Below are 50,383 nucleotides of genomic sequence, written 5' to 3' on the forward strand. Positions count from 1 at the left end.
CACCATAAAGACACAGTCAAACAAAGCGCCGCGCAGGCAAAAAAAACTAAACCGAAACCTGATACCCAAACCGACTAACAGTCTCAATCCGAACCTCAGGCACATCCCCCAAAAGCTTCCGCCTCAACCGGGAAACAACAAGATTAACGCTAGAAGGATCGACATCCTCCTTCTCAGGCCAGGCATACCGGATCAGCTGATCCCTGGCCACAGGCGCATTAACCTGCCTCAGCAGGCATTCGAGCAGAAGAAACTCCCGCCGGGTCACGGCAACACGCCGAGTACCACAAACAAGTTCACGGGTAGCCGCATCCAGAGCAGGCCCACTCAGCGAAGGCAAAACCGAAGCCGAGACAGAAGCGGATGCAGAACCACCCAGAGCCCCCCGCCCACCCCCAACCCGCTGCAAAGCAGCCATCCGCTCATGCATTTCAATAAACGAATAAGGCTGGCAAAAACACGCATCCGCACCGGCACGCAGAACCTTGGTGCGATCTTGCGCAGTAGCAGCACCCAGCACGGCAACAATCGCCGCCCCACTCCCGGCAACAGCAAACTCCCCAATAAACCCCTGCAGGGAAGAATAAAACCCAACCTCAAGCACCATCAAAACAATCGCATCGAAAGGTTCCTGCGAAGCAAGAAAAACCCCATCCCGCAGATCATCGGCCCGTTGCAGACTATGGGCGCTCTCTTGCAATGCCTTGAACAGCCATGCGGCTTCCGGATGAGAAGGACCAACGAACAGGACGCGCATTCACCACCCTACCTGGACAGGAAAAGAACACGGCCTCATGCGAGCGTCCTCGACCAGCATTCGATGGAAATCCTGGTGCCAGGCTGCGCATTACCGATCTTCATCGTGAAGTCATGCACCCGCATCACCGCTGAGACGATACTTAGACCCAGCCCCGATCCAGCCAGATGCCGCGTACTCTCCCCACGATAAAACCGTTGCAGGACAGCGTCGCGTTCATCCTCGGCAATGCCGGGGCCGTTATCGACAATATTCACCTGAGGCCCCGCGGAAGTCTGCCGCAATTCCATGCGCACCTCTCCACCTTCGGGCGTGAACTTGATCGCGTTATCCACCAGATTGCTCAACGCTTCGAACAGCAACGCACGGTCGCCATGAATCGCATCGACCGGTTGCACATGCACGGACAGCTGAATCGAGCGGCTCTCGGCAAGCGGCTCGTAGAGCTCGCCGACTTCCTGTACCAACGTCTCCAGCTGCATTTCGCCGAACCCGCCGCGCCGCTGCAGCGTGCCGATCTCGGAGATCCGCAACATCGCGCGAAACCGGTCGAGCAATGCATCGGTCTCGATACGCGCGCGCTCCACCAGTTGCGACAACGCGGCGTCATCGAGCATATCGGTGCGCTCCGCCGCATGCGCCAGCAGGGTTCGTACATGCGCGAGCGGCGTGCGCAGATCGTGCGCGATGCCGTCACATGCACCCTTCACTTCGTTCATGAGGCGTTCGACCTCCGCAAGCATGTGGTTCACCAGATGCGCGAGCATATCCACTTCGTCGCGTCCGCCGATCGGCAAGCGCTGCGCAAGATCGCCCTGCGCGATACGCTGCGTGACTCGCCGGATCGCTTTCAGCCGGCGCATCTGTCGCACGCTCAGCGCGAGACCGCCCGCCACACCCGCAAGCAGGCATACGATTCCACCACCCACCAGGGCGTTGATGATGGTCTCGCGAATTCGCAGGATGTGCGTCAGATCACGCGCGATGACGAGCGTCGAGCCGTCCTTGCGCCGCTCGGCCATGGCGCGGACCACCGGCGCCTGTTCGTTGCGCCCCATCGACAGTGCGAGATCGAGCGTCTTGCCAGTGCGATTGGTGGGCAGTTTCGTGGGATACACCAGCACGTCGCCGGCCAGCAGGCGGCCGTCGGCAGCGAACAGGCCGTAGTAATTGGTGTGCATGCGCTCGTGTTCAATACGCCGATGAATCGCATCGGCGAGGCCGGCGTCAGGCACCGAATCGAAGTAGACCAGTTGCCAGTCCATCACCACATCGGTCTCGCGCTCCATGTCGCCGGTCACAGCCCAGCCGATGTAGCCCAGCAACAGCATCACCGAAAGCGAAAAGATAACCGCGTAGACCGAAAGCAGGCGAAAGGTGGTGGAATGCCAGCGCTGCCCGAGCGCAGATTGAGCCGGGAAGGTTGTGTCCATCAGGATGATCTGCTCATGCGAGGATATAACCCGAGCCCCGCACGGTCTGAATCATCGGCGTGACGCCGGGCGGGTCGATTTTTTTGCGCAGCCGGCCCATGTGCACGTCGATCAGATTGGTGCCTGGGTCGAAGTGGTAACCCCACACCGCTTCGAACAGCATGGTGCGCGTGATAGTTTGCCCCGCGTGCCGCATCATGAATTCGAGCACGCGATATTCAGTAGGCAGCAAGACGATCTCTTCGCCGTCACGCTGGACCTTGCGGGAAATCAGATCGAGCTCGAGCGGGCCGACTCGCAGATGGGTTTCGAGCGGCGTAGCCGGTGTTTGACTGCGGCGCAACAGGACTTCGAGGCGCGCGGTCATTTCTTCGGGGTCGAATGGTTTGGTCAGGTAATCGTCGCCGCCCGCACGCAGGCCGCGCACTCTTTCATCCACGTCGCCCAGCGCGCTCAGCATCAGCACCGGCGTTTGAATGCCGATGCTGCGCATGGTAGTGAGGATCGTAAGGCCGTCCACACCCGGCAGCATGCGGTCGAGCGTGATCACATCGTAATCTTCGCTGATCGCGCGCGCCATGCCGTCGCGACCGTTCGCCACCCAGTCCACGGTGAAGCCGCGGCTTTTCAGCTCCCCGACAATTTCATTCGCGGTAATTTCGTCATCTTCGATCGTCAGTACTCGCGACATGATCGTTGCATGCGCCGCCACCCGCTCTACCGATGCAAGCGGCGGGCGCGACCGGTTATCAGTAGGAAGACATGATGCCATATTCGGCTTGCGCGTTCAGTGTACGGGCGTGCGATTCGACGGGTGTCGCCGCTTTGCCTCAGTGCCTGCCTGCAGGCTACGCGCAGTCGTATAGCGGATGAATATCCGCTTCATGAAGAAAAATTTAAGTTCGCTGGCGGTTCAATGAAAACGAACGAAGCAACGATAAAACAAATTTCATTTTCCCGACGCTGCTCCGGTAGGCAGCCTCAACTAGCCTACTGCCATCCCGCTGCTTTCTTTGCGGTCCGACTCGAACCCTATCGTGGATGGTATGAAAATGAAGCTCGCAACCAGAACCCTCGTCACCACCCTTCTGCTGATCGGCAGCGCTTCGGCGATGGCGTCGCCGGGCCTCACGCCGCAGCAATGCAACGACTATCCGTTCAAGCAACTCAAGAGCGAAGTAACGCATAAGCAGTTGATGCAGGAGCTCGGTGAACTCGAGGCGGTGGGCTACGACCCCGACGACGCCAATACCTACCCGGACGACCTGTCACAGGCGGAACAGAAACTGCAAGCCGAATACCGCGCGGACTGCATGCCGGCGGCGCATGCGTCTGCCACCACAACGCAAACGCCAGCCGGCGCAGCGTCCACGCAAGCAGCGAATCAGCCAGCCGGCTGACCACCGCGCCCGGCTCTGACGGCGGCGGCGCCCACGCGCAGTGCGGCCGCCGTCACATCACCGGCCATTCGTTAAACGGCCACGCTCCGCCGTTTCCCTGCGTCCGCGCCGTTCGTCACGCTTGCGGCGCAGCTCTGCGAGCCGCCGCCTGCTATACGTTAGCGAGGCGACCGCGTGAAACGCGACCGGCGCGAACACGAGGCCGAACAATGTGGCCGCCAGCACCCCGCCGAACACACCGGTGCCGATCGAGCGACGGCTCTCGGCACCCGCCCCACTCGACACCACCAAGGGGACGACGCCCAGCAGGAACGCCGCCGAGGTCATCACGATCGGCCGGAAACGCGCGGCCGCGGCATCGGTCACGGCGCGTGTCAACGGCAGACCCTGGCGATACAGATCGCGTGCGAACTGCACGATCAGAATCGCATTTTTTGCCGCGAGGCCGATAACCGTAATCATGCCAACCTTGAAGTACACGTCGTTAGGCATGCCGCGCAGGAGCACCGCGGCGACTGCGCCGATCACGCCGAGCGGCACGACCATCAGCACGGCAAGCGGGATGGTCCAGCTTTCGTACAAGGCCGCCAGCGCCATGAACACGGCTAGCAGCGACAAGGCGATCAGCAACGGTGTAAGCCGTGCCGCCGCGGTTTCTTCGCGCGCCGCGTCGACCCAGTCATACGAAACGCCAACCGGCAATGAAGCCGCGAGCCGCTCCATCTCCGCCATCGCCGCTCCGGAACTGTAGCCGGGCGCAGCGTGGCCGCTCACGTCGAGCGACGGATAACCGTTGTAGCGGGTCAGCATCACCGGCCCGACAGACCAATGCCGTGACGCGATCGCGGATAGCGGCACCATGCCGCCTGTCGAGTTAGGCACGGCGAGCGCCATCAGATCATCTTCGGTCATACGCGTGCCGGCGTCGGCGGAGATCATCACGCGGCGCATCCGGCCACCGGCTGGAAAATCGTCGATATACGTCGAGCCGAAGGTGCTGCCCAGGACATCCGCAATGCGGTCGAACGACACGCCGAGTGCGTACGCTTTCGCGCGGTCGACAATGAGTTCCACGCGCGGTGCATCCGGCAGATCTTCCGAATGCACCGAAGCCAGTATCGGGCTTGCCTTTGCCTGCGTGAACAGTTGCTCGCGCGCGGATTTCAGCGCGTCCAGTCCAACGCCGCCGCGATCTTCGAGCCGGAACACGAAACCGTCCGAATGCCCGAGCCCGGGCACGGAAGGCGGCAATTGTGCCTCCACATTACCGTCGAGAATCTTGTCGAACTTCTCGTTGAGCCGGTCACGCAACACCAACGCATCGGTATCGCGCTTGCCCCAGTCTTTCAGTTCGACAAAACCCATCGCCACATTCTGACCGCTGCCGGTAAAACTCCAGCCGACCACACTGGTGACGTGCGCGATCGCGGACTCAGTGTGCAAGATCTTTTCCACCCGTTGAACCACCGCGAGCGTACGCGCCTGCGTCGCACCGGCCGGCAATTGCACCATCACCTGCAACTGGCCTTCGTCTTCGCTTGGCAAAAATCCGCCGGGCAACTGCCAGTAGAGTGCCGCGCACACGGCAACCAGCACGGCATAGATCGCCAGCATCGGGCCGATACGGCGCAACGTACGCGCGGTCAGCCCACGATAGCCGCGCGCGGCTCGATCGAAACCGGACGTGAAACGGCTCGCCGCACGCGCCGCGAAGCCGGGCAAGCCACGGCGCGCGTCGCGTTGACTAACCGGGTGCTTGTGCGCTTTCAGCAGATTCGCGCACAGCGCGGGCGTCAACGACAAGGCCATGAACGATGAAATCAGCATCGACGCGATCATCGCCACCGCGAACTGACGGTAGATACCGCCGACGCCGCCCGGAAAGAACACCATCGGCACGAACACGGCCGTCAACACCGCAGTCACACCAACGATCGCGCCGCCGATTTGCGACATCGCTTTACGGGTGGCCTCGCGCGGCGGCAGGCCTTCTTCTTCCATCACGCGATGCACGCTTTCCACCACCACGATCGCATCGTCGACGAGGATGCCGATGGCAAGCACAAGGCCGAACATCGTGAACACGTTGATCGACAGGCCGCACGCGTACATCGCGAGAAACGCGCCCATTAGCGTGACCGGAATCACTACCGTCGGCACCAGCGTATAACGCAGATCGCGCAGGAACAGCCACATCACGAAGAACACCAGCACCACCGCTTCCGCCAGCGTGACGAGCACTTCACGAATCGCAATCTTTACGAAATGCGCGTTGTCGAATGGAATTTCGATGCCGACGCCCGGCGGTAAGCCTTTCGATACCTCGGCAAGCCGCGCGCGAATGGCGTTGGACGTCTCGAGCGCATTACCGCGCGGCCCGAGTTGAATACCGACGGTCGCCGCGGCCTTGCCGTTCAGGCGCGAGTAATACGAGTAATTGTCGCGGCCCAGTTCGACCCGTGCGACGTCACGCAGGCGCACCGCCGAGCCGTCGGGCAGCGCCTTCAGCACGATCTGTCCGAATTCGGCGGGCGAGATCAGTTGCCCCTTCACGCTGACCGAGGCCGTCAATTGCTGGCCCGGAACGAAGGGCGCGTCGCCCAGAGTGCCGGCCGTCACCGTGGCGTTCTGCGCAGCGATCGCGGCATTCACCTCCGCGGCGCCGAGCCCGTATTCGCGCAGCTTCATTGGATCGAGCCAGATACGCAGCGCTTCGTCCGCGTCCCACAACTCCGCCGCGCCCACGCCCGGCGCACGCTTCAGTTCGCGCAGCACGTAGCGGCTCAGATAGTCGCTCAGTTGCACGGAATCGCGCGAGCCATCCGTCGATGTCAGCGCGACCAGCATCAGAAACGTGTTGGCCGCCTTGAATACGCTAATGCCCTGCTGCACGACCTGTTGCGGCAAACGCGGCTCGACCTGCTTCAGCCGGTTCTGGATGTCGACCAGCGCCAGGTCTGGATTGGTACCCGGCGCGAAAGTCGCGTCGATCTCGAGATCGCCGAGGTTGTCGCTGGTCGTTTCGTAGTACAGCATATTGTCGGCGCCATCGAGACTCTCCTCGATAATGCTGCCGACATTGGCATCGACCACCTCGGTGGCCGCGCCCGGATAGGTGGCGCTGATCACGATGCGCGGCGGCGCCAGACGTGGATACTGCGCCACCGGCAGTTGCGGAATGGCGAGCGCGCCCGCCACAACAATGGCGAGCGCGACGATCCACGCGAAGACCGGGCGGTCTATAAAGAAGAATGGCACACAAAAGTCCGTTCAGATTGCCTGGAGGCGCGGCGCCTCGACAAGGCGGGCCATATGCAGCACGTCAGCCAGAATGCCCTCGCGCATTGCAAACCCGCGTGAACGGCCTTCTTCGACAAAGCCGAACTTGCGATAGAGCGCGATCGCCGGCGCATTGTCGGAGAACACCGTGAGTTCGATGCGGCGCAAACCGAAAGACGCATCCGCGCATTCAGTCAGCGCCTGCAGGAGGGCCGAGCCAACACCGCGCCCATGATACGCGTCGTGCACAGCCACGCCTAAATGCGCGCCATGCGCGCGGCTCGGACGATAAATCTCCAACCCGGCGTGCCCCACCATGCGACCGTCGAGACACGCGCACACACTCACACCGCGCTTGAGTTGCTTCTCGTGCCACGCGCGGAGCTGTTCAATGTTGCGATAGCCGACCGAGAGCGTGCCACGCCGCACGGCCGGCAGGCTCATGATCCCGGCAAACGCCTCCATGTCGGACGATTCGAGCGCTCGCACCGTGATGCGGTTCTCGAGCGCCGCGTCGCTCTGCAACGTTTCTTCTTTCATGGCTTTATTCCGCTGCGAGGTGGGGTACTGAAGGCGTCGACATCAACGGTGCGGGTTCACGCAGCCGCGCCATGAAATAGCAGTCGATCAACACGCCACGGCGCAACACCGCGCCGCGCTGGTGCACTTCGATCTCGAAGCCGAACTTGCGGTACAACGCGAGCGCCGCGTGGTTGTCAGCAAACACATGCAACTCAACCCGGCGCAGACCGAGCCAGTTGTCAGCGAGGTCGAGTAATTCGGTCATCAGCACATTGCCGATGCCACGCCTGTGCCATGCGTCGTGCACGCAAATGCCAATCGATCCGGCATGCGCGCGGCGCCCCTTATAGGGCGTCAGTTCCGCTTCGCCGACCAGCGTGTCGCCGACAGTCGCCGCAATCGCGATCTCGCCGGGGGCGAGCTTCTCGATGTACTCACGCGTGATGGTGACTGACTCAAACGGCACGTGCGGATTGCCGTTGACCACCGCCGGCAACTGCTGCATTGCGTGGAATTGTTCCGCGTCGGCCACGCGCAACGCGCGCAGCGTCAGACCCTCGGGCAAGCGCTCAGATACAGATTCTGTTTCCTTGTTTTGATCCATAGGCTCATAACGTCAATTCGAATGACCTCGTCAGGATGCCGGGCAATTGCATGCCGCCCGTGGCACGCTCGCCCCATGTCGAGTCGCTCAGTAGCAATTCCGCCTGCGAGCCGAGTTGCTCGAGTTCGCTGCCGAGCAGGCGGTACAAACTGTCGTCGAAGCGCATTGCTTCGAGCGGCGCGACGATCTGCCCGTTCTCGGCCCAGAAAGTCGCGAAGCGCGTCATGCCGGTCAGGCGGCAATTCATTCGGTCCGAGAAATTCACGTACCAGAGATTGCCGATGTAGAGACCGGTATCGAGTTTCGCCAGCACGTCCTCTTCCAGTAGATCGCCCGCCTGCATAGAGAGTGCTGCCGGCGATTCATTCGCCAGTGCACCGTTAGGCGTCAAACCGTACTCGCGCGCGCTGCGTGCATTGGTCAGGCGTTCGGCACTGCGGCCGGCCTGGATCAACGGGACACTTTCGCGCAGGTAGCCGTCGTCGTTAAAACCGGGCGTAATGCCGAGATTCAGATCTTCGCTGATCGAGACGCGCGGGTCGACTACGATTTCTCCCACATGCAGCTTGTACAACTCGCTGCGAGAACTCGCCTGCGCGCGTGCGGAAAAACCGCTCCATGCCGCCACACTGAGCAATTCGGCGAGCGCTTCGGGTGCCAGATAAGCGCGATAGCGCCCCGGCGACAACGTGCGCGGTGTGCGCGCAAGCACGGAAAGACGCGTTGCCGCCTGTTCGACCTTGCGTGCGAAAACAGCGTCGCTCCAGTCGTCGCCGGCGTAAGTCGTTTTGATCGCGCGTCCACTCGGGTCGTACAGCGACCAGCTGAAATTGAAGTTATCGACTTCGTACCAGCCGCGGCTGCCGCTCGTGGAGGCGAAACCGCGCACGATCGTGCCGCCCGCGTAAAAGCCGACGAAATCGAGCCCTTGCGTGCATTCGGCAACGGTGCGCAACAAGCCGCCCGGCTCCGGCAGCTTGCCCGAGCGTTGCGTGGCGCGCTGCCACTGCGACGTGTCGAACAACAGATGCGGGTCGTCCGCCGCACCGCGCAGGCTTTCACGCAACGTGGCAAGCGTTGCACTCACATCGTCCAGATCCTGTTGCAGATCGCCGCAAACGGTCAGCGTCGAATAGGCCTGACGCGCGCCGTCGATCAAACGCAACGTGAGCTTGCCTTGCGACACGCTGCCGATCTGCCTCACCTTGCCTGAGTTGAAACGGATAAAGTCAGACTGCTCGCCCGCAAAAGAACTCAGCGTGGTTTCCGCGCCTTGCTGCAAGCGTTCAATGGCGTCGGCCAGCGACGTGAAATGCTGCTGCCAGTCGATCGACAGAGCGGAACGCGAGGACATGAATTGGCTCATCATGCGCCTCCGAATACGTCGATGTCGCTGAACACGCAAGCCGGCGACGCGTGGCCGACGCGAATGATCTGTGCCGGTTCGCCCTTGCCGCACATGGAGGTACCGTACACCTCGCGGGTGCCCGCGTCCCCCACCGCGCTCAGGCTGCGCCAGAAATTCGCCGAAATGCCGCGATAATTCGGCTGTTTGACGACCTGAGTGAGCTTGCCGTTTTCGATGAGTTGACCGAACTCGCAGCCAAACTGGAATTTGTTGCGATGGTCGTCGATCGACCAGGACGTATTGGTGCGCATCAGAATGCCGTGTTCGATATTGCCGATCATCTGCGCCAGTGAACTCTCGCCGGGCTCGATATTCAGATTCGCCATTCGGTCGATCGGTGGCCGGTTCCAGTTCGACGCGCGCGAATTCGCCACACCCGCCATATGCGCGCGTTGCTGCGAAAGCGCACCGCCGAGGGGGCGTTCAAGCACGCCGTCACGGATCAGGTATTGCTTGTGTGCTTCGGTGCCGTCGTCGTCGAATGCATAGGCAGCAGCTTCCTCGCGCAACTCCGGGTCGAACGTCACGTTCAGCAGTTCCGAACCATAGCGGTACGAGCCGAACATTTCCTTCTTGACGAAGCTCCAGCCGGCAAAGTTGCGCTCGTCGCCGAGAATACGGTCGAGTTCGAGCGGATGGCCGATCGATTCGTGAATCTGCAACATCATCTGATCGGGCATCAGCAGTAAATCGCGCTTGCCTGAAGGGCAATTCGGCGCGGCCAGCAGTTGCAGCGCTTCATTGGCGACGCGAGCGCCTGAGCCGTCGAAGCCGAAGCGCGTCAACACTTCCATGCCGCCCTGCCCGAGGGTGCCGTAATTACCGCCGAGGGTACGTACTTGCGTATCGCCGTCCGCGTGCGCGGCCACGCTTAATTGCGGCATCACGAACTGGAAGCGCTGATCGATCCGCACGCCGTCCCCGGTGATATAAAGCTGATCGGTATGCGTAATCTGCACAGCCGCGACGCGTTCGACAATCCGTGCACCGAGATTCGCGCTCGCGCATTCCACGCCCAGGCGGTCTAACCATTCCGCGCGGCTCGGCAATGCAAGCTGCGCGTTCGGCGACACATAGTGGCCGCTCACGGCGGGACGCGCCACCTCGCGATGATCGATCAACGACAAGGTCGCGCTCGCTTCCGCGCGGGCCGTGGCGAGGTCCAGCGCTTCCTGCAGGCCGGCGGCACTCAGATTCGCGGTGGCCGCATAGCCTGCGCCCGCGCCCACCCATGCGATCAGCATCGCGCCTCGATCGCGCACCGTGCGCATCGGTTGCGCGATGTCGTTGCGAATCTCGTGATCGTCGATCTGTTCGTCGACAATGCGCAGCGACCAGAACGCCGCGCGGCTCGTAAGCGATCGGGCGGCTTGCGCCCAACGTTCGTCAATCATTCGTGATTCCCGTATGAGTCCCTGTCGCGCCCGCCGGCGACACGATCAGTGACGACGCGAGCAGCGACTGGGTATAAGGATGCGACGGCGCGTGCAACACATCGAGTGTGTCACCGGCTTCAACGATGCGTCCCGACTTCATCACGATCACGCGATGCGCCATGGCTCGCATCACCGCCAGATCGTGCGTAATGAACAAATAGCTTAGCTTGTACTTTTTCTGCAGATTTGTCAGCAGATTCAGTACCTGCTTCTGAATGGATACGTCGAGCGCGCTGGTCGGCTCGTCGAGCACCAGCAATTCCGGCTCGACCGCGAGCGCTCGCGCAATCGCAATACGCTGGCGCTGGCCACCGGAAAACTCGTGCGGATAGCGCAGCATTGAGTCGGCGGGCATGCCGACTTCTTCCAGCAGGCCACCCACGCGTGCGCGCCGCGCTTTGGCATCCATGTCGGGCTGATGCATGGTGAGGCCTTCGCCGATGATCTGCTCCACCGTCATACGCGGCGACAATGAGCCAAACGGATCCTGAAACACGACTTGCATGCGCGAATACAGCGCCCGGCGGGAACGCTGGGTTTTCAGCGTGGAGAGCGGCAAGCCGTCGATATGAATATGCCCGGCCGCGGGTCGCTGCAGGCCCAGCACAGTGGCCGCAAGCGTCGATTTACCCGAGCCCGATTCGCCGACAATGCCGAGGGTTTCACCGCGCCGCACGCTCAGGTCGACGTCGTGCACCGCGCGGAAGGTGGAGCGCCCGAACATGGAACGCCAGCCTTTCGCGGATGTGCTGTAGTCGACGGCGAGTCCTTGCACCTCGAGCAAACGCCGCGCACCCGGCTCGACCGGCTCCACTGCACGCTGCGGCTCACTGTCCAGCAGGCGTTGGGTGTAGGGATGCTGTGGGTTCGAGAACAGCGCTTCGGTTGTGTTGGTTTCGACTAGCACGCCCTTCTCCATCACCGCGACGCGCTGCGCAAAACGCTTCACCAGATTCAGGTCATGCGTGATCAGCAGCACAGCCATGCCACGCTCGGCCGCTTCCTGCTCCTGCAGCAGGATCAACAGATCGACGATCTGCTGGCGCACGGTAACGTCGAGCGCGGTGGTCGGCTCGTCGGCAAGCAGCAGACGTGGCCGGCACGCGAGCGCCATCGCGATCATCGCGCGCTGCCGCTGGCCGCCCGACAGTTGATGCGGAAAGCTGTCGATACGGCGTTCCGGCTCGGGAATGCCCGTGCGCCTGAGCGCCTCAATGCCGCGCTGGCGCGCCGCGTTCGGCCGCAAGCCTTCGTGCAAACGCAAACTTTCGGCAATCTGCTTGCCGATCGTGAAGAGCGGATTGAGCGCCGTCATCGGCTCCTGAAACACCATTGCCACGTCGGCGCCGCGCAGGCCTCGCATTTGCTGCTCGGTCTTCTGCAGCAGATCTTCGCCGTCGAGCAGCATGCGGCCGCTCAGCTCGGCATGCTCGACGAGGCGCAGAATCGACAACGCGGTGACGCTCTTGCCGGAGCCCGATTCGCCGACCAAGGCCACGCGTTCGCCCCGCGCAATCGAGAGACTAAGCTCATGCACGGCGACCTTGTCGCCGAAACGCACGGAAAAGCGGTCGATTTCGAGCAACGGCCGGTTTGGTTTCGCATCGCTCATCGCGGACCTCCGCCGAAGGCCGAGCCGCGCGAGCGCGTATCGAGCGCATTGCGCAACGCGTCGCCCATGAAGGTCAATAGCAGTAACGTAATCACCAGGGCAGCGAACGCCGAAATCGAAATCCACCAGGCGTCGAGGTTATTCTTGCCCTCCTGAAGCAGTTCGCCGAGGCTCGGCGTGGGCGGCGGCACGCCCAGCCCAAGAAAGTCGAGGCTGGTGAGCGACAGAATCGCCGCACTCATGCGGAACGGCAGAAACGTGATCACCGGTGTCAGGCTATTCGGCAGGACATGGCGCCACATGATCTGCCAGTTCGAAAGACCCATGGTGCGCGCCGCCCTCACATAATCCAGCGAGCGGTTACGCAGGAATTCAGCGCGGACGTAGTCGGAGAGCACGAGCCAGCCGAACATCGATAGGAGAATAAAGAGCAACCATAGTGTCGGTTCGAAGATCGACGCGAAGATGATCAGCAAGTACAGGTCCGGCATCGAGCTCCAGATCTCAATCAGACGCTGGCCGATCAGATCGGTGCGTCCGCCGTAAAAACCCTGCACTGCGCCCGTCAATACGCCGATCAGGACGCCGGATACTGTAAGCGCCAGCGCCATCATCACCGAGAGCCGGAAACCGTACAGCAGCCGCGCAAGCACGTCGCGGCCGTACTGGTCCGTGCCGAGCCAGTTGCTCCTGGTAGGCGGTGCCGGGTAAGGATGCGCAGCGAAGTAATCGATCGTGTCGTAATGGAAATGATTCGGTGGATAGACCGCAAAGTTACCGTTCGATTCGAGCCGCGAACGGATATACGGATCGAGATAATTCGCGCGCGCCGGAAAATCGCCGCCGAAAATTTTCTCCGAATAGTCCTTTGCGATCGGAAAGTAATAGTGCCCCTCGTAACGGACGATCAACGGGCGATCGTTGGACAGCACCTCACCAAGCAGGCTGATGGCGAACAACGATACAAAGATCACGAGGCTCCAGTAACCGAGCCGCTGCCGTTTGAAGCGCAGCCATGTGCGCCGCCATGGAGATGGCGACGCCGCGTGCGCCGCACCGGACGCGTCAGCGGTCCAGGCGGTTGAATTGGATGCGGGGGTCGACGAGGACATAGCAGACGTCAGCAATGAGTTTGGTTACGAGGGCGATCAGCGTGAACAGAAACAGGGAACCGAGCACGACCGGATAGTCACGGCGAATCACCGAGTCATACGAAAGTTGGCCCATGCCGTCGAGTGAGAACAGGGTTTCAATCAGCAGATTGCCGTTCAGAAAGGCGCCGACGAAGGCCGCCGGCAAACCGGTTAGCAACGGAATCGCGGCATTGCGCAACACGTGTTTCCATAGCACGTCGCGCTCCGGCGCGCCCTTGGCGCGCGCCGTCAATACGTATTGACGTCCGATTTCCTCGAGAAATGTATTCTTGGTCAGGATGGTGACGATCGCGAAGTTGCCCACCACCGAAGCGGTGACCGGCAGCACGATGTGCCACAGGTAATCGAGCACCTTGCCGAAGGCACCGAGGTCGCTGAAATTATCCGAGGTCAGCCCGCGCATCGGAAACACCTGCCAGAACGTGCCGCCGCCGAACAGCATCAGCAACAGCACGCCCAGTACGAAACCGGGAATCGCGTAACCGGCGAGTACGAGTACGCTGGTCACGGTGTCAAAGCGCGAACCGTTGCGCACCGCTTTCGCAATACCCAACGGCACCGATATCAGATACGTCAGCATCACCGTCCATAAGCCGAGTGTGATCGATACCGGCAGCTTCGATTTGATGACGTCCCACACGCTGTCGTGCTGATAGTAGGACTGGCCGAGGTCGAAGGTCGCGTAGCGCTTGAGCATCAGAATGTAGCGCTCGAGCGGTGGCTTGTCGAAACCGAACTGCTTCTTGATCTGCTCGAGCTGCTGCGGATCGACACCCTGGCTGCCGTGATAGCCACCGCCGCCCGACCCCGCCTCTCCGCCACGGCCAACGCCGTGGCGGAGTTGCGTCATCACCTGTTCGACCGGCCCACCCGGCACGAACTGCGTGACGACGAAAGTCAGCGTGACCACGCCGAGCAGCGTCGGCACCATCAACAGCAATCGTCTGAGAATGTAGGCAAGCATGCTGTTCCTTAATGGGCTGCAGCCGATGTGGCAGATGCGGACTGAGCCACTGGCGTTAGCTGCGCAGCTTGTGCGCCCGGTGCTTTCGCGTACCAGTGGTCAATGACCCAGTCTTCGTACAGGTAGGAATTCGGCACAGTTTTCGGAAAGCCGAGGGTGGTCTTGTAGCCAATGCGCGCGCCCGGTGCGTAATACTCCGGCACCAGATAGAACGAATAGATCAACACGCGATCCAGCGCACGGGTCGCAGCCTCCAGATCGTCGAGATTGGTAGCGGAAAGCGCGGAGTGAATTAGCGAATCGACCGCCTTCGAACGAATGCCCATATAGTTTTCGGAACCGACTTCGGAGGCAGCCGCACTACCAAAGCGGCGTGTCAGTTCGGCGCCCGGAATCGTGACCGGCGGATAAATGAAGGTGGTCATGTCGTACTCGAAATTGTCCAGACGCTTCTCGTACAATGCGCTGTCGATTTCGCGCATATGCGCCTGAATGCCGAGCATGCCGAGCGCCTGCATATACGGCAGGATCAGACGATCCATGCCGGGCTGATCGTCCATGATCTCGATCGTCATCGGCGTACCGTTGGCGTCGCGCAACGCGCCGTCGCGATAGTGCCAGCCGGCTTGCGCCAGCAGATCGCGGGCAACGCGCAAATTGCCGCGCAAGGAATTCGGCGGAATCGTGTCGGGTTGCTTGAACATCGGACCGAACACTTCAGGCGGCACGCTGCCGCGCAGCGGCTCGAGCAGCGCCAGTTCTTTCTGACCCGGCATGCCGGTTGCGCCGAACGGACTTGCTTCGAAATAGCTGCTGGTACGCCGGTATTGCCCATAGAACATCATCCGGTTCATCCAGTCGTAGTCGAGTGCCATCGTCAGAGCATGACGCACGCGCGCATCCTGGAACATCGGCTTGCGCATATTCATCAGCATGCCCTGCATCTGCGCAGGACCGTCGGCGAACTCGCCTTTCTTCAACAGGCCATTGTCGAAGTTCTTGCCGACATATTTACGCGCCCATTGCGTCGCGCCGTATTCGACAATGACGTCCGCGTCGCCCGCCTTGAAGGCTTCGAGTTGCGTGTAATGCTCGCGGTACAGATTGAAGGTGACGCGCTCAAAACGGAACATGCCGCGTCGCGACGGCAGATTCGCCGCCCAGTAGTCAGGGTTACGGCGATACGAAATCTGCTTGTCGTTTTTGCGCCCCTCGATCAGGTAGGCACCGCTGCTGATCGGTGGGGTGGAAGAAACCTGGTCGAACGGGAGACGTTTGCCATTGGCCTCCATGCCCCACTTCGGCGAGAAGATCGGCAGGTCACCGACGATCAGCGGCGCATCGCGTTCGGGATGCTTGAAATCGAAACGAATTGTGCTTTTATCGACTACGGTCGCACTTTTGATGATCGAAAATTGCGCGTTGAAAAGCGGCGATGCCTGTGGACTCGCCAGCGTGTCGTACGAATATTTGACGTCGGCGGCGGTGATCGGGTCGCCGTTCGAAAAGCGTGCGGCGGGATTAATGTGGAACGTGGCTGACGTCAGGTCCGGTGCGACCTCAACGTCATCTGCGATCAGCGGATATTCGGAGGCCAGTTCGTCCCAGCTACGCTGCATCAGCGTATCGAACATCAGATTGAGGATGTCGGGCGCGGGCGCGCCACGCACCAGAAATGGATTCAGCGAATCGTACGTTTGCAGTTCGCTGTAGTTTTCGAAACTGAGCGAACCGTTAGTGGGCGCGTCGGGATTCGCGTAGTCGAAATGCGTGAAATCCGCGGGATATTTCGGCTGGTCGTACTGTGAAATCGACGGCTTCGCCTGCGCCGTCATCGGCATCGCTCCGCATACCGCTAATAGGCCAGGCACAGCGACAACGGCGGCCAGGATGCTCGCGGCGCGGCGCACCGCGCCGAGCAAACATCCAGTCGCGTCGTGCAGGCGCAGCAGTCCGGAATTCATCATTCTTATCATCAGCCCATACAGTGCGCACCGGCTCGTGACCTGCGCGCGATTCGTCCTGCGGCGCGAGTACAGCCTGTTGGCTTTACCGGCGCACGCTGGCCCAGTGCAACGACAGGCAACCTGCGCCGCCGTATCGTGAGTCGCTGCTTAAAGCACACCGCTCCGGTTCCTTGCACGAACGGAACCGGAGCGGCTCTTCCATCAGATCAACTGCCGGACATCAGAACTTGTACGTTGCGCCGATCTGCGCGAAACGGCCGATGTACGTGTATATCGACTGATCATACCCATTCTGATCCAGCGTGCCATTCGCAAAGATCGGATCGTACGGCGGTGTACGGTTGAAGATGTTGTCGATGCCACCGTAAATCGTCCAGTGCTTGAAGCCCGTGTACGTCATCATCAGGTTGAACTGGCTATACGATCCCACCTTGTTCGGCTGGGCCGCCAGATTCTGCGCGTACGGACCCGTGAACTGCCATGTCAGCGCTGCGTCGAACTTGTGGTACGTCCAGTCCAGAGTGGTGTTGCCTCTCCAGCGCGGGAAGCTGCCGCCGAACGGCTGCGTGAGGGTGTAGTTGTTACCCGCACCGTTTATCGGCGAGGAGCCCAGGAAGCCGAGCTTGAAGCTGTCCACGTAAGCCCAGTCACCCGACAAGGTGAACGTACCGGCGGTCGACGTCGGCAGCGACTGGCGGAACGTGCCTTCGAAGCCGTTTGTGTCGAGGTAGCCGAGGTTCTGATACGGGATGACCTTGTACAACACGTCGCCCGTGGTCGGGTCAGTGGCGATCTGCGAAGGCGTGCCCTGGCCGATCACGTTATCGACGCGAATCTTGTACCAGTCAAAGCCAACATCGGTTGTACGGGTGGGCGATAACTGGAAGCCGATGTTGAAGTTACGCGTGTGCTCCGGCGCCAGGTTCTGATTACCCTCTGTGATCGAGGTGTAGTTCAGGCCGGTTTTCGGGTCCACCTGGATCCCCAGCGTCTGCGACTTGCTGTCCTCAACGAACGTCGGCGCACGGAAACCGCGGTCGTATGAGGTGTACATCGTGAGCGCCTGAACCGGCTGATAGCGCAGCGCGAAGCGCGGCGAGAACGCACCGCCCACATCGCTGTAGTGGTCGTAACGACCCGACTGGCTGAAGGTCAGGTTACGCAAAATCGGAATGTCCACCTGGTAATACACGGCCGCCACGTTGCGCTGGCCGTTCACCGTCTGGAGATTCGGATTGATGACCAGGCCGTCTTCGAATGCCCCACCCGGGTTGAGCACTTCGCTCTGGTGCGTGAACTGCGCACCGAACCCGAGGCCCACGTCGCCCGTCGGGAGGTGGAACAGTTCCGGCGTAGACAATGTCGCGTCAACAGTATCGAGCTTCGAGATACCCAGATTGTCCGCATCCATGTACAGCCCGTTGAACGCATTGGGCGTAGCTGACGGATTCGCGAAATTCAGTGTCCCGTTCTGATAAATATTGTTCAGTACATCGGAATTAATCTGGTTCGTGTAGGTGTTCGCGACCGTGCTTTGCGAGTGGCTGACCGACGTCGCCCAATCCCATTCACCGTTCGGCAGGTTGAACGAACCCTTAACGCCCGTGGATGCACGCCAGTACGTGGCAGTCGTCTTCTCCGAGATCGAGTTCGGGAAAGCGTACGTGAGCGGCGTGGCAACCCCGAACGGGTTGTACGGGTTGCTCGCCGGCACCACCGTGCTAAACGGGGTAAGCAGCTTCGTCTGCGGATTCAGCACGAGGGTTGGGTTCTGCGGATTGCCGACCACGTTACCCCACAGACCGTCGTTGGTGGTGGTCGAGTTGCTGCTGACCAGGAAGTCGCCGAACGCTGTCGTCGTATCGTTGATCTTGAAGTCAGCATGAACCTTCGCGTTGAGACGCTCGGTCATCGGCGCGATGGATGTGCCTTCCGCGGTGTTGAAGCCGCAAACCGTGCCCGGCAAGCCGGCAGTCAGCGAGTTGGTGGCTGCGGGATGCACCGAACCGCCGGACGGACAGCCGCTCAGCGCCTGCACGCTGCCGTCGGGCATATTCCAGTACGACGGCGCAAGCAACGAAAGGCCGCCCGCCTGGCTGGTGAAGTCCTGGTTACGTGTCGAGTCGCGGTCTGCGAGCGTGAAGCCATTCGACTTGTAGTAGCTCGCGGCGGCCGTCACGTTGAAGCGATCGGAGTTGAGATCGCCAAAGCCGCCGAGCACGCCGAATTTGGTCGTGCCGGCACCACCGCCACCATTAATGGCGCTACCGTAGCTGCCGTCGAGTTGCAGCCCCTGGAAGTCGTGCTTCGTGATGATGTTGACCACGCCCGCGATAGCATCCGAACCGTATTGCGACACGGCACCGGTCTTGACGATTTCGATGCGGTCGATGGAGTTCAACGGCAGCGTGTTCAGGTCGAAGAAGGAGTCGACGCTGTTCGAGAAGAACGCGAACGGCGCAACGCGCTGTCCATCCACCAGCACCAGTGTATATTTTTCGCTGAGGCCGCGCAGTGCGATACCCGCAGCGCCTGCGGCAAAGTTGCCGGACTGGCCTTCGCTCCAGCTATTAGCCGAGTTGGCCGCGGTGTCGCGCAGAAAATCGGAAACAGTCGTGGCGCCGCTATTCTGAATGTCTTTCTGCGTAACCGTCTGAACCTGGTTGAAACCGACCTTGTCCGAGCTGCGGATCAGCGAACCGGTCACTTCGAATTTCTTCAGTTGCTGGACGCCTTTACCAGCCGGCGTCGCGGTGTTGTTGTCCGCGGACGGTGTTGCAGCGGTGCCCGATGCCGGAGTCGCAGCCGCTGCCGGCGTGCTTTCCGTCGTCGCGCCTGCCGCGGTCCCGGTGGTGGCCGGCTGGCTTTGTGCAAACGCCGGTACGGCGATTACGGCCGACAATGCCAGTTCAGCCCAGACTATTCTTTTGATGGCCAGCGCCAATGCCCTTTGTTTCATTTTCCCCTTCCCGCTCGTCAATAAGGCCACAGCTGTGTGTGAAGAGAGGTCTTGTGAACCTCTCCACTCGATATACGGCGATCTTGCGCCGCGCTCCGTTAAAGCTGCCCCGTCCTCCTGATGCCCGGAGAACCGGTCAACAGCGCACCGGAATCACCCAATACAGGCAGGAAGACGGGACACTTCATAAACATTAATATCGGACTACTTATTTATTACAAACGAAATGCGCAGCGCTTTCTAATTGTTTTCATCTCTACTATTTCGGGTGATGACTCAGGCCGCATCTTTCTGCCTGATCAATCCCGAATCAAGCCTTAAGTAATGCTTAAAAATCATGAGCGAATGCTTTTCACGAAAACATGGAGCAAAGGCATCTAAAACAATCTTGGCGTGCCCACCCACACAACCAACGCTTCTTCACGGGCGGTATTGCACCAGGCGTGCGGCACGGTGGACTCGTAGTGCGCGGTGTCACCCGCCTGCAATACGAACGTTGTACCTTCCAACGTGAGCGATATCTGGCCGCTCATCACGTACAAAAACTCTTCCCCTGCATGCGTCGTGACTTCCGATGGGTTCTGTCCCACCGGCATCCTGACGAGAATGACTTCCAGCTTGCTGCCGACTGAGAGATTCGTCAGCCGTCCAAAAAGATTCGCGGTTCCGTCGAACCCGAAGTATTTAAGCTCACTCCCTCTACGCACCGACCTGTCTTCGGTTGGCGTATCGACGAAGTACTGCACCGTCACACCTAAAGCCCGAGCAATGCCGACTAGCGACGTAATCGAAGGCGTTGCACGGCCTCGTTCCACCTGTGACAAAAAAGGCTTTGAAATGCCTGCCATGGTTGCCACTTCATCCAGCGTGCGCTTGAGTCGTTGGCGAAGCGCGCGGATTTTGCTTCCTATAGAAACTGCGACCTGTGCCTTGTTATCGAGTGGCAAAACCATAGCAAGACAGAATCCCGTAGTCAAAATTAGTTTGATAAAACCAAACTATGTTTTATCGGATGCAACATCCTCCCTAAGACATGCGCCATATGTCTGGTTAGTTGCCGCGATGGGTGGCTCAATCACTGCAATCGTCGGGACACTTTCGTACTTACCGCAAACCGGGCGATGGTTGCGCGTGCAACCACGCGCGTCCATTTGCGATGGCCCGCGTTCCATGCCTCGATAACGTACCGCCCGGCTCGACGTATGGATACCACTACGGCACCTCGCAAAATGGAACATATCGGGAACAGAATGCGGTTACTTCGATGCCACCAGCACCCACAAACGGGCGAGGTCGGCCGAACCGTCGGCACCCTTCACCGCACGGAAGGTTTGCACTGCACGCGCTTTATCGCCTGCAATGTAGTACGCCTCACCGAGATGCAGTTGCGCCTGGTCCGGGTGATCGATTCCGCCCTTCGCGATCGCAGCGTCCATGGCTGTCAGCCCCTGTTTGGCCTGCCCCGCGAAGACCTGGTTGAAGCCGATGTCGACCGGCGCGACGGGATTCGCGGGATCGGCCGGCGCTTGCGCCCGTTTTGCGGCGAGCGCCTGCAGCCGCCTCTCGCGATCTGCTTGCGCATCGTGGCCGAGAACGCCTGAGGCAAAGCCCTGGTCGATGATCTGTTTGCCTTCGGCCGTGGTGCCCGCCACGATCGCGAGCTGCGTCATCTCCATGTAATCGTCGGCGGTGGTGAGCGAGCCGGTCGCGCGGCGCAGGCGGTAGGTGTCGATATCGAGCGCCGACGAATAGCCAGGCTTGCTGCGAATCGCGTTGAACAGATCGTCCCAGTAAGACTGCTTCGGATGATAGGCAACCAGCTTTTCGAGCGTGCTGCGATACGTCGCATCATCTTTTACGCGTTGCGCGCACGTGCCGAGCAGTTGCAGTTGCGACTCGTCAGGTGCATGACCGGCGCGCACTTCTGCATCGACGCCAGGCTTGAGCAGGTTCACCACACTGCCGCAATCGTTTGACAGGTAGTAAGACTGCACAAGCAAAGTGCGCATGTCGGGATCGCTGCCACCCGACTTCAGATAGCGCTGCGCGACCTTCGCGGCCTGTGCGTAGTTTTTCTGCTGGAAGTAGATGCCTGCGAGTGCCGCGGTTGTGCGTTGCTCGTCAGCACCGGTCAGGCGTCCAGAACTCAACAGGGTTTCGTAGGCCTGGGCAGCCACACCGGATTCGCCGGCCGCCGCTGCCGCGGCGCCGCGCATCTCCTGAACCATGTAGCTTTCATAAGCCGTTTTGCCAGGAACTGCGTCGGCCTGATCGATCTTCGTCAACGCATCTTTGTATTTGTGCGCGCGATACAGATCCTGCGCGGCGTTCAGCGGCTTCGCCACATCCGGTCGCAAGCTATCCGCGGCATGAGACGTGACCGGCAGCATCGCAAGCGCGGACAGCCCTCCGATAGCGGCAGCAACAACGGCGCGCTTGAATCGTAGATGGATCGTTAGCATTCCACTTCCCTATTGCATGTACTGCTCGTTGCCGATCAGGCCGATTTTCGTCGCGCCCAGTCGTTGCGCGGACGCCATCACCGCTGCGACATCCTTGTACGGCACCAGCTTGTTAGGCCGCAGATGGATTTCCGCCTGAACCGGTTCGGCCGCCACCTGCGCAAGCCTCGACTCGAGCGCCGCGCGGTCCGGCACCGGCTGGCCGTTCCAGGTCGTGGTGCCGTCGAAGTCGATATCGATTTGCACCACTTCCGGCTGCGTGATCGGCGGCGGCGGATTGCCCACCGGCAAGTTCATCTTGATGGCGTGCGTCTGGATTGGAATCGTGATGATCAACATGATCAGCAACACCAGCATCACGTCGATCAGCGGCGTGGTGTTGATATCGACCATCACATCCGGCTCGGCACTACCACCGCCCGAAGATACGTTCATCCCCATAACCTTCTCCTGTCGACCGGACTTGGTGCTTTAGCACTTAGTCCGGTCCCATGCAAAGCTGTCGACCGGACTTGGTGCTTTAGCACTTAGTCCGGTCCCACGCAAAACTAGCCGCCGCGCGCGGGCGGCTCGGTAATAAACGAGACCTTGGCGATACCGGCGCGCTCGCACTCGGTAATGACCCGGCCGATGAATTCATAACGCGCGCTCTGGTCACCACGAACGTGCACTTCCGGTTGCGGCGTCATGACCGACACGGTTTTCAGGCGTGCCAGCAGCGTAGGCCCATCCACCTGCTTCTCGTTCCAGAAGAAATCGCCGTCGCGGTTGACCGCGATAACGATACTTTTGGGCGTGGTCTGCAACGGCTGGATCGTCTCTTTCGGCAATTGCACCGGCACCGTATGTGTCACCACCGGAATCGTGATCAGAAAGATGATCAGCAGGACCAGCATCACATCGACGAGCGGCGTGGTGTTGATACTGGAGATGACCTCGTCGCTATCATCCTGCCCAACGCTCATAGCCATAACAGACTCCGCTTATTGGGCCAGCGATGCTTCACGAGCCGAAGCGCGCGCCGAGCGCCGGCTGCCCGCGAGCAGGACAGTGTGCAGTTGTGCGCCGAATGTACGAACACGCTCCATCACCGACTTGTTGCGGCGAACCAGGAAGTTGTAGCCGAGCACCGCCGGCACAGCCACGGCAAGGCCGATCGCGGTCATGATCAGCGCCTCGCCTACCGGGCCCGCGACCTTGTCGATCGAAGCCTGGCCGGCGATACCGATCGCCGTCAGCGCGTGATAAATGCCCCACACCGTACCGAACAGACCGACGAACGGCGCTGTCGAGCCGACTGTGCCGAGGAACGCCAGACCGTCTTGCAGACGATTCGACACGTTGGTGATGGCACGTTCGACCGATGTATCGATCCACGTGTTGCGGTCGACGGCTTCGAGCAGTGCTTCGTCATGATGCTCGCCTGCCTCGATCGCCGTTTCGGCGATGAAGCGGAACGGCGAGGCTTCGTCGAGCAGCTTCGCGCCTTCGACCAGTGACGGCGCAGTCCACAGTTGTTCGTCGGCGCTCTTTGCACGACGGTTCGCACGGAACTGCTCGAAGAACTTGGTGATCATGATGTACCAGCTACCCATCGACATGAGCACCAGTAGAATCAGCACGAAACGCGCAACGAAGTCGCCGTTCTTCCAGAGCGCGCCGAGACCGTACGGGTTATTGACGGTTTCGGACGTGGCCGGCGCCGGCGGCGGTACCGCAAGGTCTGCGGCCGGGGCGGCCGTTTGCGGTGCGGCGGTGGCCGGCGCAACTGCCGACGCGGTAGCGTCGCTAGCTTGCGCATGAGCCATTTGCGGTGCCACAAAGGTATCCACCGTGGTTACGGCGAACAACATGGTTGCCGCCAATGCGGCGAGAGTACGCTTCTTCATGCCTGCTCCAAGTTCATTAGTACAACTTCTAAACTAAGACTGATAAATCGCTACCGGTACCGAACAGCCTGTGAATTCAGTTCAAGTTGAACGAGAACGGAACTTGCACACGGACAGCCTGGCCTTGGGAAACGCACGTGAACTGCTTGACCGCGTTGAACGCAGCGCGATCGAGTGAAGAATCGTCCGCCGACTTGGCAACACGCTCATTCGTAATATGGCCCTGCGGATCGACTACGAATTCAATCAGCACATCACCCGTCACGTTGTTTTCCTGCGCTTCCTTCGGGTAGCGAATCGACGAACGGATCTGATCCGAGTTCGGGCACACAACCCCTACTTCAGCACTCACAGGCTTGCTCGGCGCGGGCGGTGCCGGCGGTGCGGGCGCCACGGCGGGTGCCGATACGACCGGTGCAGCCTGATGCGTGATGGTCGGCTGCGGCGGCGTTTGCACCTGCACTTCCGGCGGCGGCACGAACGGAGGCGGGGGCGGTGCGAACTTCGGCGGCGGCAATTGCACGGTAGGCAACGGCGGCGGAGGCGGCGGCTTTACCGGCTCGATGATTTTCGTTTCGATAGGATGCTGGATGACCTGCACGACCTTGGTGGCCAGGCCGTTGACGAGTGCGTAGATCAGCACGACGTGCAGGAGCAGAACAACTGCGATACCGCCGAAGCGGCGTACTGGGTTTTGCTGCTTGCGCCCAAACTCACGTGGGCGTCCTGGCCTATCCATACGGGCCGTTGCTGCCGGGAATTGCCCTTCGACTTTCGTACCCACCTTTACTCCTCCGGCGTGAACCGTCCATTTCTGTAACTGCAGCGCGCTTACATACGGCAACAACGTTCACTTCAGACAACCGCATCCATTGCTCAGGCCTTTGATTTGCAGTCCAAAATTTATGTTACTGAGCCCAACTCTGATGCAATGGCATGGGTACGGCGGTGAGACGCCATGGCGGCACTTCGCACTCACTAGTCGAACCGCAATCTAAGTAGAACTACTAATAGATTAAATTCGACTCGCTCATTTCCGTCTGGCGTGAACAGCTGGAGACAATTTGATCGAAGCGCGCAGCGGCTTCTGAACTTTTTGCGCGATTGTCACCCGCGTTTCATGGGAGGCAACAATAGCAGGACAAAAAATGTGCGGTCAAACTTTTTTTGATGGGAGCATACTAAGTTTAGAGAGAAAACTCTAACTAATGCCGTATTCGCGTCGCTTTAAAAGAATAAGCGTGTGTCGAACAGATACCAGCGCGCCTATCGTGACTCGCTGATTGGGACGCCGCTACCATTGCGACATTCCGTGACACGCCATGAACTGTGGGCGGATCACCGGTGGTACGTGGCGCAAAAGCCCGATGGGCGGGCCTTCCACGATAGCTGCATAGGAACCGGAGCGGATCGCTAACAGGTTGTCTAACGTGATGGCCGAGCGCCGACCAAAGCCCGACGTCGACGGCGAGAAGATAGCAGAAGGAAAACGGTGTTTGAAACTCTTTTTAGCGGTATTTACGACACTCTAAATACGCATTTCAATTACGTCATTCTGATTATTACAAAATCATACTAAATAATTACATATAGCCAACGAAACCGATAATGGCCGGCTTCGACATGCCGGGCACCTCGACAACACGTTCATGGCATTCAAGCGGACGTTGGATGTGAGTAATCTGGGCGCGTACGAATCATCAGACTGAGTGACCAGCGTGGAGCGGCGCGAAGCTCGTTGCGCCGCTCCACAGCCTCAACCGTTGGTTCCTTCGCCCGCGACCACCGCCGTGTCGTTCTGTGTTCGCGCGAGCACGGAACGCAACGCCGCACCTGTGTGGCTGGCGGCGACGCGGACCAGTCCTTCGGGATCCGTAGCAGCGACGATTGTGCCGCCACCCACACCGCCTTCAGGACCGAGATCGATGATCCAGTCCGCTTCGGCAATCACGTCGAGATCGTGCTCGATGACGACTACGCTATGACCGCCGTCCGCGAGACGATGCAGCACGCGAATCAGCTTCGCGACGTCTGCCATATGCAGGCCGACAGTCGGTTCGTCCAGCACATACAACGTATGCGGGGGCTTCTGACCACGCCGCGTGATGTCGTCACGCACCTTGCTCAGCTCGGTGACAAGCTTGATACGCTGCGCTTCGCCCCCCGACAACGTAGGCGACGGTTGCCCAAGCGTCAGATAACCGAGCCCGACATCTTTCATTAACTGCAGTGGATGCGCGATGTTCGAGATCGGCGCGAAGAACTCGACGGCCTCGTCGATTTCCATGGTCAGCACGTCGCCGATATTCTTGCCGCGCCACGTGACCGCCAAGGTCTCAGGGTTGAAGCGTTGCCCGTGGCAAACGTCACACGGCACCTTCACATCGGGCAAGAAGCTCATGCCGATGGTCCGCACGCCCTGCCCTTCACAAGCCGGGCAACGGCCCTCGCCGGTGTTGAACGAAAAACGCGACGCCGTGTAGCCGCGCGCACGCGCTTCGAGCGTGCCGGCGAACAGTTTGCGGATCGCGTCCCACACGCCGATGTAGGTTGCTGGGCACGACCGCGGTGTTTTGCCGATTGGTGTCTGATCGACTTCGAGCACACGGTCGATGGTTTCCCAGCCTGTGATCGCATCGCACCCTTGCCATGCATGCGTGACGTTCAGCGGCGCACGCGGCGCCGTACGCGCCAGTACGCTCGAACGCCGGTTCGCCGCCGGCTGGGTTTCTGCCGCTGCGCGCGCACGCCGCGTAGCCGGCGACGACAGCACCGAGCGCCCCACCGCATCCAGCAAATTGGCCATCAGCACATCGCGGGCGAGCGTTGATTTGCCCGAACCGCTCACGCCTGTCACCGCCACCAGCCGTGAAAGCGGAATGCCGACGGTGACGTTCTGCAGGTTGTGCAGTTTGCCGCCATGCACCGTTAGCCAGTTCTCCGGCACCGCAGCGGCACGTTTGGTCGGCGCAACGACCTCGCGGCGCGGCTGTAACGGGTGCACGATCGGATGAGCGAGAAACTGCCCGGTCAGCGAATCGGGCTGCGCCGACAGATCGGCTACCGTGCCCTGCGCGACCAGCGTGCCGCCACGCTTGCCCGCGCCTGGTCCGATATCGATGATGTGATCAGCACGCCGAATCGTGTCCTCGTCGTGCTCGACCACCACCAGCGTATTGCCCTTTTCACCCAGCTTGCGCAAGGCGTTGAGCAGAATCTGGTTATCGCGCGGATGCAGACCGATGGTTGGCTCGTCGAGCACGTAGCACACGCCTTGCAGGTTGCTGCCCAGTTGCGCGGCGAGCCGGATACGCTGCGCTTCGCCGCCCGACAGGCTCGGCGCCGCGCGATCAAGACTCAGATAACCGAGCCCGACTTCTTCCAGAAATTGCAGGCGGCTGCCGATTTCGCTAACCACGTCGCGTGCGATTTCTGCGTCTCGCCCGGTCATCTCCAACGTGTCGATCCAGGCGCGCGTGTCGGACACCGTCCATTGCGCGACGTCGACAATCGCCTGCTGGCCGAACGTGACTGCGCGCGCGGTTGGATTCAAACGCGTACCGGCGCAATCCGCGCACGGTTCGTCGACGAGACCTTCCGGTTCCTGCTCCTCGGAAGGCAAGCTCTGTTCGCGGCCGCGATTGTCGTCGACGATCACCGTATCGTCGTACGCCGCGCGTTGTTCGCGCGTCAATGCGAGACCCGTGCCGACGCATGTCGTACACCAACCATGCTTGCTGTTGTACGAGAACATGCGCGGGTCGAGTTCGGGATAGCTCGTGCCGCATACCGGACAGGCACGTTTGGTGGACAGCACCTTCACCGTACCGAGTTTTGCCGTGGGACGGCCGCCGCTGATCGCGTCATGCAAACCGTCGAGCGGCGCCAGCAGATGCATGACGCCCTTGCCGATTTCCAGCGTCTGGTCGAGCGCCCGGCGCAGTTCCGCTTCGTTGTCCGGCGACACGACGAGGTCGGTCACCGGCAACTCAATGGTGTGCTCGCGGAACCGATCGAGCTTCGGCCACGGGTCCACCGGCACGAACTCGCCGTCCACACGCAGATGCGTATTGCCACGCGCCTTCGCCCACTTCGCGAGATCGGTATAGACGCCCTTGCGGTTCACGACCAGCGGCGCGAGGAAGCCAACGTGCTGCCCTTTGTGATCGCGCAGCAATTGCGCTGCAATCGATTCGATGCTTTGCGAGGTGACCGGCGTGCCGTCGTGGAGGCAATGTTGCAGACCGAGCTTCACATACAGCAGACGCAGGAAGTGCCACACCTCGGATGTGGTCGCCACGGTACTCTTGCGGCCACCGCGCGACAAACGCTGCTCGATCGCGACGGTGGGCGGAATGCCATATACCGCGTCGACCTCGGGCCGCCCTGCCGGCTGCACAATGGAACGCGCGTACGCGTTTAGCGATTCGAGGTAACGGCGCTGCCCTTCGTGGAACAGAATGTCAAAGGCCAGCGTGGATTTGCCCGAACCGGACACGCCGGTAATCACGTTGAACTTGCCGTGCGGAATATCCACATCCAATGCTTTCAGATTGTGCTCGCGCGCATTGACGATGCGCACCACGTCCTCACCTTCGATTGCCCGCCGCGCACGCGCCGCGCTCAGCGCCTTTTGTAACGGAATACCCTGCGACGCCGGTCCGGCCGCCGCGTTCATGGCGCGGTCGTATTGCAGCAACGCCACGCCGGTGTGCGATTCCGGGCACAGCTTGACGTCTTCCGGCGTGCCCGCGCAGAGCACCCTGCCGCCGCCATCGCCACCTTCAGGACCGAGGTCGATCAGCCAGTCGGCCGCACGGATCACGTCGAGATTGTGTTCGATCACGATCAGCGAATGTCCGCCCGCCAGCAGCTTGCCGAATGCCTGCATCAGCTTGGCAATGTCGTCGAAATGCAGGCCGGTGGTCGGCTCGTCGAACATGAACAGGCGCTTGGCGACCGCCTGCTTTGTGCTGCGCGCGGTGCGCGCCTGCGCCGATTCCGCGAGGAAGCCAGCAAGCTTGAGCCGCTGTGCTTCGCCGCCGGATAGCGTGGGCACCGGCTGGCCGAGCTTCACGTATTCGAGACCCACGTCGACGATCGGCCGCAGCACACGTAATACTTCGGCATCCTTCGAGAAGTAGGCAGTGGCTTCGCTCACCGTCAATTCCAGCACGTCGGCAATGCTCAAAGCACGCGCGGGCTCACCGCGCTCGATTTTCACTTCAAGCAGTTCCGCGCGATAACGGCGCCCATCGCAATCCGGGCAGCGCAGGTAGACGTCGCTCAGGAACTGCATTTCGATGTGCTCGAATCCCGAACCGCCGCAGGTCGGGCAGCGCCCGTCGCCGGAGTTGAAACTGAACATGCCGGGTCCGTAGCCGCGTTGCTGCGCGAGCGGTGCCTTGGCGAAGAGCTTGCGGATTTCATCGAATGCGCCGACATAGCTGGCCGGATTCGAGCGCGCGGTCTTGCCGATCGGCGACTGGTCGACGAATACGACATCCGTGACCTGGTCGGCGCCCGTCAGGCTCCTGAATGCACCGGGCGATTCGGTGGCGAGACCAAAGTGCCGGGCCATGGCCGGATACAAAACGTCCTGCAACAAGGTGGACTTGCCGGAGCCCGACACGCCTGTCACGCAGACGAGCCGCTCCAGCGGAATCTCGACGGTGACGTCGCGCAGATTATGTTCGGTCGCGCCTTCAAGCACGATGCGCGGCGTACTGTCGTTCACTGGACGTTGTGACCAGTGCGCCGCGTCCGCCACATGCCGGCGACCACCCAGGTACTCACCGGTCAGCGTGCCGGACGAGCGGATCGCCTCCGGAACGCCGTCGTAAATGATCGAGCCGCCGCGTTCACCTGGCCCTGGGCCCATGTCGATCAGACGATCTGCAGCGAGCATCACCGAGGGGTCGTGTTCGACCACCACCAGCGTATTGCCCGCGTCGCGCAGCCGATGCATCGCCTCGACGATCCGGTTCAGATCGCGCGGATGCAGGCCGATGCTCGGCTCGTCGAGCACGAACAGCGTTTTGGTGAGCGACGTGCCGAGCGCCGTGGTCAGGTTGATCCGCTGCACCTCGCCGCCCGACAGCGTACGGCTTTGCCGGTCGAGCGTCAGATAGCCGAGCCCGACGTCGCAGAGATATTTGAGGCGCGTACGTACTTCGGCAAGCAGCAGCTTGAGTGCATCGTCCAGCAATGCGCTCGGCAGACTAATCTCGTCGAAGAAACGCCGGATGCGCTCGATCGGCATCAACATCAGATCGTGCACGGTGAGACCCGGCAAAGACGCCAGTTGTGCACGCGTCCAGTCGACGCCGCGCGGCATGAAGCGCTTTTCGGGTGCCAGCCCCTCGTCCGCATTCTGTTTGCTGCCGAGGCGCCACAATAGCGATTCCGTTTTCAGACGCGCGCCGCCACAGGTCTCGCACGGTGTATAGCTGCGGTACTTCGACAGCAGCACGCGGATGTGCATCTTGTACGCTTTCGATTCGAGATATTCGAAGAAGCGTTTCACGCCGTACCAATGACTTTGCCACTTGCCGTTCCAATCCGGCGAACCGTTGATAACCCAGTCGCGCTCGGCATCCGTCAACTCGCCCCAGGGCGTGCCGCGGCGGATATCGGCTTTCGCCGCATAGCGCATCAGGTCGTCCTGGCACTCTTTCCAGGCCGGTGTCTGCATCGGCTTGATCGCGCCGTCGCGCAGCGTCTTGCGCGCGTCGGGAATGACCAGGCCGAGGTCGACACCGATCACGCGGCCGAAACCGCGGCAGACTTCGCATGCGCCGTAAGCCGAATTGAACGAGAACAGCGCCGGCTGCGGATCGGCGTAACGCAAGTCGCTCTCGGGGCTGTGCAGGCCGGTGGAAAAACGCCAGATTTGCGGCTCGGCTTCTTTGGCCTCCGGTGCCTCTGCCGCGGCAGGCAGCACGTAGATGTTGACCCGGCCGCCGCCGCGCTTGAGCGAGGCCTCGATGGCTTCGACCACGCGTTGCTTGTCGACCGAGGTCAAGCGGAAGCGGTCGGCCACCACGTCGAGCAGCTTGCGCTTGCCGGTGGGCGAATCGACTTCGCGCTGCGCCTGCACACGCGTGTAACCGCTCGCGGAGAGCCATTGCTCGACTTCCTGCTCCGACGCCGTGTCCGGCAACTCGACCGGAAACGTAACGACCAGCCGCGGATCGTGTTCCGCTGTGCGCTGGAGAAGCTCGGCGTAAATCGTCTCTGGCGTGTCGTGACGCACCTGCTGCGCGGTCTTGCGATCGAAGAGTTCAGCCGCGCGCGCGTAGAGCAGCTTCAGGTGATCGTTGAGTTCCGTCATGGTGCCGACGGTGGAGCGCGAACTGCGCACCGGGTTGGTCTGGTCGATCGCGATGGCAGGCGGCACGCCGTCGACCCGGTCGACTTGCGGCCGGTCCATGCGGTCGAGAAACTGCCGGGCGTAGGCGCTGAAGGTTTCAACGTAGCGCCGCTGCCCTTCCGCGTATAGCGTGTCGAACACAAGGCTCGATTTGCCGGAACCGGATGGGCCGGTAACGACCGTCATTTCGCCGGTTCGTACGTCGAGATCGATGTTCTTCAGGTTGTGCTGGCGCGCGCCGCGAATGCGGATAATTCCGTTAGATGCCAATTTTTCCGACCGTCTGAATGAGTAGAGCACCTCTCACGGACGCCTCGCGACCGCGCAAGTTCGGGACACCCGGCCAGCGGAATGACACGCCAGAAGCCGGGTTATAAGGGGATACTATACTGTATATTTATACAGTTTTCCATGCCACGGCACGGTTGCGCTGTCGCAGCGCTTTGGGCCATGAACGGAGATGCTGAACGTGCCCCGATCAGCCGGTGAGCAAGCGTTGTGCCGCTTCAGAAGGGACCGTTCAGCGTTCAGGAAGTGGCGGCGCAGGGTGGGAATTGCAAGGGCTTCCAGCGTAGCGCCACGCCGGAAGCCGGATTCAGCCGGGGCTAGCCGGGTCTAGCCGTAAACGCTTTCCACGCTGAGCCGGCCCGCCATCGGCACCGATTCCGAAGCGGGCTGGGTCGCTCCGCTTTCGCCCAGCGCGTAAGCCACGCAGCATTTTGCCAAGACCTCGGCCGGGTCGACAAACCGCACCGTCCGCTCGCCTGGCCGGACCAGCGTCGAGCCGTGCAGCAGCAGCGGCAACTCGGTGCAGCCCAGCACGATGACCTGCACACCTTGCGCGACCAGGTCATCCACCGCTGCGGTAACGTCGTCGCAACACTCGCCTGACCGGTAGCCGGCCTTGGCGCCGCACGGTCCATAAATTGCGTTCATGAGCCGGGCCTGGGCAGCCGCGACCGGGGCGATCTGTACAAAGCCGCATGCATCGAGCGCTTTCTCGTAGACCCGGCTCGCAAGCGTGCCCGACGTGGCCAGCACGCCGACTTCACGCAGGCTCGGAAAGGCCTCGCGAAGATAATCGGCAGTGCATGTCAGCATATTGACGATCGGAATCGTCAACGAAGGCTGAATCCGTTCAACGAACGCATGCGCCGTATTGCACGGAATCGCGATGAGATCGGCGCCGCCCTCTTCGAGCGCTTTACAGGCCGCATAGAGCGCGAGTGTCGGATCGTCGCCGTTGCCGAGCAGCGCTTCAGTGCGATCCGGAATCTGCGGATTCTGTTCGACCATCAGCTTGATGTGGTCCTGATCGCGCGCGGCCGGTGTGTTGCGCACCAGTTTCGCCATGAAATCGACAGTCGCCGCCGGGCCGACACCACCCAGCACGCCGACCTTGAAACGCCGCTCCGGCTGCGAATATTGCGCTGCCGCCACGTAGCGCGCGTAGACCAGATTGGTATCGATGAACGGCACTTCCAGTGCGCCGAGCGCGCGCGACACCAGGGAGATTTCGGCGAGCCCGGGCAGGATGATCTCCGCGCCTTGTGCAATGAGGTCCGCGCACGCCGCGCGCAGCAACTCGACTGGCCGGCCGTGCAGATGGCCGTTTTTGATGCCTTCGTCGCCATATACGGCGCTCGTTACGCAATCGATGCCCTGTTCGTTACGCGGATGCAGCACGTCGAACTGCGCGCTGTCGAAGTAGCGTTCGAAGAGACCGTTACGGCGGATCGTGTCGGACGTCAGCACGCCGATGCGGCGGACCGACGGGAAGGCCTGCCGCACGTGCACCGAGAGTGCGGTCATGATGTTGGCGATCGGCAGCGCCACGTTCGCTGAAAGTTCGTCGATGAAGGTGTGACTGAGAAAGCACGGCAAGACGATCGCGTCGACACCGCGTTTCTCGAAAGCGCGAATCGCGTCGAACACGTGGATCTTGAATGGCACGCTCGCGACGCTTAGCAAAGCCGATCCCGTCCACGATTGCTGCTCGAGGACGAAATCGAATGGCTTTGCCGCGCCGGGCCGGCGCCAGGCCGCACTCATCCGGCTCAACACGTCGACGCCGGCGAGTGGCGACGCGCCTGTCACAACACCCAGCGAACGATGACGATACATAGTGGCTTCCCCCGTCGTTTTTATTTCGCCTTGATATTAGGACGCTTTGGGGGCTTCTGGATGTCGTTAATCACGAAATAGCGGGTTTATGCCTGGCTGGGTCCTTACTAAATGTTTGCTTACGGCGCTCCAACGTGCCGATACAAAGCAGCGAGACCCCGGCCAGGAAACTATAAAACACAGCCAGGGGCCACCATGCACCCGGATACCGATGCGCGAGCAACGTCCCAATCAAAGGCGTCAGCCCGCCAGCCAGCGCGGCACACACCTGGTAAGACAAAGAAATAGCCGAATACCGGACGCGCACCGGGAATGCGGTCGACATAAACCCGGCCATCACAGCATAGGAGCTCGACATGCACATCACCGCCAGCGCGATGCCGACCACGATCGCTACCGGTCTCCCGGTCGATACCAGCGCGAACATCGGATAGGGCGAAAGCATCGCCAACGCCGCCGCGCCCTTCAAAAACCTTCCAGTACCGATTCGCTGCGCGAACCACCCGGAACCCAGTTGCGTGAACAATTGAATAAACGCCACCACGAACAGACAATCGAGAATCAGCGAACGATCGAGCCCAAGCGTCTGCGTCGTGTAATTGAGCATGAACGTATTGACGAACCACGCTCCGGCCACACCGATTACGTTCGCACCCAGACACAGCAACACCGTGCGCCACGCGTCGCGCACCACCTCGGCGACGGGCAACGCCGCGACTTGCCGTTCCGCTTTGAGCGCCTTGAATTCAGGCGATTCGTCGACACCCGCGCGGATCAGCAGACCGACCACCAGCAGCACCGCGCTGGCAAGAAACGGGAGGCGCCAGCCCCAGCTAAAAAACGCGTCCTTATCCATCGATGCCACCGCGCGAAACGCGAGCAGCGAGAGGATCAAGCCCGCCGGACTGCCGAGTTGCGCAAATGACGCGAAGAACGTACGCCGCCCCTGCGGCGCATGTTCGCTTGCCATCAGCACCGCGCCGCCCCACTCGCCACCGATCGCGATGCCCTGCGCGACGCGCAGCAGCACCAGCAACACAGGCGCCCATACGCCGGCGTTCGCATAGGTCGGCAGGAAACCGATGCCGACCGTGCCGACACCCATGATCGCCAGCGTCGCCACGAGCGCCTTCTTGCGGCCGATGCGGTCGCCGAGGTGGCCGAACACGAGACCGCCGAACGGCCGTGCGAAAAAGCCCACGGCGAAGGTGCCGAACGAAGCCAGCGTCGCGAAGAACGGGTCGCTACCGGGAAAGAACAGCTTGCCGAAAATCAGCGCGGATGCGGTGGCGTAGATGTAAAAGTCGTACCACTCAATCGTAGTCCCGACAAATGCCGCTGCTGCGGCGCGGGTGGGTTGCCGGCCTGCGGCGTGGTCGTCTGGCTCGCGATTCATGTCTTTCGTCTCCAAGGTCGTTCTTCTGGATGGCGCGGCTTCTTCGTGCCGTCACCGGAAAACTGCCTGCTTGTACCTAGGCTTTGAGTACGCCCGCTTCGAGCAAACGGTGCTGGGTTGCAGCGTCGATACCCAGTGCGTCGAGTACATTGCGTGTGTCGCCGCCAAGCGTCGGCGGCGCATTGCGATACGTGGCCGGCGTGCGCGACAATTTGATCGGCGAAGCGGTGCCGCGATACTTACCCATCTCGATCACCATGCCGCGATGCAGCGTGTGCGGATGGCGCGCGACGACGTCGACGGTTTGCACCGGCCCGCACGGCACGCCTGCATTGATTAATGCGTGCGCGAGCGGTTCGCAATCGTGCGACGCGAGCAAGCTCTCGAGCGCGGCCTTTAGCGGCTCGCGATGCGCGCAGCGGCTGCGGTTATCCACGTACCGCGGATCGTCCGCCAGTTCTGGCGCGCCGAGATGCGCGCACAGTCGCGCGAACTGACGGTCGTTGCCGACGGCGAGAAAGATCGGTGCGGTCGCGGTGCGATAGCTGTCGTAAGGCGTGATGTTCGGATGCGCATTGCCACTGCGCTGCGGCGTACGTCCCGAGCCGAAATAGTTCGGCAGATGCGGATGCAGAAGCGACACGCCGCAGTCGTACAGTGCGATATCGATCGATTGGCCACGCCCGCTTTTCGTGCGGTCGGCGAGCGCCAGCAGAATGCCGGCCAGCGCATTCAAACCAGTCACCATATCGACGACCGGCAAACCAACGCGCGTCGCCGGCCCGTCGCGTTCGCCGTTCACGCTCATCAAGCCGGTCATCGCCTGAATCGCGGCGTCGTAACCGGGCAGACCACCGAGTGGGCCATCGGGACCGAAACCCGATACCGCGCAGTGGATCAGCTTCGGGAAACGCTCGCGCAAATCGCGCTCGTAATCCATGCCCCAGCGCGCGAGCGTGCCGGGCTTGAAGTTTTCGACCAGCACGTCGGCGTCTTCGAGCAGCTTCCACAGAATGTCACGGCCTTCGTCACGCGACAGATCGACCGCAATGCCCTGCTTGTTGCGATTCACGCCGGCGAAGTACCACGCAGTGTCACCGTAAAACGGCGGCCCCCAGCCACGCGTCTCGTCACCGCCGGGAGGCTCCAGTTTGATGACCTGGGCGCCGTGATCGGCCAGCGCCTGAGTGCAGTAAGGGCCGCCGAGTACGCGACTGAGGTCGATGACCTTGATGCCTTGCAACGCGCCTTGCGCGCTTTGCATGCTCTGTGTGCCGTTGCTCACGTATTCGGTCATTGCTTGCTCCCTGACGGCAGCAGTTGCAATGCCTGGTCGAGCGTCACACTGCGGGCATTGATCAGCGCATCGATGACGTCGCTGTCATCGGGGGACGTCTGCATGTCGAGCGGATCGAACGGCAACAGCTTGTGCCGCAACACCAGATGACTCAGCGCGAGACGCCGAAAATCCGGCGCGAGGCGCACGCCTTCGCAGGCCATGAGTACGGCCGTGCTCGCGTGATACAGCGCCGTGCCCGCCTGGCGGACCGATTCATCGCGGCCGGACTCGGCAACGCTCGCGAGCGCATCGCAAGCGCGCGTCAAGGTCGAACGCAGCACCTTCAGACTCCCGGCGGGCAAACCGGCCGCGCCGAGCAGATCCTGCAGATACGTGCGCAGCGGTTCGAGCGCGCCGTCCCGTTTCGCCGCGCGCGCGATGTCGAGCGCGACGATGTTACTGGTGCCTTCCCAGATCGACCCGAGATGCGCGTCGCGCACGAGACGCGCATCGCTCCACTCTTCGATGTAGCCGGTGCCACCACGTACTTCCATCGCGTCGCCGGTCACACGGCGGGCATCGCGGCAAGCACGGAATTTGATCAGCGGTGTGAGGATGCGCACGCATTTCGCCGCCTGCTGGTCGCCGGCGTCGGCCCTTTCGAGCAGCAAGGCGATCTGCATGAACATCGAGCGAGCCTGCTCTGCGGGCAGCATCATCTTGAGCAATTGCCGCTGCATCAGCGGCATATCGATCAGCTTGCGACCGAACGCTTCACGATTGCGCGCGATGTGCAGCGCCTCGGTCAACGCGCGGCGCATCAAGCCGGCCGCACGCACGCCGTTCGACAGACGCGACATGTTGATCATGTCGGCCATCTGGTGAAAGCCGCGCCCCACTTCGCCGATCAGATACGCTACAGCGCCTTCCAGCACGATCTCGCCGCTCGCCATCGAACGGCTGCCGAGCTTGTCCTTCAGACGCACGATTCGATAGCTGTTGCGCGAGCCGTCCGGCAAGGTCTTCGGCAGCAGAAACAGTCCAAGTCCGTTGATACCGGCTGGCGCATTGTCCACGTGCGCGAGCACCATCGCGAGATCGGCGTCGGCGTTCGAGCAGAACCATTTGTCGCCGTACAGACGCCATGCCTCTTCACCGTTCACGCCAGTTTCGAGCGCTGCGCGCGTCGCGATACGCGCAACATCCGAGCCGGCCGCCTGTTCAGTCATGAACATCGCGCCCTGAAAAAGCGTGTCGAAATCACGCGACGCCAGCATCGGCAGAAATCGCGCGACCAGTTCGGGCGCGCCGAATTTACGCAGCGTACGCGTGAGTGAGTCGGTCATGCTCACGGGACAGCACAGGCCGAACTCCGCCTGCACGAACAGGAAAGTCAACGCGTATTTCACCAGCGGCGGCGGCGCTTTCTTACCTTCGCCGGTGTCATGGCTCATCGACGCCAGACCCAATTCCGCGTAGGCCACGCGTTCGAGCGCGACGTAATCGGGATGCTTGTCGATGCTTTGCAGCGCTTCACCGCGACGCGTGCGATGGCGCAATTGCGGCGGATTCCTGTCGGCGGACAGCGCCCAGACGTCGAGTTCGGCGGAAGCCCGCTGGCCTAGTGAAACAAGTTGGTTTTCAAGTTCCCGATACAGTGCGTCGCCGAGATGCAGTTTGAGCAAACGGGCGAAATCGGGGTCGCTGCTGAAGAAATTGATGCCCCGACTGTCGGGAATATTGGACGAGCCGTGTGCCGGCTGCGCGGTGATTTCGCTCATGCGTGTCTCCTTTGTGGATGGAGCATAGAAGCGACTTCGATAATCGTCTAATACAACTTATATCCGGTACGATAGATGTAGATTATCGATAAAAGAACCGGAGACTGCCGTGGACCTGAAACAATTGCGCTATTTCGTGGCGGTCGCCGAGGAACTGCATTTCGGCCGCGCGGCCAAGCGGCTGTTCATTTCGCAGCCGGCACTCAGTTTCGACATCCGCAAGTTCGAGGACCAGTTGGGGGTGCAACTGCTCGCGCGCACAAATAAGACGGTTGCGTTGACCAATGCCGGACAGGTGCTGCTTGGCGAAGCGCGCCGCTTGCTACTGCAGGCTAATGAGGCCGAACGCATCACGGTTCGATCGGCGCATGGGCTGGCTGGCCGCCTGCGGATCGGCTTTGTGAACTCGATGTTGTACCGCGGCATGCCGCAGGCGGTGAGCCGCTTCGAGGCTGACTACCCGGGCGTGGAAATCGTCTTGAAGGAGATGAACACCAGCGAACAGGTGCATGCGATCCAGCGGATGCAGATCGACATGGGTTGCGCACATTGGGGCAATTTTCCGTCGGATGTGGTTTCAACGCCGATCTTTTCTGAGCCGTTTTTGTGTTGTCTGCCTGTCGATCATCCGCTGGCGAAAAAGCGTCGCGTCGATTTGCGTGCGTTGGCGCAGGAACCGTTCATTCTGTTTCCGCGCACGGTGTCGCCGCATTATCACGATCTGATCATTGCGCAGTGTGTAGGGGCTGGGTTTAGTCCGTTGATTCGCCATGAGGCGCGGTTGTGGCAGACCGTTGTGACGATGGTCGGGTTTGGGATGGGGGTGGCGTTGGTGCCGTTTACGTTGCGGCAGGTGCAGGATCCACGGGTTTGTTTTTTGCCCTTGCAGGGCGAGACGCTTTTGTCGCAGGTTTTGCTTCTGCGGCGGGCTGGCGATGCGGAGCCTGTCGCGGATCGGTTTGTTGAGTATCTTGAGGGGGGGACGTGAGGGGGTTTTTGCCTGCGCGGCGCTTTTTTGTTTGTTTGCCTGTGGCGGTGGCTTTTCCTTGATCTGGCTTCTTTGGGCTTTCCTTGATCTGACTTCTTTGGCCTTTCCTTGCTTTCTGAGTGGTCTATTAGCGTTTGCCCCTGTGCGGGGCGGCACTTACTTTCTTTGCCGCCGCAAAGAAAGATAAGCAAAGAAAGCGGCTCACACCGCTAATTCTTAAGCGGGTCCCCCTCGCAGTTACGGTAGTGGTGCATCTGGAATCTGTGCCCTCGCATATTCAGCCTCAGTGACAAGGCAGTCATACTTCCAGCGACGCTGCGCGCGCCGAAGCACACTTCGAAAACCACGCACTACTTTTGGCACCCACGCTTTACCCAGTACCAGGGCCCTTCATCCCATCGTCACTGCAATTGTCTCTGCTTCTGCTTCTGCTTCTGCTTCTGCTTCTGCTTCTGCTTCTGCTTCTGCTTCTGCTTCTGCTTCTGCTTCTGCTTCTGCTTCTGCTTCTGCTTCTGCTTCTGCTTCTGCTTCTGTCTGTGTCTGTGTCTGTGTCTGTGTCTGTGCTGTGACTACGAGTGCGAGTGCGAGTGCGAGTGCGAGTGCGAGTGCGAGTGCGACACATCGACATTTCATTTGAAGATGGGTTCGCCTCTGAATGCGGGGGCGCATCGCCGAGGCGAAGCCGATGGCTCCCTCCATGTCCAAACGAAGCAATGGGTTTGCATGATGAACCCTTCCGACGAGCACGTAGTGCGAGGCGGGAAGCATGACTGCCTTGTCGCGAAGGCTGAATGTGCGAGGGCACGGATTCCAGATGCACCACTACCGTGGCTGTGCGGGGGACCCGCTTAAGAATTAGCGGTGTGAGCCGCTTTCTCTTGCTTACTTCTCTTTGCGGCCGGCAAAGAGAAGTAAGTGCCTGCCCCGCACAGGGGCGACGCTAATAAACCAATAAGAAATCAAGGAGAGGCCAACGCCATAGGCATACAGAAACAAACAGCGCGGGCAAACAAATCAAAGCAAAGGCCAACGCCGTAGGCATACAGACAAAACAAGCGCCGCGCAGGCAAAAAAAAACCGCCTACCCTTCCCCCCGATACCCCACAAGCACCTTATGCGCAACCATATCCACAGCAGGCTTAATCAACCCATTCTTGTCGGTCCAAACCTTGGGCGTCAACGCGCCGCTCAGCGCGACACTATCCGCGTCAGACAAAGCAAGCAGCGCAGTCTGCACCTCATCATCAAACGCAATCACATTGACGAAAATCGTATCGCCGTCATTGGTGGCCGCTCGTACCTTGCAGGTCACAAAGCGCTTGCCATTCTGCCCCGTGCGAATCTGCGCCTCGCCGTACAAGCGCCCGCCCACCAGTCCATCGATCATCGGTCCTGCTCCTGTTAATCCATACCGTGCAAAAGGCAATATCGCTCAGCACGACACGTATGATCCCACGATACACAGCACGGCTTGCACGAAAGCACGAACCGTTCGCGCATTACGCGCCAATCCCCCTATCCTCACCGCACACCAGACTCCTCGCTAACCGCGGTTGCCGTAATTGTTCCGCGGCCATCGCACGCGAGCCATATGCCGAGAGCCACAGGCCTGCGCCGAACTCGCACGGTCACCGCGAACCCGTCTGCCCCCCAGCCGCCTCGAAAATATCGCGCAACCACTGCGCAAACACCCGCACACGCGACGACAACTGGCGGTTCTGCGGATACAGCACCGAAACCGGCATCGGCGGCGGCGGGAAGTCCGCGAGGATGATCTTCAGCCGCCCCGACGCCAGCTCTCCCGCCACACGGTATTGCGGCACTTGCACGATGCCGAGCCCGGCCACCGCCGAGCCTGTGTACAGATCGGCGCCGGTCACCGATACCGCCGACGGCAGATACATCGCCGTATCGCGGCCGTCGATTGTAAATTCGAGCGGCACCGGCTTGCCGGTCGCACTGGACAGATAATTGACCGCTCGATGCGTGGACAACGCCACCGGATCGGCCGGCTCGCCATACGCCGCCAGATAAGCCGGACTTGCCACCGTCACCTGCGGCAACTGCGCAACGCGCCGCCCCACCATCGACGAATCCTGCAGATTGCCCGCCCGCAACACGCAGTCGATCCCCTCTCTCACCAGATCGACCAGCCGGTCATCCTCGCCGATCGTCAGTTCGATGTCCGGAAACCGCGCTAGAAATGCCGGCAACGCCGGCACGACAAAGTGACGGGCCAATGTGCCCTGCAGATTCACGCGCAATAAACCCTTCGGCGCAATGTTGAAAAACGAACCCTCCGCCTCCTCCATGTCGGCTATCAGCCGCACGCAGCGGCGGTAATACGCCTCGCCGTCATGCGTGAGCCGCACGGTGCGCGTAGTGCGCTCGAGAAGCCGCGCACCGAGCCGCTTCTCCATGCGTTTCATCAGGTTGGTCACGGTGGCGCGCGGAATCTGCAGGTCGTCCGAAGCGCGTGTGAAGCTTTGCCGCTCGGCGATCCGCACAAATACCCGCATTTCCTCGAAACGATCCATGGTTGACGCCTTGGTGGTCTGCCCGCCTGCTGCCTGCTGCCTGCTGCCTGCTGCCTGCTGCCTGCTGCCTGCTGCCTGCTGCCTGCTGCCTGCTGCCTGCTGCCTGCTGCCTGCTGCCTGCTGCCTGCTGCCTGTCAATTATTAAAGCAAATGGAATGATGATGGCAAGTCTAACCAGATTATCTCAGTAACGAAAGCGACCATGATTCATTTCACCCACTCATCACACAGAAGGAAACAAATCATGGACACGATCAAGAACGCTCAAGTCGCCATCGTCACTGGCGCATCCCGTGGCATCGGCGCAGCGGTTGCGCAACGCCTCGCCAAGGACGGCTTCGCTGTCGTCGTCAACTACGCATCGAGTTCGACGGAAGCCGACGCGCTCGTCGCGGAACTCACGGCGGCGGGCGCCAGGGCCATCGCCGTGAAGGCCGATGTTTCGAAAGCCGACGACGTGCGTCGCATGTTCGAGACCACCGAACAGCAACTCGGCAAAGTGGACGTGCTGGTCAACAACGCCGGCGTACTCAAGACGGTGCCGCTCGCCGACGCCAGCGACGTGCTGTACGACCACACCTTCGATATCAACGTGCGCGGTACCTTCAACACCCTGCGCGAGGCAGCCGCACGGATGAACGACGGCGGACGCATCGTCAACTTCTCGAGCACGACGCTGGCACTGAACATGCCGGGCTACGCGATCTACAACGGCACCAAGGCAGCCGTCGAAGCCTTCACGCACGTGTTCGCCAAGGAACTGCGTGGCCGCAACATCACCGTCAACGCGGTTGCGCCGGGACCGATCGCGACCTCTCTGTTCCTCGACGGTAAGACCGAAGAACAGATCCAGACCTTCGCGAAGATGCCGCCGCTGCAGCGCCTCGGCCAGCCGGACGACATCGCCTCGGTGGTGTCGTTTCTCGCCGGCCCGGATGCGGGCTGGGTCAATGGTCAGATCCTGCGCGCCAATGGCGGCGTGGCTTAACCCCCTGCTTGCAAACGCTTAAAGAGCTTTTCTCAAAGCACGTTTAAACATCGCGTTACTTTCACGAATCGGAGAAGAAAAATGCAGAAGAACGTCATCCTGGTTACGGGCGCGGGTACAGGCATCGGCAAGCTCAGCGCGCAATCGTTGGCCGAAGCCGGCCATATCGTCTACGCGACGATGCGCGATATCGAAGGACGCAACAAGCCGCGCGCCGACGAAATGCGCGCGCTTGCCAAAGCGAAGGACATCCAGTTGCATCCGCTCGAACTCGACGTGTTGTCACAAGCATCTGCCGATATCGCCGCCGCGACAATCATCCGCGAGCAAGGACGGCTTGATGTGGTGATGCAGAACGCAGGGCATCTGGTGGTCGGTCCGAGCGAAGCGTTCACGCCCGAAGAAATGGTGAAGGTGTTCGACACCAATCTGTTCGGCGCTCAGCGTGTGAACCGCGCGGTGCTGCCGTATCTGCGCCAGCAGGAAACCGGTTTGATGTTGTGGATCAGCAGCACGACGACCAAGGGCGGGTTTCCTCCGTTCCTCGGCCCTTACGGTGCGGCAAAGGCCGCGATGGATTCTTTGGCCGTCACCCTCGCCTACGAAATCGCGCGCTTCGGTATCGAAACCTCGATTGTGGTGCCGGGCGCGTTCACTCGCGGCACCGCACACTTTCCCAGCGCCGGCAAAGCAGCCGATGCGGAACGCGCGGCCGCGTACGCACGCTATGACGGCGTGATGGATCAGATCGGCGAGCGCCTGTCCGAACTCACACCGGACGACGCCGATCCGCAAGCCGTCGCGGATGAAATCGTGCGAATCGTCGCGTTGCCTTCGGGCGAGCGGCCGATGCGTTCGGTGATCGATTTCGTGGATGACGGCGCGCGTGAAGTGCTCGAAGTTTTGGAGCGCGTGCGCATCGAGTTCGCCAGGCGGATCGGCATGGGCGATCTGCTCGAAGCGAAGGTCAAGCGTTAGTCAAGCATGACCGTGAGCGGCGCCGAGGGCGATTGATGACATCGGCGTCCCACAGTTTCTTTATCGCCTTGAACACACACGTTGATGAAATCTTCCATCCTGATCGTCTGCGCGGTGCTGCTGTCCTTTCTGATCGCCGCGTGCGATGCACGACAACAGGCACAGTCGCCGGAAGCATCCGTCGCCACGCGGAGTACAACCATGAAACCCTCAGTGACTTATCTGCATCTGTTGAAACACACGCCCTTTTTCACGAGCCTGACGACCGAACAACTGCGTTGGGTGATCGGCCATTCGCATGAATGGGAAGCGCAACCCGGCACCGTGGTCGCGCAATGCGACGACCACGCGCACGGCGCCGCGAGCGATCGAGGCATGTGGATTCTTTTGGATGGCGGCTGGCAAATCGAATACGGCCAACAGTCGTATCCGGCGGCCCATGCGAGTGCGGGGAAATGGTTTAGCGCGGCGGTGACCGATCGACCATGCAGCCTCGTCACGACCGAACATAGCTATGTGATGAAGATCGAACGCGCTGACTTCGACGCGATGCTCGAACAGGGTTTCGCATTCGGCCCACATCTCGACGCAGGGCGCCGCTATTACAGCGAACTGTTCGCCGCTCCGGCCGAACTCGTCAAATAGCAGTCGAGCCGGAGCGGGTTGTTACTCTGTGTGCAAACGCCAAAGAAGCGCGCCTAAACCGCCTTCGGATTACGCTCCACAAATCCTTCCTGATGCCAGTACGGATACGCGGGACGTACGGCGCTGGCAGCGTCGAGTTTCGCGACCTGTTCGGGCGTCAGATTCCAACCTACCGCGCCGAGGTTCTGCCGCAACTGCTCCTCGTTGCGCGCACCGATCAACACGGTCGACACCGTGGGCCGCTGTAACAGCCAGTTCAGTGCGATTTGCGGCACGGTCTTGCCGGTTTCGGCAGCCACCTCATCAATTGCATCGAGCACGCGGAACAAATACTCATCCGGCACCGGCGGCCCCATATCCGATGTTTTATGCAAACGGCTCGTTTCCGGTAACGGCTGACCGCGCTTGATCTTGCCAGTGAGACGCCCCCAGCCGAGCGGACTCCACACCACCGCACCCACGCCTTGATCGACGCCGAGCGGCATCAATTCCCACTCGTAATCGCGGCCGATCAGCGAATAGTAAGTCTGATTCGCGACATAGCGCGGATAGCCGTAACGATCCGCGGTGTCCTGCGATTTCATCAGATGCCAGCCCGAGAAATTCGACACGCCCGTGTAGCGGATCTTGCCCGCGCGCACGAGATCGTCGAGCGTCGACATGACTTCGGCGACCGGCGTCTTCGCGTCGAAACCATGCAACTGGAACAGGTCGATGTAATCAGTTTGCAGACGTTTGAGCGCCGCGTCCACCGCCTGAATCAGATGAAAGCGCGACGAGCCGACATTGTTCGGACCATCGTCGAAGCGGAAAGTCGCCTTGGTCGAGATGATCGCCTTGTCGCGCTTGCCCTTGAGCGCTTCCCCGAGCACCGACTCGGAAGCACCGCTTGAATAGATGTCCGCGCTGTCGAACATCGTGACGCCCGCATCGAAACAGATGTCGATCAGGCGACGCGCTTCCGCTACGTCGGTGGCGCCCCACGCTTGGAAAAATTCCCCCTTGCCGCCGAATGTTCCCGTGCCGAAACTCAGCACCGGCACCTTGAAACCGGATGCACCCAGATGTCTGTATTCCATTGATGAATCTCCGTGGCCTAGCCGTCGATAAACGGACATTCAGTCTACGCGCGTCTGGGCAAACGTGCCGAGGGGCTCGCATTGCGTAGGCAGAAGTCGCGCCGCTCAAAGCGCGCCGTCATGGCAACGGAGTGAGGCGTGCAACTCGGACCTACCCGGCTAACGCAGCCAGGGCGTTCTCTTCAGTGCGCAGCCGGTTTGCCCTTGGCGCTCAACACGGCCAGCGCGTCGCGTGCACTTCGAATCACGCTGTCCCAATCGCCCAATGCCGGCTGCCGGAACAACGTCGCTTGCGCGTACCAGGGCGTATCGGTACGTTCCAGCATCCAGCGCCAGCACGTGTCGAAGCGGTTCAGAATCCATACCGGTTTGTTCAGCGCACCGGCCAGATGCGCCGTGGACGTGTCCACCGAAATCACCAGATCGAGGTTTGCTACCAGAGCAGCCGTGTCGGCGAAGTCGTCGAGTTCTTCCGTGTAGTCGACGACGCTCACGGCAGCGTCATCGCGAGGCAATTGCAGCGCGGCCGGTCCTTTTTGCAGGCTGAAGAACTGCACGTTCGGCACATCGAGAATCGGTGCGAGCCGCTCGAAGGTAATCGAACGGCGCGCGTCGTTCTTGCGGAGTTCGGCGACATGCGGTCGATTTCCGCCAGCCCAGACGAGTCCGACTTTCAGGCGCCCTTCCGCTTGTGCAGCGATGCGCTCGTGCCACTCACGCGTGGCTTGCGGGTCGGCGAACAGATAAGGCGCCCTGGCGGGAATACTCGCGAGATCGGTGTTGAACGCGAGCGGCAGACTCAGCAATGGGCAGTGACAATCGAACGGCGGGAGTGCCTGCCCCGCTTCGATCAATTGATCCACACCGTCGAGCGTGGACATGAGCCGCATCAACTCACGCGGCACTTCCAGCACGACTTTTGCACCGAGCGCCGAGACCATTCCCGCATAACGACAAAACTGCAGCGTGTCGCCGAGGCCTTGCTCTGCGTGCAGCAGGATCGTTTTCCCATCGATCGAAAAATCGCCCAGCCAAAGCGGTTGCGCAAAAGCACGCCTGCCTGCTTTGATCCGGCTGCGTTCCCAGCGCCATTCGTATTCTTTCCATCCGGCTTCCAGCTGCCCCAGTTGCAGCAGGCACAACGACCGGTTCCAATGCGTCTCGGCGACGGCGGGATTGACAGCCAGCGCGTGCGCATAGCTCTGCAACGCTTGCGCTTGCACACCGAGATCGACCTGGGTCAGGCCAAGATTGTTCCAGGCATCGGCAAACGCGGGGGCCAGTTCCAGCGCGCGCTGATAGCTTTGCCGGGCTTCGGTTGGCTGGTTCAGATCGCTGAGCGCATTGCCGCGATTGCTCCAAGCGTCGGGATAGTTCGGCTGCAATGCGAGCGCGTGATCGCAGCTGGCGAGCGCATCGGCGGGACGGCCCAGATCGCGCAGCACGCAGGCGCGATTGTTCCAGGCTTGCGCGAAATCCGGCATCAATGCGATCGCGCGATCAAAGCTGCTGAGCGCTTCGCGCGGCAAATTCAGCCCGGCTTGCGCATTGCCGCGATTGTTGAGTGCGTCCGGAAATCCGGGTTGCAAGGCGAGCGCGCGATCGGCACTTCCGAGTGCTTCGTCGAAACGTTGCAAGGCATTGAGCGCATAGGCGAGATTCGAATGAAGCGGCGCCTGTTTGGCATTGATGGCGAGCGCCTTTCCGAGGAACTCGATGCCCTCCTGTATGCGACCCGCCTGCAGCGCGAGCAAACCCAACAATTGCAGCGCCTCGAAATGGCGTGGCTTGAGTTCGAGAATCTCACGATAGAGTTCTTCGGCCTCGGCGACTGCACCGTTCTGCTGAAGCGCGACGGCTTGCCGAAGCATATGGTCCAACTGTTGCGGGAGATTGGCGGGCTTGCTCATGCGGTGAGCGTTGATTGAATGCGCTTTTGGAATCAGGGGCCACTTTCGAGTTGGCTGCATCGCGCTCGCGCCGCGCAGGCCAGTCCCGAAAGAACGAAGCCGATTATCGCCGAAAAGAACGCATTTGGCCTGCTGTATGCGGGTGGCCCTGATTGTTCACGAGCGAAAGGGTTGCCGCTGGTTCTGGAGGTGGTTCTGGAGGCGTTTTTTGAGGTGGTTTTTGATGCCGCTTTTGAGGCCACCTGATGGGCGGCGCGTCACGCCGCGACGTGACGCGCGTTGGGTGCCGGACTGTGTCCGGTGTACGGCTTACTGCGCGCTCAGATGCTTACGCTTGGCGAGATCCTGAGCCATCGCGTAATGCTCCTGGATGGTCGGCAATGACTTCTTCGCGACGTCCTTCAATTGTTCGTCGCGACCCGAAGCGATTTCCGCCTGGAATGCCGACAGCGTTCTCTGTTCGCCGGCGAGCGCGACCTGCTCGATGTAGGTCTTGTCGAAGTCGACACCACGCAGGTTATTGATGCTCGCGAGCACCGCGGCGTCCGGATCGTTCTTCGGCACGTCGACGCCGCGCGGGCTCGCGGCGCGCAATGCGTCCGAGATTTTTGCATTGTCGTTCGACACGCGTTCGGCGAAAGCCTTCACGTCCCGGTCGCTGGAGCGCGAGGTGGCAATGCGTGCTGCATCACGTTGCGTGGCGACGTCCTTGGTGGCGTCGGCGATGAAAGCCTGGTCGGCGGCATGAATACGCGCGGCGTCCGGCGCGGCCGGTGCGGTCTGAGCACTGGCCGCGGTAGCGACGACCATAAGGCTGGCCATGCAGGCACTGGTGATAGCGGCGAGAGGCAAGCGGATCATATGTTCTCCTTGAGGTGGAAGCGAAACGACAGCGATGCGTGTACGCGTTGGCCACTGCATGCGATTGCGTTGATACCTTGCAAGTCGCTTGCGACTGGCTAACGGCGCCGCGCTCTTATCGCTGTGCATTCTAGGAGGCGTGTTACCCAGCATGTGAAACCATGCTGTCGCTTCTGTAACGTTAGGTAACCTTCATACAAATTACGCCGTTTTGCTGTAGGCCCGCCGCTCTCTTCCTGCCCCAAATAGCGGCTCGGGGCCTCATCAGAAAACATCGGTAAAACCCCTGAATTCACTGAACTTTTCTGCCGTTGCGCCGATAACAAAAAAGTAGGGCACGCGCCAGGGCCGAGTGAAAGGTATGCATGGCGCACCACCGCACCGCAATCCCTGGAGAATTTCGATGGCAGTAGATCACCGCGTGAACAACGAACGCAGCAACCTGACGAGTTCCAACAAATTCGAGTTGTTGCTGTATCGGCTGGGTTCCGTTCCCGGCAGCGACGCGCATGAGCTTTACGGCATCAACGTTTTCAAAGTGCGTGAAATCTCGACGATGCCGCCGGTGACGCCGATTGCGGGTTCCTCGCCGTATGTCATGGGCGCTGTGGACATTCGCGGGCAGATCATTCCCGTGATCGATTTGCCGCGCCTGATGGGTTGCGAGCCCACGCGCGGGCTGAACATCTTGCTCGTGACGGAATTCGCACGTTCGACGCAGGCTTTTGCGGTCGAGGAAGTGGACGACATTGTTCGGCTCGAATGGAATCAGGTGCTCTCCGCCGAGGGTGCGGCCGGAGGCAATCTGGTGACGAGCATTGCGCGTATCGACGGCAACACGGGTGATTCGCGGCTCGCCCAGGTGATCGATGTGGAGCAGGTCTTGCGCGACGTGTTTCCGTCACAGCATCCGAGTGTCGACCCGACGTCTGTAGGCGAAGCGCTTGGTATTCGCCGTGGCGCGAAGATTCTTGCCGCTGACGATTCCGGTTTCGCACGCAAGCTGATCGAGCAGGCGTTGAGCGCGATCGGTGCGGACTACGTGATGACCAAGACAGGCGAGGAAGCGTGGAATACGTTGCAGCAGGCCGCGCAGGAGGCGCAGGCTGCCGGCACACGGGTGAAGGACAGTATCGCACTGGTATTGACCGATCTCGAGATGCCGGAGATGGATGGGTTCATGTTGACCCGGCACATCAAGGCTGACGAGCGGACCCGGGATATTCCGGTGATCATTCATTCTTCTTTGACTGGCGCCGCTAATGAGGCGCATGTGAAGAATGCCGGGGCGAATGGGTATGTGGCGAAGTTTGCAGCCGCGGAGTTGGCGGATGTTATTCGGAATGTTTTGGCGGCGGTGCCGGTGGTGGAGGGAGTTGGTGTTTGAAGTGGGGGTTTTGCCTGCGGCGCTTTTGTTTTGTCTGTTTGCCTATGGGGTTGGCTTTTTTTGACTTGTTTGCCTGCGTGGCGCTTTTTTTATGGTTGCCTGCGACGTTGGGCTTTTCTTGATTTTTTTTGCCTGTGCGGCTCTTGTTGTTGTGTGCCTGTGGCGTTGGCCTTTCCTTGTTTTGTTATTGGTTTATTAGCGTCGCCCCTGTGCGGGGCAGGCACTTACTGTCTGTTTGCCTGCGATGTTGGCCTTTCCTTGAATTCTTATTGGTCTATTAGCGTCGCCGCCTGTGCGGGGCGGGCACTTACTGTCTGTTTGCCTGCGGTGTTGGCCTTTCCTTGTTTTCTTATTGGTCTATTAGCGTCGCCCCTGTGCGGGGCAGGCACTTACTTCTCTTTGCCGCCGCAAAGAGAAGTAAGCAAGAGAAAGCGGCTCACACCGCTAGCTCATAAGCGGGTCCCCTGGCTCGGAGAGGGTAGTGGTGCATCTGGAATCCGCGCCCTCGCACCTTCAGCGCCAGTGACAAGGCCGTCATACTTCCGGCGGCGCTGCGCGCACCGAAGCGCACTTCATAGAACCATCCACTACGTTTTCGTACCCGCGTTTCGCTCAGCATCACGGCTCGCAATTGCCACTCTCACTCTCACTCTCACTCTCACTCTCACTCTCACTCTCACTCCCACTCCCACTCCCAGTGCCAGTGCCAGTGCCAGTGCCAGTGCCAGTGCCAGTGCCAGTGCCAGTGCGACTGGCACTACGACTGCAACTGCAACTGCAAGTGCCGGTGCAAGTGCAAGTGCAAGTGCCGGTGCCGGTGCCGGTGCCGGTGCCGGTGCCGGTGCCGGTGCCGGTGCCGGTGCCGGTGCCGATGCCGATGCCGGTGCCGAGGCCGATGCCGATGCCGATGTGATTGCGACTGCGACTGCCAGTGCCCATTGCCGCTGCCAGTGCTAGTGCCACTGTCGCTGTCATGGCAACTGCGTTTATCGGTCAGCGACTTTGCGCTTTGATATGCGTGGGGAGTTCGTTTTTGGATAGCTGGGCGCTTCGCCGAGGCGAAGCCGATGGCCCCCACCGTGCTCAAACGAAGCCTCGGGTTTCCCGTGCATACCCATCCGCGACGCACGTAGTGCGGAGTGGGAGCTGATGAGCTCTGTGTCACTAACGCCGAAGGTGCGAGGGCACGGATTCCAGATGCGCCACTACCGT

38 protein-coding genes are annotated in these 50,383 nt (G+C 60.9%); 8 read left to right on the top strand and 30 right to left on the bottom strand.

The features are described from left to right. Nucleotides 1–46: 46 nt before the first annotated feature. The 3 genes from PQQ52_RS32565 to PQQ52_RS32575 are packed head-to-tail and all read right to left on the bottom strand — an operon-like array spanning nt 47 to nt 2,881. Complete coding sequence (locus PQQ52_RS32565) at nt 47–757, bottom strand: winged helix-turn-helix transcriptional regulator (protein ID WP_408220803.1); 711 nt, start codon at nt 755–757, stop codon at nt 47–49. Nucleotides 758–792: 35 nt separating this feature from the next. Then, a complete protein-coding gene (locus tag PQQ52_RS32570; protein WP_408220805.1) occupies nt 793–2,190 on the bottom strand; it encodes a HAMP domain-containing sensor histidine kinase in 1,398 nt (465 codons plus the stop codon). Between the two features lie 13 nt (nt 2,191–2,203). Beyond that, nucleotides 2,204–2,881: a response regulator transcription factor gene (locus tag PQQ52_RS32575; protein WP_074286056.1), complete on the bottom strand. Its 678-nt coding sequence runs from the start codon at nt 2,879–2,881 to the stop codon at nt 2,204–2,206. A gap of 361 nt (nt 2,882–3,242) precedes the next feature. Here PQQ52_RS32575 and PQQ52_RS32580 point away from each other — a divergent pair, with 361 nt between their 5' ends. Further along, nucleotides 3,243–3,590 carry a DUF4148 domain-containing protein gene (locus PQQ52_RS32580; RefSeq protein WP_408220807.1) on the top strand — a complete coding sequence of 116 codons (348 nt, stop codon included), beginning with the start codon at nt 3,243–3,245 and terminating at the stop codon, nt 3,588–3,590. Nucleotides 3,591–3,647: 57 nt separating this feature from the next. Here the strand turns inward: PQQ52_RS32580 and PQQ52_RS32585 are convergent, their stop codons facing one another. The 21 genes from PQQ52_RS32585 to PQQ52_RS32685 form a co-directional block, all read right to left on the bottom strand. After that, entirely contained in the window at nt 3,648–6,848 is a 3,201-nt protein-coding gene (locus PQQ52_RS32585) for a multidrug efflux RND transporter permease subunit (RefSeq protein WP_408220809.1), read from the bottom strand. Between the two features lie 12 nt (nt 6,849–6,860). Further along, entirely contained in the window at nt 6,861–7,409 is a 549-nt protein-coding gene (locus PQQ52_RS32590) for a GNAT family N-acetyltransferase (protein ID WP_408220811.1), read from the bottom strand. Between the two features lie 4 nt (nt 7,410–7,413). Continuing rightward, nucleotides 7,414–7,995 carry a GNAT family N-acetyltransferase gene (locus PQQ52_RS32595; protein WP_408220813.1) on the bottom strand — a complete coding sequence of 194 codons (582 nt, stop codon included), beginning with the start codon at nt 7,993–7,995 and terminating at the stop codon, nt 7,414–7,416. A gap of 4 nt (nt 7,996–7,999) precedes the next feature. After that, complete coding sequence (locus tag PQQ52_RS32600; protein ID WP_408220864.1) at nt 8,000–9,361, bottom strand: TldD/PmbA family protein; 1,362 nt, start codon at nt 9,359–9,361, stop codon at nt 8,000–8,002. Next, nucleotides 9,361–10,797, bottom strand: coding sequence for a TldD/PmbA family protein (locus PQQ52_RS32605; protein WP_408220815.1), 1,437 nt, complete (start codon nt 10,795–10,797; stop codon nt 9,361–9,363). The genes PQQ52_RS32600 and PQQ52_RS32605 overlap by 1 nt, the downstream gene beginning before the upstream one ends. Next, entirely contained in the window at nt 10,790–12,451 is a 1,662-nt protein-coding gene (locus tag PQQ52_RS32610) for an ABC transporter ATP-binding protein (RefSeq protein WP_408220817.1), read from the bottom strand. The genes PQQ52_RS32605 and PQQ52_RS32610 overlap by 8 nt, the downstream gene beginning before the upstream one ends. Next, on the bottom strand, nt 12,448–13,563 hold the full coding sequence (locus PQQ52_RS32615) for an ABC transporter permease (protein WP_408220818.1): 1,116 nt from the start codon (nt 13,561–13,563) through the stop codon (nt 12,448–12,450). The genes PQQ52_RS32610 and PQQ52_RS32615 overlap by 4 nt, the downstream gene beginning before the upstream one ends. Then, nucleotides 13,517–14,569 carry a microcin C ABC transporter permease YejB gene (locus PQQ52_RS32620; RefSeq protein WP_408220820.1) on the bottom strand — a complete coding sequence of 351 codons (1,053 nt, stop codon included), beginning with the start codon at nt 14,567–14,569 and terminating at the stop codon, nt 13,517–13,519. Before PQQ52_RS32620 ends, PQQ52_RS32615 begins: the two co-directional genes overlap by 47 nt. 8 nt (nt 14,570–14,577) lie before the next feature. Continuing rightward, nucleotides 14,578–16,533, bottom strand: a complete 1,956-nt coding sequence (locus tag PQQ52_RS32625; protein WP_408220866.1) for an extracellular solute-binding protein — start codon at nt 16,531–16,533, stop codon at nt 14,578–14,580. A 223-nt stretch (nt 16,534–16,756) separates the two neighbouring features. After that, nucleotides 16,757–19,495 carry a TonB-dependent receptor gene (locus PQQ52_RS32630; RefSeq protein WP_408220822.1) on the bottom strand — a complete coding sequence of 913 codons (2,739 nt, stop codon included), beginning with the start codon at nt 19,493–19,495 and terminating at the stop codon, nt 16,757–16,759. 377 nt (nt 19,496–19,872) lie between these two features. Then, nucleotides 19,873–20,448 (bottom strand): helix-turn-helix domain-containing protein, encoded by a 576-nt coding sequence (locus PQQ52_RS32635; RefSeq protein ID WP_408220824.1) that lies wholly within the window; start codon nt 20,446–20,448, stop codon nt 19,873–19,875. Between the two features lie 303 nt (nt 20,449–20,751). Beyond that, complete coding sequence (locus PQQ52_RS32640; RefSeq protein WP_408220826.1) at nt 20,752–21,957, bottom strand: tetratricopeptide repeat protein; 1,206 nt, start codon at nt 21,955–21,957, stop codon at nt 20,752–20,754. A 9-nt stretch (nt 21,958–21,966) separates the two neighbouring features. Continuing rightward, the gene (locus PQQ52_RS32645; protein WP_169490552.1) at nt 21,967–22,398 is read right to left on the bottom strand and encodes an ExbD/TolR family protein; all 432 of its coding nucleotides are present in this window, start codon (nt 22,396–22,398) and stop codon (nt 21,967–21,969) included. Between the two features lie 107 nt (nt 22,399–22,505). Then, entirely contained in the window at nt 22,506–22,928 is a 423-nt protein-coding gene (locus PQQ52_RS32650; RefSeq protein ID WP_074284788.1) for an ExbD/TolR family protein, read from the bottom strand. 12 nt (nt 22,929–22,940) lie between these two features. Further along, nucleotides 22,941–23,846, bottom strand: coding sequence for a MotA/TolQ/ExbB proton channel family protein (locus tag PQQ52_RS32655; RefSeq protein ID WP_408220828.1), 906 nt, complete (start codon nt 23,844–23,846; stop codon nt 22,941–22,943). A 76-nt stretch (nt 23,847–23,922) separates the two neighbouring features. Next, nucleotides 23,923–24,585, bottom strand: a complete 663-nt coding sequence (locus PQQ52_RS32660; RefSeq protein ID WP_408220868.1) for an energy transducer TonB — start codon at nt 24,583–24,585, stop codon at nt 23,923–23,925. 1,017 nt (nt 24,586–25,602) lie between these two features. Continuing rightward, a complete protein-coding gene (gene uvrA / locus PQQ52_RS32665; protein ID WP_408220830.1) occupies nt 25,603–31,488 on the bottom strand; it encodes an excinuclease ABC subunit UvrA in 5,886 nt (1,961 codons plus the stop codon). 345 nt (nt 31,489–31,833) lie between these two features. Next, complete coding sequence (cuyB, locus tag PQQ52_RS32670) at nt 31,834–33,342, bottom strand: cysteate racemase (protein ID WP_408220832.1); 1,509 nt, start codon at nt 33,340–33,342, stop codon at nt 31,834–31,836. A 70-nt stretch (nt 33,343–33,412) separates the two neighbouring features. Next, nucleotides 33,413–34,738 (bottom strand): MFS transporter, encoded by a 1,326-nt coding sequence (locus tag PQQ52_RS32675; protein ID WP_408220834.1) that lies wholly within the window; start codon nt 34,736–34,738, stop codon nt 33,413–33,415. Between the two features lie 76 nt (nt 34,739–34,814). Then, complete coding sequence (locus PQQ52_RS32680; RefSeq protein WP_408220870.1) at nt 34,815–36,002, bottom strand: CaiB/BaiF CoA transferase family protein; 1,188 nt, start codon at nt 36,000–36,002, stop codon at nt 34,815–34,817. A gap of 29 nt (nt 36,003–36,031) precedes the next feature. Further along, the gene (locus PQQ52_RS32685; protein WP_408220836.1) at nt 36,032–37,798 is read right to left on the bottom strand and encodes an acyl-CoA dehydrogenase family protein; all 1,767 of its coding nucleotides are present in this window, start codon (nt 37,796–37,798) and stop codon (nt 36,032–36,034) included. A gap of 109 nt (nt 37,799–37,907) precedes the next feature. Here PQQ52_RS32685 and PQQ52_RS32690 point away from each other — a divergent pair, with 109 nt between their 5' ends. Next, complete coding sequence (locus tag PQQ52_RS32690; RefSeq protein ID WP_408220838.1) at nt 37,908–38,786, top strand: LysR family transcriptional regulator; 879 nt, start codon at nt 37,908–37,910, stop codon at nt 38,784–38,786. A 390-nt stretch (nt 38,787–39,176) separates the two neighbouring features. On the opposite strand, the gene PQQ52_RS32695 is transcribed toward PQQ52_RS32690, so the two are convergent. The 3 genes from PQQ52_RS32695 to PQQ52_RS32705 form a co-directional block, all read right to left on the bottom strand. Beyond that, nucleotides 39,177–39,554 carry a hypothetical protein gene (locus PQQ52_RS32695; RefSeq protein ID WP_408220840.1) on the bottom strand — a complete coding sequence of 126 codons (378 nt, stop codon included), beginning with the start codon at nt 39,552–39,554 and terminating at the stop codon, nt 39,177–39,179. Nucleotides 39,555–39,867: 313 nt separating this feature from the next. Beyond that, nucleotides 39,868–40,173, bottom strand: coding sequence for a single-stranded DNA-binding protein (locus PQQ52_RS32700; protein WP_408220842.1), 306 nt, complete (start codon nt 40,171–40,173; stop codon nt 39,868–39,870). 241 nt (nt 40,174–40,414) lie between these two features. Continuing rightward, complete coding sequence (locus PQQ52_RS32705) at nt 40,415–41,323, bottom strand: LysR family transcriptional regulator (RefSeq protein ID WP_408220844.1); 909 nt, start codon at nt 41,321–41,323, stop codon at nt 40,415–40,417. Between the two features lie 244 nt (nt 41,324–41,567). Between PQQ52_RS32705 and PQQ52_RS32710 the strand changes: the two genes are divergently transcribed. The 3 genes from PQQ52_RS32710 (at nt 41,568) to PQQ52_RS32720 (ending at nt 43,934) form a co-directional block, all read left to right on the top strand. After that, the gene (locus PQQ52_RS32710) at nt 41,568–42,311 is read left to right on the top strand and encodes an SDR family oxidoreductase (RefSeq protein WP_408220846.1); all 744 of its coding nucleotides are present in this window, start codon (nt 41,568–41,570) and stop codon (nt 42,309–42,311) included. Between the two features lie 81 nt (nt 42,312–42,392). Further along, nucleotides 42,393–43,289 (top strand): SDR family oxidoreductase, encoded by an 897-nt coding sequence (locus PQQ52_RS32715; protein WP_408220848.1) that lies wholly within the window; start codon nt 42,393–42,395, stop codon nt 43,287–43,289. Nucleotides 43,290–43,373: 84 nt separating this feature from the next. Further along, on the top strand, nt 43,374–43,934 hold the full coding sequence (locus PQQ52_RS32720; RefSeq protein WP_408220850.1) for a cyclic nucleotide-binding domain-containing protein: 561 nt from the start codon (nt 43,374–43,376) through the stop codon (nt 43,932–43,934). Between the two features lie 53 nt (nt 43,935–43,987). Here the strand turns inward: PQQ52_RS32720 and PQQ52_RS32725 are convergent, their stop codons facing one another. Together PQQ52_RS32725 and PQQ52_RS32730 are read right to left on the bottom strand one after the other, a co-directional pair. Beyond that, nucleotides 43,988–45,013 (bottom strand): aldo/keto reductase, encoded by a 1,026-nt coding sequence (locus PQQ52_RS32725; RefSeq protein ID WP_408220852.1) that lies wholly within the window; start codon nt 45,011–45,013, stop codon nt 43,988–43,990. A gap of 182 nt (nt 45,014–45,195) precedes the next feature. Further along, entirely contained in the window at nt 45,196–46,923 is a 1,728-nt protein-coding gene (locus tag PQQ52_RS32730) for a tetratricopeptide repeat protein (protein WP_408220854.1), read from the bottom strand. An 18-nt stretch (nt 46,924–46,941) separates the two neighbouring features. Here PQQ52_RS32730 and PQQ52_RS32735 point away from each other — a divergent pair, with 18 nt between their 5' ends. Continuing rightward, entirely contained in the window at nt 46,942–47,169 is a 228-nt protein-coding gene (locus PQQ52_RS32735) for a hypothetical protein (RefSeq protein WP_408220856.1), read from the top strand. A gap of 63 nt (nt 47,170–47,232) precedes the next feature. On the opposite strand, the gene PQQ52_RS32740 is transcribed toward PQQ52_RS32735, so the two are convergent. Then, on the bottom strand, nt 47,233–47,784 hold the full coding sequence (locus PQQ52_RS32740; protein WP_408220858.1) for a DUF4142 domain-containing protein: 552 nt from the start codon (nt 47,782–47,784) through the stop codon (nt 47,233–47,235). A gap of 403 nt (nt 47,785–48,187) precedes the next feature. On the opposite strand from PQQ52_RS32740, the gene PQQ52_RS32745 reads away from it, so the two are divergent. Both PQQ52_RS32745 and PQQ52_RS32750 read left to right on the top strand, forming a co-directional pair. Next, the gene (locus PQQ52_RS32745; protein WP_408220860.1) at nt 48,188–49,171 is read left to right on the top strand and encodes a chemotaxis protein CheV; all 984 of its coding nucleotides are present in this window, start codon (nt 48,188–48,190) and stop codon (nt 49,169–49,171) included. 745 nt (nt 49,172–49,916) lie between these two features. Beyond that, nucleotides 49,917–50,084, top strand: a complete 168-nt coding sequence (locus tag PQQ52_RS32750; RefSeq protein WP_408220862.1) for a hypothetical protein — start codon at nt 49,917–49,919, stop codon at nt 50,082–50,084. The last annotated feature ends 299 nt before the right edge of the window (nt 50,085–50,383 follow it).

The organism is Paraburkholderia sediminicola, assembly GCF_046030555.1.
GTDB lineage: Bacteria > Pseudomonadota > Gammaproteobacteria > Burkholderiales > Burkholderiaceae > Paraburkholderia > Paraburkholderia sediminicola_E.

Excerpts from the sequence above, each read along its gene's own strand:
- PQQ52_RS32605 (WP_408220815.1), bottom strand. The coding sequence starts at position 10,797 with ATGATTGACGAACGTTGGGCGCAAGCCGCCCGATCGCTTACGAGCCGC.
- PQQ52_RS32710 (WP_408220846.1), top strand. The coding sequence starts at position 41,568 with ATGGACACGATCAAGAACGCTCAAGTCGCCATCGTCACTGGCGCATCC.
- PQQ52_RS32685 (WP_408220836.1), bottom strand. The coding sequence starts at position 37,798 with ATGAGCGAAATCACCGCGCAGCCGGCACACGGCTCGTCCAATATTCCC.
- PQQ52_RS32620 (WP_408220820.1), bottom strand. The coding sequence starts at position 14,569 with ATGCTTGCCTACATTCTCAGACGATTGCTGTTGATGGTGCCGACGCTG.
- PQQ52_RS32655 (WP_408220828.1), bottom strand. The coding sequence starts at position 23,846 with ATGAAGAAGCGTACTCTCGCCGCATTGGCGGCAACCATGTTGTTCGCC.
- PQQ52_RS32720 (WP_408220850.1), top strand. The coding sequence starts at position 43,374 with ATGAAATCTTCCATCCTGATCGTCTGCGCGGTGCTGCTGTCCTTTCTG.
- PQQ52_RS32725 (WP_408220852.1), bottom strand. The coding sequence starts at position 45,013 with ATGGAATACAGACATCTGGGTGCATCCGGTTTCAAGGTGCCGGTGCTG.
- cuyB (WP_408220832.1), bottom strand. The coding sequence starts at position 33,342 with ATGTATCGTCATCGTTCGCTGGGTGTTGTGACAGGCGCGTCGCCACTC.
- PQQ52_RS32575 (WP_074286056.1), bottom strand. The coding sequence starts at position 2,881 with ATGTCGCGAGTACTGACGATCGAAGATGACGAAATTACCGCGAATGAA.
- PQQ52_RS32625 (WP_408220866.1), bottom strand. The coding sequence starts at position 16,533 with ATGAATTCCGGACTGCTGCGCCTGCACGACGCGACTGGATGTTTGCTC.
- PQQ52_RS32695 (WP_408220840.1), bottom strand. The coding sequence starts at position 39,554 with ATGCTTCCCGCCTCGCACTACGTGCTCGTCGGAAGGGTTCATCATGCA.
- PQQ52_RS32660 (WP_408220868.1), bottom strand. The coding sequence starts at position 24,585 with ATGGATAGGCCAGGACGCCCACGTGAGTTTGGGCGCAAGCAGCAAAAC.
- PQQ52_RS32610 (WP_408220817.1), bottom strand. The coding sequence starts at position 12,451 with ATGAGCGATGCGAAACCAAACCGGCCGTTGCTCGAAATCGACCGCTTT.
- PQQ52_RS32635 (WP_408220824.1), bottom strand. The coding sequence starts at position 20,448 with ATGGTTTTGCCACTCGATAACAAGGCACAGGTCGCAGTTTCTATAGGA.
- PQQ52_RS32615 (WP_408220818.1), bottom strand. The coding sequence starts at position 13,563 with ATGTCCTCGTCGACCCCCGCATCCAATTCAACCGCCTGGACCGCTGAC.
- PQQ52_RS32680 (WP_408220870.1), bottom strand. The coding sequence starts at position 36,002 with ATGCAAAGCGCGCAAGGCGCGTTGCAAGGCATCAAGGTCATCGACCTC.
- PQQ52_RS32650 (WP_074284788.1), bottom strand. The coding sequence starts at position 22,928 with ATGGCTATGAGCGTTGGGCAGGATGATAGCGACGAGGTCATCTCCAGT.
- PQQ52_RS32745 (WP_408220860.1), top strand. The coding sequence starts at position 48,188 with ATGGCAGTAGATCACCGCGTGAACAACGAACGCAGCAACCTGACGAGT.
- PQQ52_RS32640 (WP_408220826.1), bottom strand. The coding sequence starts at position 21,957 with ATGCTAACGATCCATCTACGATTCAAGCGCGCCGTTGTTGCTGCCGCT.
- PQQ52_RS32730 (WP_408220854.1), bottom strand. The coding sequence starts at position 46,923 with ATGAGCAAGCCCGCCAATCTCCCGCAACAGTTGGACCATATGCTTCGG.
- PQQ52_RS32570 (WP_408220805.1), bottom strand. The coding sequence starts at position 2,190 with ATGGACACAACCTTCCCGGCTCAATCTGCGCTCGGGCAGCGCTGGCAT.
- PQQ52_RS32630 (WP_408220822.1), bottom strand. The coding sequence starts at position 19,495 with ATGAAACAAAGGGCATTGGCGCTGGCCATCAAAAGAATAGTCTGGGCT.
- PQQ52_RS32740 (WP_408220858.1), bottom strand. The coding sequence starts at position 47,784 with ATGATCCGCTTGCCTCTCGCCGCTATCACCAGTGCCTGCATGGCCAGC.
- PQQ52_RS32565 (WP_408220803.1), bottom strand. The coding sequence starts at position 757 with ATGCGCGTCCTGTTCGTTGGTCCTTCTCATCCGGAAGCCGCATGGCTG.
- PQQ52_RS32675 (WP_408220834.1), bottom strand. The coding sequence starts at position 34,738 with ATGAATCGCGAGCCAGACGACCACGCCGCAGGCCGGCAACCCACCCGC.
- PQQ52_RS32735 (WP_408220856.1), top strand. The coding sequence starts at position 46,942 with ATGCGCTTTTGGAATCAGGGGCCACTTTCGAGTTGGCTGCATCGCGCT.
- PQQ52_RS32700 (WP_408220842.1), bottom strand. The coding sequence starts at position 40,173 with ATGATCGATGGACTGGTGGGCGGGCGCTTGTACGGCGAGGCGCAGATT.
- PQQ52_RS32600 (WP_408220864.1), bottom strand. The coding sequence starts at position 9,361 with ATGAGCCAATTCATGTCCTCGCGTTCCGCTCTGTCGATCGACTGGCAG.
- PQQ52_RS32705 (WP_408220844.1), bottom strand. The coding sequence starts at position 41,323 with ATGGATCGTTTCGAGGAAATGCGGGTATTTGTGCGGATCGCCGAGCGG.
- PQQ52_RS32715 (WP_408220848.1), top strand. The coding sequence starts at position 42,393 with ATGCAGAAGAACGTCATCCTGGTTACGGGCGCGGGTACAGGCATCGGC.
- PQQ52_RS32580 (WP_408220807.1), top strand. The coding sequence starts at position 3,243 with ATGAAGCTCGCAACCAGAACCCTCGTCACCACCCTTCTGCTGATCGGC.
- PQQ52_RS32595 (WP_408220813.1), bottom strand. The coding sequence starts at position 7,995 with ATGGATCAAAACAAGGAAACAGAATCTGTATCTGAGCGCTTGCCCGAG.
- PQQ52_RS32590 (WP_408220811.1), bottom strand. The coding sequence starts at position 7,409 with ATGAAAGAAGAAACGTTGCAGAGCGACGCGGCGCTCGAGAACCGCATC.
- PQQ52_RS32645 (WP_169490552.1), bottom strand. The coding sequence starts at position 22,398 with ATGGGGATGAACGTATCTTCGGGCGGTGGTAGTGCCGAGCCGGATGTG.